This is a genomic window from Glutamicibacter sp. AGC84, from assembly GCF_053543575.1.
Genome location: NZ_JBLVOC010000005.1, coordinates 371,029 through 414,922, shown reverse-complemented (window position 1 = coordinate 414,922; position 43,894 = coordinate 371,029). Strand labels below are relative to the sequence as shown.

Here is a 43,894-nt window from a genome sequence, read left to right as displayed (position 1 = left end):
TCACGGTGCCTGCCTGGCCCTGGCTGTTGCCCTCGGGAGCCTGCAATTAGGCCGTGGCGGCCGCAGCGGCCCGGGCAGCTGCTGGGAGGGCCGCGAAGATCTTCTCCATTGCGGCATCATCATGGGCCGCCGAGACGAACCATGCTTCGAAGACGCTTGGCGGCAGGTACACCCCGGAGTCCAGCATCGAGTGGAAGAACGGTGCATAGCGGAAGGCTTCCTGCCCCTGCGCGTCAGCGTAGTTGCGCACTCCCCTTTCGGAGGTGCCGAAAGCTACCGAGAACAAGGTACCGGCGCGCTGGATCGAGTGGTCCAGGCCAGCAGCATTGAAGGATTCGGTGATGGCACCCTGCAGCGCCTCGGACTGCTTGGCCAGGTGCGCGTAGACGTCCTCGGTCGCGTGGGTCAGCTGGGCGATGCCGGCAGCCATCGCTACCGGGTTGCCCGACAGCGTGCCTGCCTGGTAGACCGGACCCAATGGTGCCAGGTAGTCCATGACCTCAGCGCGTCCGCCCAGGGCCGCGGTGGGCAAACCGCCGCCGATGACCTTGCCGAAGGTGTAGAGGTCTGCGTTCCAGCCCTCTTCCTTGCCGGTCAGGCCCCAGTAGCCCGATGAGGAAGCGCGGAAGCCGGTGAGGACCTCGTCGAGGATCAGCAGCGCGCCGTGCTTGGCGGTAGTTTCCTTCAGGAACTTGTTGAATCCGTCCTCTGGAACTACGACACCCATGTTGCACGGAGCAGATTCGGTAATCACCGCAGCGATATTCGCACCGTGCTCGGCGAAGGCCGCCTCGATGGCGGCGCGGTCGTTATAGGGCAGCACCAAGGTCTCTGCTGCCGTGGCAGCGGTCACGCCGGCGGAACCTGGCAAGGCCAGGGTGGCAACACCCGAGCCGGCGTCGGCCAGCAGGCCATCGAGGTGGCCGTGGTAGCAGCCGGAGAACTTGATGACAAGGTCACGGCCGGTGTAGCCGCGGGCCAGGCGGACGGCGGTCATGGTGGCTTCGGTGCCGGTGGAGACCATGCGCACGCGTTCCACCCCGCCCATGCGGGACTTGATCAGCGCGCCGAGCTTGGCCTCATCCGGAGTGGATGCGCCGAAGGACAAACCGCGGTCCACGGCCGCGTGCACGGCAGCCTGGATCTCCGGGTGGGCGTGGCCCAGCAGTGCCGGACCCCATGAGCACACCAGGTCGACATACTCCTTGCCGTCGGCGTCGGTCAGGTATGCGCCCTTGGCACCGACCATGAATGGAGGAACACCGCCGACCGAACCGAAGGCGCGCACCGGGGAGTTCACGCCACCTGGCATGACTTCGCGGGCTTCGGCGAAAAGCTTTTCAGAGTTCGACATGTTATTACTTGCCTTCCTTGAGCCAGCCGGCAACTTCGGCTGCATAGTAGGTGAGGATCTGCTGGGCACCGGAGCGCTTGATCGACAGCAGCGATTCAAGCACGGACGCCTTGCGGTCAATCCAGCCGTTGGCGGCGGCGGCCTCGATCATCGAGTACTCGCCGGAAATCTGGTAGGCGGAGACTGGAACTGGGGAAATATCGGCAATATCGCGCACGATATCCAGGTAGCTCATGGCCGGCTTGACCATGATCATGTCCGCGCCTTCGGCAATATCCAGTTCAGCTTCCAGCACCGCTTCGCTGCGGTTGGCCGAATCCATCTGGTAGGTGCGGCGGTCCCCCACCAGCTGGGAGTCCACTGCCTCGCGGAACGGGCCGTAGAAAGCGCTGGCGTACTTGGCGCTGTAGGCGAGGATGGAGACATCCTGGCGCCCGGCAGCATCCAGTGCCTGGCGGATGACACCGATCTGGCCGTCCATCATGCCCGACGGGCCCAGCATGTGGGCGCCGGCTTCGGCCTGGGCCACGGCCATCTGACCGTAGATTTCCAAGGTGGCATCGTTATCCACGTTGCCCTGGGCATCGAGCACGCCGCAATGGCCGTGCGAGGTGAATTCATCCAGACAGACATCGGACATGACCACCAGTTCATCGCCTACCTCGGCGCGCACCGCGGCAATGCCGCGGTTCAAGATGCCCTGCGGGTCCAGACCGGCCGAGCCGTTCTCGTCGCGTACTTCCGGGATGCCAAAGAGCATGATGCCACCCAGCCCCAGCTCGGCCGCGTACGCCGCGGCAGCCTTCAGCGAGTCCATGGTGTGCTGGTAGACCCCCGGCATGGAGGTGATCTCGTTGGGTTCGACCAGTCCCTCGCGCACGAAGGCAGGCAAGATCAGTTGGCGTGCCGAAAGCTCATTTTCTGCCACCAGGCGGCGGATGGCAGGATTCTGCCGCAACCGGCGCGGGCGATGCTGAGGGAAACCCATGGCTCCTCTTTCTCCAGTTCTCATAACTTCTTATTCCGTTGTGCACACTTCCGGTCCCGGAGTTACCGGTGCCGGAGCAAATCTTGGGCCGCACGGGCCAGGCCCTGCGGGGTGGGAGCGGAGGCCACGGCATGCACCGGCAGCCCGGCACGCTCCATAGCCCGGGCCGTTGGATGGCCAATCGCGATGGTCTGCAGCTTCCCGGGCAGCTGCGTCCCTGCCAGCTGCACGAAGCGGCGGACCACGCTGGGCGCCGAGAAGACCACCAAATCCTGTTCTTCCAGTCTGTCACCGATCCGGTTCGCCGGTAGGACGTTGAGTCCGGCTGCCGCTTCCGGCTCAGAGACCGGGGTGCCGGGCGCCGGGGCATCCACGGTTTCATAGGCAATGAATTCGTTGACCTGCACCGGGTATTTGCTCAGCCCATCAGCCAGCGTGGAGCTGGCCAGATCGCCGTGCGGATAGCAGATCCTGGCACCCGGCTCAGGGATCCATGCCGCAAGCATGCCGGCAGCCGATTGCTCTTCAGCTTCGAAGTCCACGCTGCGGCCCAAGTGCCGCTTGATGGCCTCGGTGGACTTCTCTCCAACCGAGGCCAGACGCAGCTGCTCCGGCAGGAGCGCTCCAGCCAGCACCTGCTGCACCACCTTGACGGTATTCACCGAGGTGAAGACCAGCCAGGAGTAGTCTCCGGCGACCAGATCGCTGGCCATGCGCTGCAATGCGCTGCGGTCGGCGGGCCAAACAGTTTCGATCAGCTGGGCGCACCACGAGGTGATGCCCAGCCGATCGAATTCCTGCACGGTGGCCGCGGCACGTGCCGGGTTGCGCAGGATCAGTGCTTGATAAGCCATGGTCCGGAACTAGGCCAGCCCGGCAACTACGGCAGCGCCATCAGCGATCATCGACTGCGCCAGCGAACGGCCCAGCTGCTGTGCTGCATCCGCCGTGCTGCAGGAGATCCGCGCACTGCGGCGCATGGTCTGCGAGCCATCGGGGTTGCAGGCCACCGCTTCGAGGACCAGCTCATCGCCCTCGATATGGGCCAAGGCGCCAATCGGGGCAGCACAGCCGGCTTCCAATTCGGAGAGCAGCGCACGTTCGGCCTCCACCTGCATGCGGGTGGCGGCATCATCGAACTGCGCCAGAGCCGCATCCAATGCGCCGTGGCCGGTGCCCGCGGTACGGGTTTCCAGCGCCAAGGCGCCCTGGCCCGGGGCGGGCAGCATGATGGAGGGATCCAGGTACTCGGTGATGTGCTTGTCCAAGCCCAGGCGGCGCATCCCGGCAGCTGCCAGGATCACCGCGTCCAGGTCACCCTGGGTGCCGCGGCCCACGCTGCCATCATCCAGCGTCTTCCCGACACCCTTGACCCGGCCTAAGCGGGTGGGGACGTTGCCGCGGATATCGACAATCTCGAAGTCGCTGCGGTAGGCCAGCAGCTGGGCTGCACGGCGCGGCGAACCGGTACCGATCTTCGCACCCTGGGGCAGCTGGTCCAAGCCCAGCGAGTCGCGCGAGCACAGGGCATCGCGGACATCCTCGCGCGGCGGGATCGAGGCCAGGACCAGGCCCTCGGGCTGCGCAGTGGGCAGGTCCTTGAGCGAGTGCACGGCCAGGTCGCAGCCGGAATCGAGCAGGTGCTGGCGCAGCGCGGCGGCGAAGACGCCGGTGCCTCCGAGGGTGGCCAGCGAGCCGGTCACCACATCGCCTTCGGTCTTGACCAGCACGGTCTGCGCGGCCAACCCGGAAATCCCGGCCAGCTTCTGCGCGGCCCATCCGGTCTGGGTGGTCGCCAGCGCGCTGCCGCGCGTTCCTACGCGAAATGCTTCGGTCATGGCTGGGGTACACCAACTTCTGAATCGACTGCGCCGATGGTCGGGCGCAAGGTTCCGTCCAGGGCGCGCTTCTCGCAGCAGCCCGGACGGCAGACATCAAACCATGGGCCGCATTCGAGAACCGAGGTGCGGCCGGCGCGCAGGGCCTTGCCATCGGGGCCGGCCAGGCGTTCTTCGACCAAGTCCACCAGTCCGGAGATGAACGCCTGGTGGGTGCCCGGGGTGGCGACGCGGTCAAAGGCCAGGCCCAGTTGGGCGCAGCTGTCCTTGGCTTCGGTATCCAGATCCCACATGACTTCCATGTGGTCCGAGATGAAGCCGATGGGCACGACCACGACGCCGGCGACACCGGCTGCGGCATCCTCTTCCAGCGCGTCGTTGATATCCGGTTCCAGCCATGGCACATGCGGTGCCCCGGAGCGGGACTGGTAGACCAGGCTGTGCTCCAGGCCCTTGGCCTCCTCCACCTGGGACAGGATGTAGTTGGCCACCGCCTGGTGCTGGCTGGTGTAGAGATTCCCGTAGCCTGCGGCCCGGATACCTTCGGGTCCTGCGGCCTCGGCGTCGGCCATCGGAATGGAGTGGGTGACGAAGACGATCTTGATCGCCCCGTCTTCCTTGCCCGCTTCGGCCAGCTGCGCACGCACATTGGCCAGCGAGGAACGCAAGGACTGCGCAAAGGGCGTCACGAAGGCAGGAGTGTCGAAGAACTGGCGCAGCTTGTCCACTTCCACCACACCGTCCAGCCCGGTGTTGACTAGGCCCATGCCCGCATCCTCGCGGTACTGGCGGCAGGCCGAGTAGCCGGAGTAGGCGCCGGTGCCCATAAGCAGCACCTTGCGGTGGCCGTCGGCAGCCAGCTGCTTGAGGGTGTCGTCGATAAACGGGTGCCAGTTGCGGTTGCCCCAGTAAATGGGCAGGTCGATGCCGCGGGTAGCCAGCTCTGCCTCCAGCGCGGCCTTCAGTGCACGGTTCTGCGCGTTGATTGGCGAGACGCCGCCGTTCTTGCGGTAGTGCACCGCAACTTCTTCCAGGCGCTCGTCAGGGATGCCGCGGCCCTCGGTGACCTTGCGCAGGAACGGGATGACATCATCCTGCCCTTCCGGTCCGCCGAAGGATGCCAGCAAGATGGCATCGTAGGACTTGGGAATCATCTGGCCGTTGCGGTCATATCCCTCGCGGGGGTCAAAGGCCTGGCTCACTTCAGTACCTCTAGCGCTTCAGCTGCCGAGATGCGGCGGCCGGTGTAGAACGGAGTCTCCTCACGCACATGGTGGCGAGCTTCGGTGTAGCGCAGGTGGCGCATCATGTCGACGAGATCGATCATGTCGTCGGCTTCGAGGCAGATCTGCCATTCGTAGTCGCCGAAGGAGAAGGCCGCTACGGTGTTGGCCAGCACGTTCGGGAATTCGCGGCCCAGGATGCCGTGGTCGCGCAGCATCTTGCCGCGGGCCGCCGGATCCAGGGTGTACCACTCGGTGGAGCGGACGAATGGGTAAACGGTCATCCATTCCTTCGGATCCAGGCCGCGCGCGAACGCTGGCGAGTGGTCCTTGGCGAATTCCGCTTCACGGTGCACGGCCATGGTGGAGTAAACGATTTCGGTGCCGGCCAGCAGGGCCGAACGGCGGATCTTGCGCATCGATGCCTGCAGCAGCTGGGCCGATGGCCCGTGCACCCAGAACATCACGTCAGCGTCCTCGCGCATGGCCGAAACGTCGTAGATGCCGCGCACGGTGGCGCCTTCGGCGGCCAGCTCGGCGACCAGCGCATCGAATTCAGCGGCAGCAGCCTCGGAACGCTCGACAATTTCCGAACGCTTGAAAATGGTCCAGAGAGTGTAGAAGAACGTCGGGTTTTCTCCTGCATTTTCGCGTTCACGAATTACTGGGGAATTATGCTCCGGTGCGTTGCTCACTTGATATTCTCCTTGATCTGGTTTCGGACAAAAGTCCAGGATAGTTGGCCCGGGTGCGGTTAGCGGGCGCTGATCGCGACGGCACTGCGGGCTTGGGCGATAACTCGCGCCAGTCCGGTGCCGGCAATCCATGCGCCAACCACATCGAGCCCTTCGAAGCCCGACAGGCTGCGCTGCAGTTGCGCGCGGCGCGTGGTAGCGGCCTGGCCCTGCAGCGGAACCATGTCGCTGAAGCGTGAAACGGTGCTTCCCAAGACATCATCAAGATGCAATTGAACACCGAGAATCTTTGAAGCATCTTTGATTGCCTGGTCGATGAGAGCTGAATCATCTCCGGATTCGACAAGTTGCTCATGTTCGCCGATTCGTCCAAAGGACAGGCGCAGTACGTGGGTGCCAGGGCCGGCCTCTGCGGCGAGCCAGGGCCACTTGGCCGTGGAATGGGTCAGCGCCTTGGCCGTCAGCGGGGCGTTCCTGGAGACCAGCACACCCGATCCGCGCGGGGCATCATCGAGTTCCGGCTTATCGACCACCAGGATCGCCAAGGCAATGGCATTGGCACCGCTTTCGCCGGCGATCCGCTCTTCTGGTGCCAGCAGGGGGTTCAGCAGGTCCAGTGCCGGCTCGGCCGGCGTCGCGAGAACTACCCGGTCAGCGAGCAGTTCATGGCCCAAGGTCGTGACTGCATACGGAGTTGGCGACTGCGCATCGTGGCGCAAGGAGGTCACCGGCGAATTGCGCACCAGCGCAACGCCAGCCTGCTCCAGCTGGGACACCAGGGCTTCGACCATGCTGTACATGCCGCCGTTGAGGCCAGCCACACGGGAACCAGCCGGAGCCGAAGCCTGCAGCCGGGTGACGGCGCGGGCCAGCGAACCGGTCTCCTGCATGGCTTGGCGCAGGCCAGGCGCGGCGGCGTCAATGGAAATCTTGGCAGGGTCGGTGGAATAGACGCCGTTGATGACCGGGGCCACCAGCTGGTCCAGTACCGCCTGTCCCATGCGGGAACGGACCACTTCAGCGATGGTCAGGTTCTCCGTGGCCCACTTCTTGTTCATTGGCGTGATCAGATCCGCTGCGGCACGCACGGTGGCCGGTCGGCCAATGATGCCGCGCACCTCGTCGGTGCGCACATTGCCCGGGATGCCCAGCATTGCGGTGGCAGGCATCTGGTGAGCATGAATTTCCTGCTCTTCCCCCTGGATGAGCCAGGCCCGCTCTCCGGAGGTCCTGGCGATCTGCCCGCCTAGATCCAGCTCGTCGAGGTAGGAGGAAACAATGCCGCCACGCAGGGCGAAGGATTCCGCGCCAGCATCAATCTCCATGCCGGCAACTTCGGTGGTGCGCACGCAGCCACCGAAGTTCGCGGTTGCTTCCAGCACGGTCACTTCGTGTCCGGTCTGGCGAAGTTCACGGGCAGCGACCAGGCCGGCGATGCCGCCACCGATCACCACCGCATGCGGGGCCAATGGCTTCTGGGCCTGATCGGCCGATTCGCTCTTCGCTAGGCGTGCTTCGCTGGCGCTGCGCACCTTTTCCAGCAGGCGCAAGGCATGCGCTGCGGCATCGTTGGCAATATCGCGTCGCGGTTTGGACGCCCCGGTGGCTTCAGCTGAATCCCCTGCGCGCAGATTGCGCTGTTCCTTGCTCACGTGCCTAGCACCTTCTACCTTCACAATATGCCGATGCCCTGTTCCCTGCCCATGGCCTCGAGGGCCAGTTGGAACACAGCGTTAAACCTAGCTTAGACCTGTTGAATTACAGCGAGTGAATGAGCTCCACCACACGGGTCAACACGGTTGGGTCGGTGGTTGGCGGAACGCCATGGCCCAGGTTCACCACATGTCCGCGGGCCTTCTTGCCTGCTGCAACCACTTCGCGCACGTGCGCCTCGAGGACTTCCCACGGGGCATCGAGCAACGCCGGGTCGATGTTGCCCTGGACCGAAACGTCCTGGCCCAAGCGTTCAATCGCGGTTTCCAGCGGGATGCGGTAATCCACGCCCACGGTATCCACGCCAGCATCGCGCATGGCGGTGAGCAGTTCGCCGGTGCCGGTTCCGAAGTGGATCAACGGCACGCCCAGGTCGCGGACGTAGTCCAGGGACTTCACCGAGTACGGGGCGACGTGCTTCTGGTAGTCCGGAAGCGAGAGCGAACCAGCCCAGGAGTCGAAGAGCTGCGCGGCCGAGGCGCCGGCTTCAACCTGCGCCCGCAGGAACTTGCCCGAGGCGTCGGCAGCCCAGGTCATCAGTCCGTCCCAGACGTCCGGGTCGGTGTGCATCATGGTGCGCGGGCCCAGGTGGTCGCGGCTTGGCTTGCCCTCGACCATGTAGGCGGCCACGGTGAATGGCGCACCGGCGAAACCGATCAGCGGGGTCTTGCCCAGCTCGGCCACGGTCAAGCGCACGGCTTCGCGGATGGGTTCCAGCGACTCGTCCGTCAGCTCCGGAAGGGCAGCTACCTGTTCCCTGGTGCGAATCGGGGTGTCCAGCACCGGGCCAACGCCTGGCACGATGTCCACGCCAATGCCTGCAAGGCGCAGCGGGATGACGATGTCCGAGAAGAAGATGCCGGCGTCCACCTTGTGGCGGCGCACCGGCTGCAAGGTGATCTCGCTGGCCATGGCAGGGTCAAGGCAGGAGTCGAGCATGCTCACCCCTTCACGCAGCTTCAGGTATTCAGGCAGCGAACGGCCAGCCTGGCGCATGAACCACACCGGGTGATGCGACGGCTTCTTGCCGGTCAAAGCTTGGATCAAAGCGGAATCTTGGGTACGTCCATCAATCAACGGATGGTTCTGCGACAGGGTCATGCCCCAATTCTGCCAACTCTTCAGATTAAAAGCCCATTTACTGCGTTCGCCCGCAGGGGAAGGTGAGCAAACTAACCCCTTGGAACCATGCGGATTTAGGCACACCTGCGTTGTCTGCCGGTATTTTCCGGCCTATTCTGGGGTCACTGTGGTTTTCTTATCTCTTGTCGCATCGCATTCCCAGCTCGATCTGGAGACCGTCGCACAAATCAGTGCTTCGGCCGACGGGCTGGCAGCTGCCTCCGTTAACGGTTCGGCGGCTATCAATGGCGCCGTCGTGCTGGCCACCTGCAACCGCTTCGAAGTCTACGCAGACGTGGACCACGTGGAGGACGCAGCAGAACATCTGGTCAACGAGCTGGCAGCAAGCACCGACCTCTCCCCCGAATTCCTGGCCCGCCGTCTCACCACGCTGGAAGGCGACCCGGTAGTTGAGCACCTCTTCTCCGTAGGCGCCGGACTGGACTCGGCCGTTGTCGGCGAACGCGAAATCGCTGGCCAGGTGCGTCGAGCACTGACCCAGGCGCAGCAAGAGAAGACCACAACCAGCAACCTCACCCGCCTGTTCCAGAACGCCACCCGCGCGGCCAAGGATGTCGGTTCGAATACCGACCTTGGCACCCAGGGCAAGTCCGTGGTTTCGGTGGCCCTCGATCTGGCCGAAGAACTGGCCACTGAAGGCCGCGACTGGTCCGAGCAGGATGTTGTGCTCTTTGGCACCGGTTCCTACGCTGGCGCCACCATGGCGTTGCTCAAGGAACGCGGCGTCCAGCGCATTTCGGTTTACTCGCATTCCGGGCGCGCCGCAGATTTCACCGCGAAGCGCGGCGGTTTCCCGCTCAGCGACGAATTGCTGCCGCAGGCCCTGCGCGAAGCTGACATCATCGTTGGCTGCTCCGGCGGCGGTCACCAGTTGGCCCGTGCAGAGCTTGAAGCGCTGCGCGTGAAGAAGCACCCGCTGATCGCCATCGACATGGCGCTCACCCACGACTTCGATCCGACCATGGTCGAACTGCCCGATGTTGAACTGATTACCTTGGAATCGGTGCGCATGGCCGCCCCGACCGAGCAGGCCATGGCCGTTCACGCGGCTAGCCGCATCGTCAAGAACGCCACCGCAGAATTTGCCGCCGCTCAGCGTGAACGCGAGGCCGACTTCGCGATTGTCGCGCTGCGCCAGCACACCAAAGCCGTTCTGGATGCCGAGATCGCGAAGGTCCGTGCCCAGCACGGCTGCAGCGCCGCAGCCGAGGAAGTCGAGCTGGCCATGCGCCGCATGGTGCGCCAGCTTTTGCATGTGCCTACCGTGCGTGCCCGCGAACTGGCAGGCGAAGGCCGCACCGGCGAATACGTCTCGGCCCTGGAAACCCTCTACGGCTTGGAGCTCTCGCAGCCGGAGCCCGGGAAATCGGAGACTACGCAGGCCCTGGGCAACTGTCCAGCCGCCCCGGAAGCCAAATCAGCGTAGAAAACCTGATTTCCCCCAGCATATTTCCACTTTCCGCACAGAAGCATGGAATACTACTTCCAAGTAGATTATCCACCCGAGAATTCCTTTGATGACTTGGGAGCTGATCACTCTGCAGCTGGAAAGGCCCCATTCGACATGACGGAACTCGAAAATATCAAAGGCACCCGCCCGCAACGGATGCCCCGTGAAGCGCGTCGTCGCCAGCTGCTGCAGGCAGCGCACCAGGTTTTCGTGGCCCATGGGTACCATGGTGCGTCCATGGACGAAATCGCTGAAGTCGCCCTGGTTTCCAAACCGGTGCTCTACCAGCATTTCCCCGGCAAACGCGAACTCTACCTCGCCTTGCTGGATTCGCACCTGGCCGACTTCAGCCGTCAGCTGGATGAAGCGATCCGCTCCACCAGCGACAATCGCGAGCGCGTCTTCGCCACCATCAACACCTACTACAGCTACATCAAGGGCGAATCCCAGGCGTACCGCCTGATCTTCGAATCCGATGTGCTCTCGGACCCGCTGATCGCCCATCGCATCGAGCAGTTCAACAGTTCGCTGGCTTCCTCCATCGCCCGCGTCGTGGTCGAAGATACCGACATGAGCGAGGAGGAAGGCCTGCTGGCAGGCCGTGCCCTGGCAGGCCTCTCCCAGGTTTCGGCGCGTTACTGGGCCACCAGCAGCTCCTCGGTGGACCAGAATGCCGCCGTGGATCTCATCTCCCGTTTAGCTTGGCGCGGAATTTCGCAGTTCCCGAAAGAAAACTAGCTAAATTAGTGTTCAGAGGCCCCATACGGGACACCTATTTCGTTCGAGAGGATCTGCGACAATCATGGAAATCCGCATTGGCATTCAGAATGTAGCCCGCGAAGTTGTACTTGAATCCGAGCTCAGCAACGCCGAAGTCAATGAGCTGGTCTCGAAGGCGATCGCCGACGGCACCGTTCTGGCACTGAAGGATCCAAAGGGCCGCGAGGTCCTGGTGCCTGCTGCTGGCATCGCTTACGTTGAGGTTGGCCCGGAAGAAGTCCGCCGCGTCGGCTTCGCACAGTAGAGCTTGTTGCGCGCCGAGGCATCGCCTTGGCAGCTGGTGGCCGGTTTCGCTTAGAAGCGAAACCGGCTATTTCTTCGCCCAAATGGTGATTTGACTCACCGAGTCATGGTATTGCTAAGGGGTGACTGAACGAAGAATCCGCAGCCCCCGCCCGGTTCCCGCCAACTCGCTGGCCCAGCTACTGCTCGGCCTTGAAGCAGAGTTCGAGGTACCGGCACCCTTCGACGAGCAAACCCTGAAAGCCGCGGAACTGGCGGTAGCCCAGGTCCAGCACCCCGAAGAAGACGCCACCGGCATCCCGTTCTTCACCATTGACCCGCTCGGCGCCACCGATCTCGACCAGGCGATGTTCCTTGAACGAAACGGCCAGGGCTATACCGTGCACTATGCGATCGCGGACGTTCCCGCGTTCGTGACCTTGGGCAGCCAGCTGGACCAGGTGGCCCGCCAACGCGGTCAGACCTATTACCTGCCGCACCGCAAGATCACCTTGCACCCGCCCCTGATCTCCGAAGACCAGGGCTCGCTGCTGCCAGACCAGGACCGGCCGGCCTTCCACTGGAAAATTTCCCTGGATGCCGATGGCGCCCTGGGCGAGGTCCAGCTGAACCGCGCGCGCATCCGTTCCCGCGCCCAGCTCGACTACGCCTCCGCCCAGGCCCGGCTGGATTCGGGGGAACCCGATGAGCAGCTGGAATTGCTCGCCGAAATCGGTGCTGCGCGCCTGCTGCAGGAGCAACTGCGCGGCGGCGCCTCATTGAACCTGCCGGACCAGGAAATTGAAGAAGCAGGCGACGGCTACAAGCTGGTCAGCCGCACCCCGCTGCCCCTGGAAGGGCACAACGCGCAGATTTCCCTGCTCACCGGCATAGCCGCAGCCCGCATCATGCTCGAGGCCGGTGTGGGCATCCTGCGCACCATGCCCGCACCGGATGAAGCGGACCAGCAGGAATTCCGCACCCAGACCCAGTTGCTGGGCACGCCGTGGGACGCAACGCAAAGCTATGGGCAGTACCTGCATGCATTGGATGTCAGCGACCCGAAGCAACTGGTGATCATGCATCGTGCCGCTGCGCTGTTCCGCGGTGCGGACTACCGGGTCATAGCCGGGCAGCCCGAAGAGGAACTGATCCAAGCGGCACTGGCGGCACCCTACGCGCACACCACCGCGCCGCTGCGCCGGCTCGTGGACCGCTTCGTGCTGCTCACCTGCCACCTGCTTTCCACCGGCCAACCGATCCCCGAGCAGCTCGCCTCGGCCCTGGAAGAGCTGCCCGGGCTGATGCGTACCAGCAGCATTGCCGCCAACCGGGTGAACAATGCGGCCGTCGACCTGCTCGAAGCCTATGTGCTCAAAACACGTGTCGGGGGAGAATTCCAAGCCATCGTGCTGAAGTCAGCCGAGCAAAAGGAAGATGGAAAGATTCGTCCCGGAGTGCTGCAGCTGGCCGATGAACCGGTCACCGGAGAGTTTTCCGGTTCCGCCCAGCCGGGCACCTTGGTGCGCGTAAAGCTGGTCCAAGCTGATCCCGTGGCCCGCAAGATCAGCTTCGAAATCGTGGCCTGAGACTCCTAAACCCGGGTTTCCGGGCAAAACCGGCTATGCTTGGCCTATTAGTAAATAGGATGCCCGATCGCAATGGGCTGATAGATGAAACAGTTTTATGGCGACTTCCCAGCGGCCGCCATCCCGCAGGTGCTTGACCAAGCCACCTAACGTGAAAGTAGCGATCGGCTCCGCTGGATTCGTGCGGTATCCGCATGCTCCTGGCTTGTTGCAAGCCGGAATGGAGCAGGTACCGTGCCCACATGAAACGAGAACAAAGACATCGTGACTGACACGACGCTTTCGGCCCCAGTGGCCGAACCACAAGACAATGAGCCAACCATCGCAGAGCCGATCAAGCAGAGCTTTGCCGATTTGAAGGTTCGCGAAGACATCGTTGCTTCGCTTTCGGAAGCCGGGATCGAGTACCCGTTCCCCATCCAGGCCCTGACCCTGCCAGTTGCCCTGGGCGGCAACGACATCATCGGCCAGGCCAAGACCGGCACCGGCAAGACCCTGGGCTTTGGCATCCCTGCCCTGCAGCGCGTGATCCGCGAAGGCGACAAGGGCTACGGGGATCTTGAATTCCCCGGTGCCCCGCAGGCACTGATCGTGGCCCCGACCCGCGAGCTGGCCATCCAGGTCGGCGCCGACCTGGCCCAGGCATCGAAGCACTCGAACATCTCGATCACCACCATCTACGGCGGCCGCCCCTACGAAGAGCAGATCAATGCCCTGAAGGCCGGCACCGACGTGATTGTCGGCACCCCGGGCCGCTTGATCGACCTGAACCGCCAGCGCGTGCTGAACCTCAAGCAGGTTCGCACCGTGGTACTGGACGAGGCCGACGAGATGCTGGACCTGGGCTTCCTGCCCGATGTCGAGCGCATTCTGGCCGCCTTGCCGCCGGTACGCCAGGCGATGCTGTTCTCCGCCACCATGCCCGGCGCCGTGATCACCATGGCCCGCCGCTACATGACCCGTCCCACCCACATCCGCGCCCAGGATCCCGGCGATGATGACTCGCTGACCAAGCGCAACATCCGCCAGCTGGTCTACCGCGCGCACAACATGGACAAGGACGAGATGGTGGCCCGCCTGCTGCAGGCAGAAGGCCGCGGCAAAACCATCATCTTCACCCAGACCAAGCGCTCGGCTGCCAAGCTGTCCGATGAGCTGGTGGACCGCGGCTTCAACGCCGGTTCGCTGCACGGCGATCTGGGCCAGGGCGCCCGCGAGCAGGCCTTGAAGGCCTTCCGCGCCGGCAAGGTCGACATCCTGGTAGCTACCGATGTCGCGGCCCGCGGCATCGACGTGGATGACGTCACCCACGTGGTCAACCTGCAGTGCCCGGATGATGAGAACACCTATCTGCACCGCGTAGGCCGTACCGGTCGTGCCGGCAACACCGGTATTGCGGTCACCTTCGTGGATTGGGATTCGGTGCCCCGCTGGTCGCTGATCAACAAGGCGCTGGGCCTGAACGTTCCCGAGCCGGTAGAGACCTACTCGTCCTCGCCGCATTTCTTCGCCGACTTGGGAATCCCCAAGGGCACCAAGGGCCGCTTGCAGCGTGCCAAGAAGACCGCGGCAGCTGAGGGCGATGGCTCGCCACGCCGCGAGGATTCGGCGCGCACCCCGCGCCGCCGCAGCAATTCGCGTACCCGCACCCGCACCGTGAACGGCGAGCAGACCCAGCAGCGCGGTGCGCAGGACTCCGGCGCCGAACAGGAGGGCGCACGCCACGGCCACTCCAAGGGCAAACAGGACCGTCCGGCACGCGAAAACGAGCGCCACCGCGAAACCCATGCTTCCGGCGGGGAGCAGGAGGCGACCGAGGGCGCATCCGCTGCCCGCCGACGCCGTCCGCGCCGTCGCACCCGCAGCACCGAAGCAGGCGGCCAGGACTAATCCCCAGTCCAACCGGTCAGCCAACTTTTCCGAAAGGAACCCACACCAGCGGTGCTCGCTCTACCCGAAGAACCAGCTTTGCCCGACGCTGGAACGCAGGATGCCCCGGCGTCCGTCGTTCCAGCCTCGGGTAATACCGTGTATCACGGTGATAACCTCTCCATCCTTGGCACCCTGCCCGATCAAAGCTTCACCTTGATCTATGTGGACCCGCCGTTCAACACCGGGCGCAAGCAGACCCGTGCCCAGCGCACCATGGTTCGCGCTGCCGAAGGCGAAGGCGACCGCACCGGATTCAAGGGACGCGAGTACAACACCGAGCTGGGGATCGCCCGTTCGTATCACGATACCTTCGACGACTACCTCAGCTTCATCGAGCCGCGGCTACGCGAGGCCCACCGCCTGCTGGCCGAGGACGGCACGCTCTATGTGCACCTCGATTACCGCGAGGTGCACTACGTGAAGGTGCTGCTCGATGGGATTTTCGGCCGGGACTGCTTCCTGAACGAACTGATCTGGGCCTACGACTATGGTGCCCGCGCCAAGAGCCGCTGGCCGGCCAAGCACGACACCATCCTGGTCTACGTGAAGGATCCGAAGAAGTACCACTTCGATTCGGCCGAGGTGGACCGCGAGCCGTATATGGCTCCCGGCCTGGTCACCCCGGAGAAGCGCGCCCTGGGCAAGTTGCCGACCGATGTCTGGTGGCACACCATCGTCTCGCCGACCGGCAAGGAAAAGACCGGCTACCCGACGCAGAAGCCCGAAGGCGTGCTGCGCCGGATTGTGGCCGCGTCGTCGCGCCCCGGTGATTGGGTGCTGGACTTCTTTGCCGGCTCAGGCACCACCGGTGCGGTGTCCGCGAAGCTGGGACGCCAGTATGTGCTGATTGACCAGAACCCCGAGGCCGTCGAGGTGATGAAGGCTCGTTTGCCTGGAAGCACCAGCTATATCGAGGCCTGAGTTCCGGTCCCCTGGGCAATAATCCTATGCAGCATTTCCGGCTCGGTGAGATTCTCGCCGAGCCGGTTCAGCTTTCCGGTGCCGTGGTAGTCGGAGGATCCGGTGACAATCAGATCGCGATCTGCGGCCAGCTGGAGCAACCAGGCCTTTCCCTCGGCGGTATTGTCCCGGTGGTGCACTTCGACCCCCGCTAGCCCGGCATCGATCATCTCGTAGAAGGTGGAATCGGGAACTACCCGTCCGCGTGCAGAGGCCTTGGGATGCGCGAACACCGGAACGCCACCGGCTTCCCGCACCAATTGCACCGCAGTGGCAGGATTCACCGCTGGATGCGAAACGTAGTAGCGCGAACGCGAGGAGAGGATGTTGGCGAACGCTTCATTGCGGTTATCCACCACCCCCGCGGTCACCAGCGCATCGGCAATATGCGGGCGGCCCACGGTTGAACCCGGCAGGCAATGCTCCCCCACCAGATCCCAGCTGATCGGATAGTCCTCGGCCAGCAGGTCGACAATGCGGCGGGCACGAACGATCCGCGAGTTCAGCGCAATATCCAGCTCATCGAGCAGCGGCTGGTAGGTGGGGTCATGCAGGTAGCTGAGCAGATGCACGCTGATGCCGTGGGTATCCTGGCAGGTGATTTCCATGCCCGGTATGAATCCCAGTCCCAGCTTCCCGGCTTGCGCCGCGGCTTCGGCCCAACCGGTGGTCTGGTCATGATCTGTCAACGCCACGACATCCAGGCCCGCAACCGAAGCGGCGCGCATGAGCTCGGCCGGAGTTTCAGTTCCGTCGGACACATTGGAGTGGGTGTGCAGGTCGATTCGCATATGCCTAGGTTATCCCCTGCGCTGATTCTTTGCTGGGATACAGCTGATGGTGACACACTTGGAACATGACCAATCAAGATTCATCTGCACCAAGCACTGATCAGCCGTTGGAAGACCGCGTGAACAACCGTTCCCAGCGTCCAACGTCCAAGGCATTCCAGGACTTCATGGCCTCCTCGTGGGCGCAAGACACTTCTGATCTGCCAGAACAAGATGCCGCTGCCAGCTACGCAACCGCTCGCCGTGCCAAGCTCTCGGAGAATTTCCCCGGTGAGCGCATCGTCATTCCGGCAGGCCCGCTCAAGGTCCGCTCCAACGATACGGACTACCGTTTCCGCCCGCATTCGGCGTTCGCCCACCTGACCGGCCTGGGCGTCGACCACGAGCCCGACGCCGTACTGGTCATGGAACCGACCGATGACGGCGTGGGCGAGCACGGCTCCAACCACGTTTCCACCCTGTATTTCGCGCCGATGGCCGGCCGCGACACCACCGATTTCTATTTGAATTCGCGTTCCGGCGAATTCTGGGTGGGCCCGCGCCCAACCCTGTCCTCGCTGTCGGCGCGCACCGGGATGCCCACCGATTCGCTGGAACAGCTGGAAATCGCGATCACCAAGAATTCCGGCCCGCAGGCCCTGGGCGGCATCCGCATCCGTCTGGTGCGCGAGGTGGATCTGAACATCGAGGCGCTGGTGGATACCTCGCGCATCAACACCGGCCAGGACCTGGAAGCCAGCGATGCCCTGGATACCGAGCTGGCCGAGTTCGTTTCCGAGCTTCGCCTGGTCAAGGACGCGTACGAAATCGCCGAACTGCGCAAGTCGGTTGCCGCGACCATCAACGGCTTCGAAGACGTGGTGCGCAACCTGGACAAGGCCGTCGCGCACGAACGCGGCGAACGCGTTGTCGAAGGCGCGTTCTTCGCCCGCGCCCGGCTTGAGGGCAACGAGCTGGGCTACGACACCATCGCCGCCTCGGGCAACAACGCCACCATCTTGCACTGGATCCGCAACACCGGAACCGTCAAGCAGGGCGAGGTACTGCTGCTGGATGCAGGTGTCGAGGCCGAATCCCTGTACACCGCAGACATCACCCGCTCGCTGCCGGTGTCCGGCAAGTACACCGAGGTGCAGCGCAAGGTCTACCAGGCCGTGCTGGATGCCGCCGATGCCGCCTTCGCTGCGGCCAAGCCGGGCCTGAAGTTCCGCGACCTGCATCTGGTGGCTACCCGCGTCTTGGCTGAGCGGCTCTCCGAGTGGGGCATCTTGCCGGTATCTGTGGAAGAAGCCATGGATCCAGAGGGGCAGCATCACCGCCGCTGGATGCCGCATGGCACCAGCCACCACCTGGGCCTGGACGTGCACGACTGCGCCCAGGCACGCGCCGAGCTGTACCTGGATGCCGAGCTGGAGGAGGGCATGGTCTTCACCATCGAGCCGGGCCTCTACTTCAAGGACGAGGATCTGGCGATCCCCGAGGAGTACCGCGGCCTGGGCGTGCGCATCGAGGATGACATCCTGGTCACCGCCGATGGCGCCGAGAACTTGAGCGTTGCCCTGCCACGCAAGCCTGAAGAAGTTGAAGCATGGATGGCTAGGTTGCGCGGCTAAGACGTCCCGCAGCGTTAACGAGCGAAAGGCATGGGCGCAGTTACCGAGGTAACTGCGCCCATGCCTTTCTTTGGCCTAGCTGGTCCCTATGCTTCAGGATCCTTGCGAGGCGCTGGTTCCTGGACCGGGGCCTGCGGCTGCTGCGAAGTATCCACTCGCGGCTCTACCTGCGACAGGTCCTGCGTGTCCTTGGCCTCGGCGGCCGGTGCTTGCGATTCGTCCTTGGCTGGCTGCTCGGCTGGCGCAACTGGCGCAGCTGGCTTGGCCTCGTTGACGCGCACGCCATAGCGGGGACGCCCATCTGGCAGGTCGGGGAACTGCGAGCTGCGCTCTTCCTCGGCAACCGGCTGCGCAGGCGTGGCCGGTACTGCAGCGGCTGCCTGGGCCGACGGTGCGGCAGCTGCAGCAGGCTGCTGCTGCGGGGCCTGGGCAACTGGTTGCGAGGGTGCCTGCTGCGGGCGCATGGGCAGCTTGGAGGCCAGCGTGCGGGCCGACTGCGCATGCTCAAAATCCACCACCACGTCAAAGCTGGTGGCAACGAACTGGCTGGAGGACGCGAAATCGCGCTTGCCGCGACGGGTCGAATAGCTGATCACGCCAGCGATCATCCAAATAGCCATGCCCAGGCCGATGGCGGAGAGAATCTGGTACAGCCCGTTGCCGCCACCGCCGAAGAGGGTCAGGAGCAGGCCGACAAACAGGCCCATCATGCCGCCCTGGGCCGCGCCAGCCAGCGCCACGCGCGGGTAGGAAAGTTTCGCGGTGACTCGCTCCACGGTGCGTACGTCATTGCCGACAATGCTTACCGCGGCGACCGGGAAATCATTATCGGCCAGGTAATCCACGAGCTTCTGTGCGTCGAGATAGCTGGTGTAACGTCCAAGCAGTTCTCCGCGCGGCAGGCCGCTGGTGCTAATCGAATTTACTCCATGAGGCGAGGTCATAACTATATTGTGCACAGGTTTACTGTGAGCCTGCCTAGTTGTGAAGCAACTATCGCTGAGGGTGAAAGAAACAGCACTGGCCCTGTGGCTTTGCACACCGGGAACGGGGCTGAAACGCGATAGTCTAGGAGGGTGAGCGCACAAGTGTCTAAAATCTTCGTCGCCCGGCTGCTCGGGCTTGATGTCTTTGACCCCTTGGGCGACCGCTTAGGCCGCTTGCGCGATGTCGTGGTGGTCTCCCGCGGCCCCAAGAAACCCGCCGCCTGCGTGGGCTTGGTCGTCGAGGTCCCCGGCAAACGTCGGGTGTTCGTTCCGATGACCCGCATCCAGTCCATGGAAGCCAACCAGGTGATCTGCAACGGCCTGGTGAACATGCGCCGGTTCCAGCAGCGCGGCCAGGAAATTCTGGTTGTCGCCGAAATGTTCGACCGCACCATCACCTTCGTTGATGGTTCCGGTCGCGGTGTCATCGAGGACATCGGTTTGGCGCAGACCCGTCGCGGGGACTGGGAAATCAACGAATACTATGTCCAGCGTGGAGAACCAACGGCCAATTTGCTGGGACTGCGTTCGCGCCGCCGCAACAAGGTGCTGGTTTCCTGGGACGAGGTCAGCCACGGTTCGAAGAATGAACCGCAGTCCGCTGACACCTTCGTGGCCGCCCACGATGAGATGAAGCCTGCCGACTTTGCTGACGCCCTGCATGAAATGAATGAGAAGCGCCGCCTGGAAATCGCGGCCCATCTGCAAGATGAGCGCCTGGCCGACGTGCTCCAGGAACTTCCGGACCGCGAGCAGGTGGAGATCCTTTCCGCCCTGGGCCTGGAACGTGCCGCGGACGTGCTTGAAGAAATGGACCCGGATGACGCGGCCGACCTTCTGGCTGAAGTCAGCGAAGAGACCAAGCACCAGCTGCTGGATCTGATGAACGAGGAAGAGGCCAAGGATGTCCGCCGCTTGCTCGCCTACCCGGAAGGTACCGCCGGGTCGATCATGACCCCGGTTCCGGTGATTCTCACCCCTGAATCCACGGTCGCTGAAGCCCTGGCCTCGGTGCGCCTGGAGGAATTGAGCCCGGCGCTTGCTTCGACCGTATATGTGGTGCGCCCGCCGCTGGAGACGCCCACGGGACGCTACCTGGGCCAAGTCCACATCCAGGCGCTGCTGCGTGCCGCTCCCCCGGAGCCGCTGGGCGATATCCTTGATACGGAGCTGGAGCCGATGTCGGACCTGTCCAACATCACCGAAGTGGTTCGCCATTTGGCCACCTACAACCTCACCAGCGTAGGCGTGACCAACAAGGAAGGCCGGCTTGTAGGGGCCATCACCGTGGATGACGTGCTGGACCATATCCTCCCGGATGACTGGCGTTCCCAAGACTAGCCAACGCCCCACCCACCCATCAGCAGCAAAGGAGTTCCAGCTATGGCTGAGCAGCGCAAGAGTAACGGCCTGGATACCCCGCTTGCAGCACGACAACGCTTCTGGCCCCGGTTCTTCCCGAACCCCGACCTCTTTGGTTCGGCCACGGAGAAGTTCGCCCGCTTCATGGGCACCCCGACCTTCCTGTTGTACATGACGGTGTTCTGCGCCTTCTGGCTGATCTGGAACTCGGTCGCCCCGATCAATTGGCGTTTTGACGATGCCACCATCGGCTTCACCGCGCTGACCTTGATGCTCTCCTTGCAGGCCTCCTACGCGGCTCCGTTGCTCCTGCTGGCGCAGAACCGCCAGGATGACCGCGACCGCGTCTCGCTGACCGAGGACCGCGCCCGCGCTGAACGCAATCTGTACGACACCGAGTACCTGACCCGCGAGCTGGCTTCCCTGCGCTTGGCACTGCGCGATGTTGCCACCCGCGACTACGTGCGTTCCGAACTGCGCAATGTGCTTGAAGAGCTGCTGGAAACCTCTGATGGCGAAGAGCTGCACCTGCGCGCGAAGAAAAAGGGCGGCAATAAGAATTCGCACCCGCAAACCGGGATGATCGAAACCGTCAAGCCCCAGCAGGGCCAGCACCGGAAGAGCAAATAAGCATTGAGCACCACGCCAGAACTCCTAGCCGCCCTCGCAAAGGTCAACGACCCGGAGCTTCGCCGGCCGATCACCGAATTGGGCATGGTGGAATCGGCTGTCCTGGCCGATGGCACCGCCAAGGTCAAGATCTTGCTGACCATCGCCGGTTGCCCGATGCGCTCCACCATCGAGGAAGAGGCCACCGCGGCCCTGCTGACCGTAGCAGCGGTGCAGCGCGTTGAGGTGAGCCTGGGCGTCATGGATCCGCAGCAGCGCGCGGAGCTGCGCGAGTCACTGGCCAGCCGCCGCACCCCGTTCTCCGATCCTGCTTCCCTGACCCGGGTGATCGCTGTGGCCAGCGGCAAGGGCGGCGTGGGCAAGTCGTCGATTACCGCGAATCTGGCCTGCCAGCTAGCCTCCCAGGGCTTGAAGGTCGGCCTGATCGACGCCGATGTCCATGGTTTCTCCATTCCCTCGCTGATGGGTATTTCGCAGAACCCCACCCGGGTTGATGACATGATCCTGCCGCCGGTGGCGCACGGAGTGAAGGTCATTTCCATTGGCATGTTCCTGGATTCCAACCAGCCGGTGATCTGGCGCGGCCCGATGCTGCACCGGGCCCTGGAGCAGTTCCTCTCGGATGTCTACTTCGGGGACCTGGACTACTTGTTCCTGGACCTGCCGCCAGGCACCGGGGACATGGCCATCTCCGTGTCCCAGCTGCTGCCCAATAGCGAGCTGCTGGTGGTCACGACCCCGCAGTCCACGGCTACCGAGGTTGCCGAACGCGCCGGCACCATCGCCTTGCAGACCCATCAGAAGGTGATCGGGGTGGTTGAGAACATGAGCTTCCTGCAGCTGCCCGACGGGTCGCGCATGGAGGTCTTCGGTTCCGGTGGCGGTGCCAAGCTCAGCGAATCGCTGAGCCAGCAGCTGGGCTACCCTGTTGGGATGCTGGCCCAGATTCCGCTGGAAGAGTCCGTACGCGTGGGTTCGGATCAGGGCCAGCCGGTAGTGCTCAGCACCCCGGGGGCACCGGCCGCGGCAGCGATGCGTGAATTGGCCGGGAAGTTGGAACAGCGACCGCGCGGGCTTGCCGGGCGATCGCTGCCGATGTCTTTCTGAGGACTTCTGGGCCTAGGTGGCTTCGGAGTCGAAGGGCGCCGGTTCATTGGCGCCCAGCTGCAACTGCTGCGTGGTAGCCGAAGGGACCGCGGTGCGCACCGGGGCTGGGGCCACGGTTTTGGCTGGAGAACCCTTTGCGGCATTCACGGCGTCGTCGAATTCATCGACAAGCGCCTCCTTGATGATTCGGCGTGGATCATACTGGCGCGGGTCCAGCTTCTTCCAGTCGATGTCGGCAACCTCGTCGCCTACTTCCTCGCGCAGCTGCTCCTTGGCGCCATTGGCCATGCGCCGCACTTCCTTGACCAGGTTCGCTAGCTTTTTGGCGTACTCGGGAAGCTTTTCGGGGCCCAGAATAACGACCGCCAGCACGGCGAGAACGATAAACTCGCCACCATTAATACCAAAAAGATCCACGTAAGAAGATTACCTTGTTCCGGTGCCACTCACGAAGTCACCGCGCCACGCCAACGGTGAACACGCGATGAACGGGGTTAGCTGGCGGCGCGCAAGCCTCGCGGGATGCGCGGCAACGACATGGTCTTGGCAGGGCGGTTGGCTGGATTGCGGTGAGCGAGCGCATCACGAAGCATGGCGCGGCCGCGGTGGATGCGAGAACGCACGGTCCCGAGCTTGACATCCAGGATGCGTGAGACTTCCTCGTAGGAGAAGCCTTCCATATCGCACAGGACAATAGCGGCACGGAACTCCGGCGACAACGCACGCAAGGCTTCTTGCACGTCGACATCCAAGTTGTTGAATTCGAAATAGCGTTCCGGGGTTACCGCGGTACCGGGCATCCGGTCTTCGGATCCCTCGGCGAAACGGTCGAAGCGGATCTTGCTCTTGCGCCGAGCCTGGTCCAGGAACAGGTTGGTGGTAATGCGGTGCAGCCACCCGCCCATGGTTCCGGGGGTGTAATTTTCCAAGGCTTTGAATGCGCGAACGAATGCCTCCTGCGAGAGGTCCTCGGCATCTTGGCGGTTACCAGTCAAACGGTAGGACAAACGGAAGACCCGTTGCCCATGTTCTTGGACCATCTGATCCCATGTCGGAGTCGTGGTTTCGGCAGTCACCGTAGAAGAAACTGTTTCACTTCGTGCATTGTTCACACTCCAAGTATGAAATGGGAAGCTGAGCTGAAGCTAAGAATACCCTGCGCGAGAACCTCCAAGTTCAACAACTTCAGGTAACGACGTAGGTACGATGGGAACTGGCCCCGCCAATTCAACCCTTGAGGACCTCCGCCGATGCCATCGATGAATCCAGAACTCTTCGCGAGCTGGACCTATACCCAGAACCACGTCAACGAACCAGAGCATGTCGCCCCGGTTCGCGAACGTGCGGAAGACCTGGGCGTGCGCTGCATCGATCAGGCCGGCCGCTCGATGCTGCAGATGCTCTGCACCCTGCGCCAGCCGCGCAATATCGTGGAGATCGGATCCGGTGTGGGTGTCGCATCGCTGGCGATGCTCGAGGTCATGGGCAACGCCATGACGTTGACTGCGATTGAATCGGATCTGGAGCACGCCAACGCGATGCGCCAGGGCCTGCGCGATTCAGGCATCCCCACGGCCCGCGCCCGCATTATCAATGAGCGCGCAGAGAACGTGCTCTCGCGCTTGGCCGACCACGCCTACGACCTGGTACTCATCGACGCCGGCGCTGAGCTGCTGCTCGAGTACGTGGCCGAGGCCAAGCGGCTGGTCGGAACCGGCGGGGTGATCATAGTGAACAACGCCTATGACGAGCATCGCCTGGCCAAGCCCGCGGTTCGCCGCCCCTCCACCGTCACGACCCGAGATGCGCTGCGCATGCTGCGCGAGGACCCGCGCTTGCAGACCCACCTGTTCCCTACCGAGCAGGGCCTGTTTGTGGCCACTGTCCTTCCTGCCAAGGCCGCGACCCGCCTCTAGCCGCTGATTTCGGGAAAGACAAAGGACCGACATTTCTGTCGGTCCTCGATTGCCGCACCAGCAACCCGTGCGGCCAAAGCTAGAACTTGGGCAGGCTTACTCAGTTACCTTGAGCAGGCACTCACGCAATTCGGTTGCCTCGTCGTTGTTCAACTCGACTACCAGTCGTCCGCCTCCGTCGATTGGCAGGCGCAAGATGAGGCTGCGGCCTTCCTTAGCGACTTCCATTGGTCCATCACCGGTGCGTGGCTTCATAGCAGCCATTAAGCTGTTCCCTTCGTCTGTGGCTAACGCATGCACTGGCGCTTGCCGTGCATACAACCGAATGCCTAGTCCATCCTCAGCAAGGATTCCCTGCTGAGTTGGGACACTTATCTTTTATTATTACTAATTTTCGCCCGTGTCGCTAATCACACGCCGTGACTCAAGGTCACGAACCGTATTCTCAAGCTCGGTAATTTCTGCCGCGAGGACATCGAGCACCTCATCCACCTGGTCGCAGCGGTAACCGCGCAAGCCCAAGGAGAAGCGAACTTTCTCCACATCTTCAGCGCGCGGATTCTTGGCCAGCAGCACCGGCGGCAACGAAGCCTGGTGCTCGACCAATCCCGTGATGGGCTCCCCGGTGGATTCGAAGTGGCGACCTGCCGGTACATTCTTCCGCTGGCTGGACAGCAGCAGCGCAACAGCACCCACCAGCAATACTGCGATGGCAACAAGGAGGAACGGCATCGCCTACTGCCCCTTCGCCAGGTCGCCGACCTTCAGGTTTTCTTCATGCGCACGCAGCACCAGATCCACCGCTTCATCAGGATCATCGGTGATAGTGAACAAGTCCAGATCACCGGGGGAAATGGTGCCTTCAGCAACGAGCGTCTTGGTCATCCAGTCCACCAAGCCGCCCCAGTATTCGGTGCCCACGAGCACAATCGGGAAGCTGGTGATCTTCTTGGTCTGGACCAAGGTCAACGCTTCGAACAGTTCGTCCAGAGTGCCAAACCCCCCGGGCAGCACGATGAAGCCCTGCGAGTACTTCACGAACATCGTCTTGCGCACGAAGAAGTAGCGGAAGTTCAGGCCCTTGTTGACCCAGGCATTCAGCCCGGTTTCAAAAGGCAGCTCAATGCCCAGGCCTACGGAAACGCCGTCCTTGTCAGCAGCTCCCTTGTTGGCCGCTTCCATGGCGCCGGGGCCGCCACCGGTGATGGTAGTGATGCCTTCCTCGGCCAAGCGGCTGCCGACACGCTGGGCGATCGCATAGTACGGGCTGCCCGGATCCGTGCGCGCGGAACCGAAAACCGCGATGGCAGGACCGGTGCCGGCCATATTTCCAAAGCCGGAGACGAATTCCGATTGGATACGCAACACGCGCCACACGTCGCTATGCGTGACATCGACCTGCGGGCTTTCCAGAAGATGGTGGTCAAGCTGATCTTCCGGTTGCTTACCTGGCCAGCTCGCTTCGATGTGGCGCTTTTGCCCGACCCGGGCATTTTCTTCACTCTTACGCTGATGAACCATAACTTCACTCTATCGGTTACTCCTGCGCATCTTCGGATGTGACCTACCGCTGATTGGAGAACAGTTTGATAACAACTAGGTGTGACATGGTCGACGGGTCGCGTAGTCGCCGTCACATCAAGTAATGTCTACAACATGAAAAGCGATCATCAGGCTCAAGCTTCTTCTGAAGGCCCTATCGTCCAGCTGACTGGGGTCAATAAGCACTACGGTGCGCTGCATGTGCTCAACGGCATCAATCTCGAAGTGACCAAGGGCGAGGTCGTTGTGATCCTCGGCCCGTCGGGCTCGGGCAAGTCCACGCTGTGCCGCGCCATCAACCGACTGGAAACCATCGACGAAGGCACCATCAAGATTGATGGCAAGACCCTTCCCGAAGAGGGCAAGGCACTGGCCAATCTCCGGGCCGATGTCGGCATGGTCTTCCAGTCCTTCAACCTCTTTGCCCACAAGTCGATCTTGGAGAACGTGACCCTCGGTCCGATGAAGGTCAAGGGCATGAAGAAGGACCAGGCCAATAAATTGGCGATGCAGCTGCTAGAGCGTGTGGGCGTGGCCAATCAGGCCGGCAAACTGCCCGCACAGCTTTCTGGCGGCCAGCAGCAGCGTGTGGCGATCGCCCGCGCACTGGCCATGAAGCCGAAGGTGATGCTCTTCGACGAGCCAACCAGTGCCCTGGACCCGGAAATGATCAACGAGGTCCTGGACACCATGGTGGGTCTTGCCAAGGAAGGCATGACCATGCTCGTGGTCACCCACGAGATGGGCTTCGCCCGCAAGGCGGCGGACCGCGTGATCTTCATGGCCGACGGCCAGATCGTCGAGCAGGCCACCCCGGAGGAATTCTTCACCAACCCCAAATCCGACCGTGCCAAGGATTTCCTTGGCAAGTTGATCACCAACCACTAATTTCATCATCACGCATCCAATAGGAGGAACAATGCGCAAGACTCGTTTCGGCACTGTAGCCGCAATGGCCGCCGTCGCAGCCCTGGCCCTGACTTCATGTGGCGGCTCCGGCGACAGCGAAGCCGACGGCGACAAGATCCGCATCGGCATCAAGTACGACCAGCCGGGACTCGGCTTCAAGGACGGCGATAACTACACCGGTTTCGACGTTGACGTCGCCAAGTACGTAGCCAGCGAACTGGGCTACACCGAGGACAAGATCGAATTCATTTCGGCACCGTCGGCCAACCGCGAGACCATGCTGCAGAACAACCAGGTTGACATGATCTTCGCAACCTACTCGATCACCGATGAGCGCAACAAGGTTGTCGACTTCGCTGGTCCATACTTTGTCGCCGGCCAGGACCTGCTGGTTCCATCCGACTCGGATATCGCCGGCCCAGAGGACCTGGATGGCAAGAACCTGTGCTCGGTCACCGGTTCCACCTCGGCCCAGAAGGTCAAGGACAACTACGCCCAGAACACCAACCTGCAGGAGCTTCCGGGCTATGCAGAGTGCACCACCCAGATGAGTGGCGGCACCATTGACGCGGTTACCACCGATGACATCATCCTTGCCGGCCTGGCTGCGCAGCCTGCCTACAAGGGCAAGTTCAAGGTTGTCGGCGCGCCATTCACCGAAGAGAACTACGGCGTGGGCCTGCCTGATGGCACCGACAAGTGCGGCGACATCAATGCGGCAATCACCAAGATGATCGAGTCCGGCGAGTGGCAGAAGGCCCTGGACAAGAACACCGAAGGCACCGGTTACAAGCCGAACGCTGAAACCAACCCGCCAACCCTTTCGGATTCCTGCGCCTAGCAGCATCTGATGCGATGGGGGCCAAACGCAGCGTGTTTGGCCCCCATCTGCAATCTGCGTTTCCCAGGTACCAGCTAATGCAGGTACCGGACCCATAGCCGCTTGGCCGGTTTTCCGGCCATCGAGACAGAGGCTTGCAGTGGAGAATTACTTATCCATATTCACTGAGTACGACATTCCCGGAGCTTTCTGGGTCAATATCCAACTAACTTTCTGGGCTGCCATTGGCTCCCTCGTGCTGGGCACCATCTTGGCCTTGCTGCGCATCTCCCCCGTGGGGAGCTTCCAGGCCCTGGGCACCAGCTACGTCAACCTGATTCGCAATACCCCGCTGACCATCATCATCCTGTTCTGCGTGCTGGCCCTCTACGGCCAGCTCGGATTCGTGCTCAGCAGCGATTTCCAGGGAAACTTCTTCCGCCTCGCCGTCCTTGGCCTTGCGGTTTACCACGCGGCGTTCGTGTGCGAAGCGATCCGCTCTGGCGTGAACACGGTTCCCCTGGGACAGGCAGAAGCTGCTCGCGCCATCGGCCTGAGCTTCTTGCCCGCAGCGCGTTTGGTGATTCTGCCGCAGGCCTTCCGCGGCGCGATTGTCCCCTTGGGCAACACCTTGATCGCCTTGATCAAGAACTCCACCGTCGCAGCGGTCGGTTCGGTTGCCACGGAATCCTCCTCGGTCATGAAGACCATGATTGAGTTCCGCGCAGATATCGTGATCCCGATCTTCTTGACCTTCGCGGTGGGCTTCGTGATCATCGTCATTCCGGTGGGCCTGCTGACTACTTGGGCTTCTAAGAAACTGGCGGTGGCACGATGAGCGCGTCGATTCTTTTTGATACTCCCGGGCCAAAGGCCCGCCGCCGCATCTTGGCGGTAAACATAGTCGGCGCCTTGATTGCCTTGGGCATCGTGGCGTGGATCGTCCTCGGCCTGGCCGCCAAGGACCAGATGCAGCCTTCGCAATGGGATGACTTCATCGAAGGCAGCACCTGGAAGAACTACCTGCTTCCGGGCTTGTGGAACACCACCAAGGCAGCGGTCCTGGGCATCATCGGCTCGGTGATCTTCGGCCTGATCTTCGGTGTCGGCCGCTTGGCGCAGAATAAGCTGATCAACGGAATCTCCACCGTGATCGTCGAATTCTTCCGCGCGGTACCAGTGCTGCTGATGATCGTGTTCTTCAACGTCTTCTTCTCCCGTTCCCTGCAGCTGTCAGGTGATACGGCGATGTGGGCCGTGGTCGCGGCACTGATCTTCTACAACGGCTCGGTCGTTGCGGAGCTGGTCCGTTCAGGCGTGCACAATCTGCCCAAGGGACAGCGCGAGGCAGGCATAGCGATCGGCCTGACCCGTGGCATGTCGCTGCGCCACATCGAGATTCCGCAGGCGCTGGTCGCCATGCTGCCGGCGTTGATCGGCCAGTTCGTTGTGATCTTGAAGGACTCGGCTTTGGGCTACATCATCAGCTTCAACGAGTTGCTGTTCTTCGCCCGCACCTACTCCTCGCCTAACGGCAACGTCCTGCAGGCGCTGATTGTGGCGGCAGCCATCTTCATCATCATCAATTTCACCTTGAGCAAGATTGCCGTGATTGTCTCGCGCCGGCTGAGCAGCCGGGTGAAGAAGGAGAAGAATGCCCCGGCCGCAGCCATAGTCGGCGCCCCAGCCGGCCTCGACGTGCCAGCGCCACAAGATCCTTCCGATCCCAAGGCCTAGCAGCTGAAACAAAAAATCTCCGTACCGCATGATTCACGCGGTACGGAGATTTTTTGTCTCTTCAAAGAGCTGATCATCCCAGCCTCTGCGCTAGCCCATCCAAGTGCGCAGGGTCTGCAGGCAATCGCGAATGGCCTGCTGCGGCACATGCTCATCATCGCTGTGCGCCAGCAGCGCATCGCCCGGGCCGAAGTTCACGGCAGAGATGCCCAGAGCAGAGAAGCGGGAAACATCGGTCCATCCGTATTTCGGCTTCGGTTCCTGGCCCAGTACCTTGATCAGGTCTGCGGCGATCTCCTGGTCCAAACCGGGTTTGGCGCCATCAGCGCCATCGGTGCGTTCAATGTCGAAGCCGTCGAAAAGCTCAAGGACCACGGCTTCAGCTTGGGCCAGTGTCTTGTCCGGAGCGAAGCGGTAGTTCACTTCCACCTCGCAGTAATCGGGAATCACGTTGCCGGCAATGCCGCCGGCAACACGGACCGCGTTCATGCCTTCACGGTAGTCCAAGCCTTCAACGGTGATGGTCCGGGGCTGGTAGGCAGCCAACCGCTGCAGGATCTCCCCCGCATCGTGGATCGCGTTATGCCCCATCCATGCACGTCCCGAGTGGGCTGCCTTGCCGCGGGTGCGGATGACGAAGCGGCTGGTTCCGTTGCAGCCGCCTTCGACGGTGCCGTCGGTCGGTTCCAGCAGGATCGCGAAGTCGGCCTCCAGGAGTTCCGGGCTGTTCTTGGCCAGGCGGCCCAGACCGGATTTGGCTGCTTCGACTTCCTCGTGGTCGTAGAAGACGTAGGTGATATCGTATTTGGCCTCGGTTAGTTCTGCAGCCAGCGCAAGCTGCACGGCGACCCCGCCTTTCATGTCTGTGGCACCACGGCCATAGAGCACCCCGTCGATGACTTCTGCGGGCACGGTGCCCTTGGCGCCCTCGGTGCGCGGCAAAGGCACGGTATCGAGGTGCCCGGCCAGCACGACGCGGCGTTCGCGGCCGAAGTTGGTGCGCGCTACGATGGCGTCCTGGTCCCGGTGCACCTCAAGGTGCGCCAGCTTCCGCAGCGCCTGGTGCACCTTGTCGGCCAGCTCTTGCTCGTTGCCGGAAACGGATTCAATGTTCATGATCTGCTCGGTAAGCAGGGCAACGTCTTGCTGCAGGTCCAATTCGTTCACGGCTGGCTACGTCCTGAGTCTCTAGCTTCACTTTTTTGTCATTTATCAACGTTACTCCGGGCAACAAAGATACGATCAGTGTATGACTTCAGAATCTGTGACATCCAGCGAATCATCTGTCCGTTTAGCCTCAGCCCATGGCCTGGCAACGGTCGCATCCGATGGAACGATCCTTGATGTTTGGTACCCGGCTCCAGTCTTGGGCGAACTCGCCAAGGCTGAAGGGCTCTCCGGTGAACTCGCTGCCGCCGCGCAGGACGATGCAGCCCGCGGCACCACCCAGAAGGTCGTTTCACTGACCATTAATCTTGATGTAGCACCAGCTGACACCGCCGATGTGTGGCTGCGCCTGCACCTGCTCTCGCATCGTCTGGTCCAACCGAACAGCATCAACCTCGACGGCATCTTCGGCCACCTCGCCAATGTCGTGTGGACCAACTTCGGGCCTTGCCAGGTAGAGGGCTTCGAGGTGACGCGCTTGAAGCTGCGCGCCCGTGGAGCGGTCACCGTGTACGGCGTGGACAAGTTCCCGCGCATGGTCGACTACGTGGTCCCAGCCGGCGTGCGCATTGCCGACGCTGGCCGCGTGCGCCTCGGCGCCCACCTGGCCGAAGGCACCACCGTCATGCATGAAGGATTCGTCAATTTCAACGCCGGCACCTTGGGCACTTCGATGGTGGAAGGCCGCGTGTCCGCTTCGGTCGTTGTCGGCGATGGTTCGGATGTCGGCGGCGGCGCCTCGATCATGGGCACCCTCTCCGGTGGCGGCAAGGAGCGCATTGTCATTGGCGAACGCGTACTGCTGGGCGCCAACGCCGGTGTAGGCATTTCCATCGGTGACGACTCGGTGGTGGAAGCTGGCCTGTACGTGACCGCCGGCACCCGAGTGGTTCTGGGCGAGAAGCAGGTCAAGGCGCTGGAGCTTTCCGGCGTGCCGAACCTGCTCTTCCGCCGCAATTCGATCACCGGCGCCGTTGAGGCGTTGCCGCGCGCCGGCCAGACCGTAGAGCTGAACAGCGCACTGCACGCCAACTAGTTCTTGCCCTGCAATCCAACTGGCAGATCACGGAAGTGATCTGCCAGTTTTTTATTGCTCGGCTATCCGCCGGGGAAGATGATGGTCACCATCGGCTGGATGAAGCCGTGGAAGGCCTTGGAGTCGCGTAGCAGCGACGTACTGGCCACGATGGTAGCTGTGCCGGTCAGCCATGCCCTGGGCTCGTCCAGGGGCACGTCAATGAGCTGGATTTCCTGGCGGGTGGATTGCATGCCGTGCTCCACCCCGTGGTCGATGAGGATTCTTTCCAGCTCATCCATGCGGTGCGGCACGTACTTGCCACTGTTTTCTGCGAAGTCCTGGGCATGCTGCTGGGCAAAAACCGTGGCCTGGCCGTAGTGCGCGCGGGCCAGCCGGGCCAGTGCCGGGTAGCCGTCGTCTTGAAGCCGTTCAATCAGTGCATCGCTGGCCGCCGGTTCCTTGGCCGGCGCTATTGCGGTCAGCGAATCCCACCAGGAGCTCCATTCCTGCTTGAGCTGTCCATGCGAGTCGTCGATCTTGTTGCGGTTCTTGATATTGGAAGCCAGCCGGCTATTGGGTCCGGCCTCCGTAGGGTGGACGCCTGACAGTTCGCGCAGGTACAACGCCATCAGCATATTCTGATTGGTATTTATGGCTAGCGACCAATTATTTCCACGACGTTGGTACATGCATACCACCTGACTCTTCGGCACACTTGTCGTTCCCTCTGCCTCATAGGATACTCCCGAAGTACCGCTTAAAACAGGGAAGGACCTGTCGCCCCACTTGCGTGGGAAGACAGGTCCTTCCGCCGGGATCCGGAAACTCGCCCTAGGCCTGGTAGCCGGGGTAGTCGCGAGCGGTTTCACCCATGTACAGCTGGCGTGGGCGGCCGATCTTCAGCTCAGGGTCCTTGATCATTTCGCGCCACTGTGCGATCCAGCCTGGCAGACGGCCGATGGCGAACAGCACGGTGAACATCTTCTCCGGGAAGCCCATGGCGGTGTAGATCAAGCCGGTGTAGAAGTCCACGTTCGGGTAGAGCTTGCGCGAGATGAAGTACTCATCGTTCAGCGCAGTCTCTTCCAGCTTCATCGCGATCTCAAGCAGCTCGTTCTTGCCCTGCTTTGCCAGCAGGTCGTGAGCGGTCTTCTTGATGATCTTGGCGCGTGGATCGTAGTTCTTGTACACACGGTGGCCGAAGCCCATCAGGCGTACGCCGTCTTCCTTGTTCTTGACCTTCTGCATGAAGTCTTCTGGGGAGATGCCGGAGGACTGGATCTCGCGCAGCATCTTCAGCACGGCTTCGTTGGCGCCGCCGTGGGCTGGGCCCGACAGTGCATGGATGCCGGCAGAAACCGAAGCGAACATGTTGGCTTCGGAGGAACCGACCAGGCGCACGGTGGAGGTGGAGCAGTTCTGCTCGTGGTCAGCGTGCAGGATCAGCAGCAAGTCGAGGGCCTTGACCACATCCGGATCCGCAAGGTAAGGCTCGGCAGCGGTGCCGAAGCACAGGCGCAGGAAGTTCTCGACCATGTTCATCGAGTTGTCCGGGTACAGCAATGCCTGGCCGATGGACTTCTTGTGCGCGTACGCAGCCAATACCGGCAGCTTTGCCAGCAGGCGCAGGGTCGAACGCTCAACCTGTGCGTCATCCTTCGGATCCAGCGAATCCTGGTACCAGGTCGACAGGGCCGAAACAGCCGAGGACAATACCGGCATCGGGTGCGCGTCGCGCGGGAAGCCGCCGAAGAAGCCCTTGAGCTCTTCGTGCAGCAGGGTGTGGCGGCGCAGCGAATTGTCGAACTCGGCCAGCTGGTCAGCAGTCGGCAGTTCGCCGTAGATCAGCAGGTAGGTTACCTCGATGAAGCTGGACTTCTCGGCCAGCTGCTCGATTGGGTAACCGCGGTAGCGCAGGATGCCCGCGTCGCCGTCGATGTAGGTAATCGCGGACTTGGTAGCCGCGGTGTTCATGAAGCCGGGATCGTAGGTCACGTTCCCGGTAGTCTTCAAAAGTGGGGCTACGCCAAATCCGTCATTGCCCTCTGCTGCCTGAATTACTGGCAGATCGAGGTTGGATTCTCCAAAGTGTAGCTGTGCAGATGTGGTATCTGTCATTGCATCTCCTAACCGGAAAGCGTGTAGTTCCGAAAGGTCAGTCGTCACCGTAGAACATACCGCGATTTGACCCATTCAAGCTAATTAGGGTGTCATCTTCACCGGTTGGCGGAAGAATTCAACCGTTCAACGGCAGCCGCGATCCGCTCATCGGAGGCGGTCAAGGCCACGCGTACATGGCGTTCCCCCGCGGTGCCGTAGAAGACGCCAGGACCGGCAACGATGCCCAGTTCCGCCAGCGCCCCGATGGTTTCGAAGCTTGGCCGCCCAGCGGTGCACCACAGGTACAGTCCTGCCACCGAATCGTCGATGGCCAGGCCGAAGTTCTCCAGCGCTGGCCGCAGCATGGCCCGGCGTGCCCGGTACAGCTCGCGCTGCGCCGCAACATGCTCGTCGTCATTCAATGCCACCACCATGGCGTGCTGGATTGGACCGGGCACGATCATGCCCGCATGCTTGCGGCTGTTGACCAGAGTTGGCATCAGGTTCGGGGCGCCGGCAACGAAAGCGGCGCGGTATCCGGCGAGGTTCGACTGCTTGGACAGCGAGTACAGGGCGAACAGGTCATCGAGGTTTCCTCCGTTGACCGCCGGGTCCAGGATGCTTGGCACCTGGCCCTCGTATTCATCCCATCCCAGTTCGGCGTAGCACTCATCGGAGGCCACGACGGCACCCATTTCACGCGCCTGGGCCACGATGCTTGCCAGCTCGGCGGTAGCACGGACCTTGCCGGTCGGGTTGCCTGGCGAGTTGACCCAGATGAGCTTCACGCGTTCACGCTGCTCAGCAGTCAAATCCGAAAGGTCGTCGGTGGCGATGGGGGTCGCGCCGACCAGCTGGGCGCCGATGTCATAGGTGGGGTAGGCGATCTCTGGACGGACCACGATGTCGCCGGCACCCAGACCCAGGAACAGCGGCAGCCATGCCACCATTTCCTTGGAGCCGACCGTTGGCATGACATCATCGGTGCTCAAACCGGTGACATTGCGGCGACGGGCGAACCAGTCGACGATGGCTTGGCGAACTTCAATGGTGCCGTGCGTGGTCGGGTATCCGTGCGAGTTCGCCGCCTCGGCCAGCGCCTGCTGGATCAGCTGCGGCGTGCCATCGATCGGCGTGCCGATCGACAGGTCCACGACTCCCCCCGGATGCGTGGATGCTTGCTCGCGGTATGGTGCAAGCTGGTTCCAGGGGTAATCGGGGAGCTCAAGCATAAAAGTGAAAACCTAGCCTTGGTTCTGTGGTGGCAAGGCGCTGATCAGTGGGTGGTCAGTGCCGGTGTTACCAATTTTAGCGGCGCCGCCCGGGGATCCAAGTTCGTCGAAAAAGTCGACGTTTGCCTTGTAATAGTCGGCCCATTCATCCGGCACGTCATCTTCGTAGTAGATGGCTTCAACGGGGCAGACAGGTTCGCAGGCGCCGCAGTCAACGCATTCATCCGGGTGAATGTAGAGCGAGCGCTCACCTTCATAGATACAATCTACCGGGCACTCTTCGACGCACGCCTTGTCTTTAACGTCGACGCACGGCTGAGCGATGATGTAAGTCACGAGGGCCGAGACCTTTCCTTGCACTGGGTGGTTTCAACAGGAGCTAGTGGTCTTCCTCAGATGCTCTTTGAATCCTTTACCAGCTCAAACTACAGTCTAGTCCTGATACCCATGCATCGGACCGCCCATTGGCTCGCTGTGACGTAATCGACCATTCACATTTCAGCTTCCCGGGGTCCAGATGAATTCTTCTTACGAAAAGATGACGTTTCCAAATGCTTAATTTCAGTGATGTGACGCACGGTGAACGGCTTGTTGTCCGCTACCGCTTGGCCGACGGACGGGCCGGTGAGCATTTTTCCGATGCACTGGGCGAGCTGCAGGAAGTGACGGAGGAATCGGTGAGCATCCAAACCCGGGCTGAACTGGTATGCATCCCCCGCACGGCGATCACTCACGCCAAGCGGGTACCGCCGGCTCCGGCGCGCCGCAGGCCCCGTGCCCCTCGCGCCGAGTAGCAGCCTGCAAGCCGCGCAATTTTCCTGCTTCCATGGGTTGCTGCCGCGGCACACCCATACCGCTTGGGACGACATGTGATTTGAAACTGCCAATCACTCAGCGCTTTTCGCGTATGCTGTTTCCATGCCCTCCGATAAACTTGTCCAATCGCGAGCACGAGCCCTCAGCTCCCCGCTGAGGCTTCGCATCTTGCGCTTGTGCCTCCATGAGTCACGAACGAACAAGGAAATTGCGGACATTCTCGATTTGAATCCCGCCACCTCCTTGCATCACGTGCGAACCCTGGTCAGCAACGGTTACCTCGCGGCAGAAGAATCACGCCGAGGCAACCGTGGCGCCAAAGAAGTGCCCTACCGCAGCACCAAGCAGTCCTGGGGCACGCGCATTCCCGACGCGGCCCCCATGCTGGTGGACACCTTCCTGCAGGAAATCGAGGGACTTGATCCCCAGGAGATACAGGTAATCCGCTTGGGCCTGAAGCTCAATGAAGAAAGCCAGAAGGATCTCATGAGCCGGCTGCGCGCTGTGATCGAGGACTACGCGATGCGTGATCCGGATCCAGATGGCGTTGCCACCTCGTTGTTCTTGGCCCACCACCTGGATATCACCGGCAATGCGCGCAAAGACCAGTAGCCTGCTTTTCGCCTAATTAAACACAGAAGGAGCTCTTCCCAGTGGGAAGAGCTCCTTCTGTTTTCAGTTCTGGCGTTGTTGCTTGCGCAGCACTCGCAAGGAGCACAGCAGGGCAATCACCGATGGAATAACCATTCCATACATCCACAAGGCCGAGGCCAGCGTTGGCCCGGGCAGGTACTTGTAGTACTCCATGCCCAAGATCAGCTGGTCATCGCCCACATAGGAAATCAGGCCAACGGTCACATAGCAACCGATGAACCCCAGCGCACCGGCCCACAGCTTCGATGAAGAAACCGCAGCCCAGTACACCAGAACTCCGAGCAGGAGCCAGGCCAGACCCACACCCCAAACCAGCGGGATGTCGTTTCCGACATAGCTGATGGAGGCGTGGATTGCGGTCCCGAATAATCCTGCTGCCACGGCAGCAACAACACCGCGCCAGAGCGCGGAGAAGTTGCTGCCGAGGGATTTGCGCTTATTAGGAGCGAGCGCGTGCACGGGTAGCCTTGGCACGGTCGTTGGCGTTCAGCAGAACCTTGCGGATGCGGATGGCTTCCGGGGTAACCTCAACGCACTCGTCTTCGCGAGCGAATTCGAGCGACTCTTCCAGAGTCAAGTTACGTGGTGGGGTCAGGTTCTCGAACGAGTCCGAGGAAGCAGCACGCATGTTGGTGAGCTTCTTTTCCTTGGTGATGTTCACGTCCATGTCGTCGGCGCGGGAGTTCTCGCCGACGATCATGCCCTCGTAAACCTCTTCGGTTGGCTTCACGAAGAAGTTCATGCGCTCCTGCAGGTTGATCATCGCGAATGGAGTCACAACGCCTGAACGGTCGGCAACGATCGAACCGTTGATGCGGTATTCGATTGGGCCTGCCCATGGCTCGTAGCCTTCAGCCAGCGAAGCAGCAATGCCGGCGCCGCGGGTTTCGGTCATGAAGCGGGTACGGAAGCCGATCAGGCCACGTGCTGGAACCATGAACTCCATGCGAACCCAGCCGGTGCCGTGGTTAGCCATGTCGGTCATGCGGCCCTTGCGCGATGCCATCAGCTGGGTGATAGCACCCAGGTACTCTTCAGGCACGTCGATGGTCATGCGTTCCATTGGCTCGTGAACCTTGCCGTCAACCATCTTGGTAACAACCTGTGGCTTGCCAACGGTCAGCTCGAAGCCTTCACGGCGCATCTGCTCAACGAGGATGGCCAGTGCCAATTCGCCACGGCCCTGGACTTCCCAAGCATCTGGACGCTCGGTAGGCAGGATGTTCAGCGAAACGTTGCCGATCAGTTCCTTGTCCAGGCGATCCTTGACCTGTCGTGCGGTGACCTTGGCGCCCTTGACCTTGCCAGCCAGTGGCGAGGTGTTGATACCGATGGTCATCGAGATCGCAGGTGGATCAACGGTGATCAGCGGCAGCGGCTTAGGGTTCTCAAGGTCGGTGAGGGTCTCGCCGATCATGATGTCTTCGATACCGGCAACTGCAACGATCTCGCCTGGACCAGCTTCGTCAGCTGGAACGCGGGTCAGGCCCTGGGTGGCCAGCAGTTCGGTGATCTTGACCTGCTTCATGGTGCCATCCTGGCGAGCCCAGTTAACCTGCTGGCCCTTGCGCAAGGTGCCGTTGATCATGCGCAGCAGCGCCAGGCGGCCAAGGAATGGCGAAGCGTCAAGGTTGGTGACGTGGGCCTGCAGGACTTCACCTTCGGTGTAGGTCGGTGCAGGAACGTGCTTGATGATGGTCTCGAACAGTGGCTCAAGATCTTCGTTGTCCGGCAGGGTGCCATCGCCAGGCTGGTTCATCGAAGCGTAGCCGGCCTTGCCCGAGGCGAAGACGACAGGAACGTTCAAGATTGCGTCCAGGTCCAGATCCGGAGCTTCGTCAGCCAAGTCCGAAGCCAAGCCCAGCAGCAGGTCCATGGAGTCGGAGATGACGCCATCGATGCGGGAGTCGGGACGGTCGGTCTTGTTGACCACGATGATCACTGGCAGGTTGGCGCTCAATGCCTTGCGCAGCACAAAGCGGGTCTGCGGGAGCGGGCCCTCGGATGCGTCAACGAGCAGAACCACGCCGTCAACCATGGACAGGCCGCGTTCCACCTCGCCACCGAAGTCGGCGTGGCCTGGGGTGTCAATGACGTTGATGGTCATCTTCTTGCCCTCGGCTGCTGGGCCGTTGTAGAACACGGTGGTGTTCTTAGCAAGAATGGTGATGCCCTTCTCGCGTTCCAGCTCACCTGAGTCCATCACGCGATCTTCGGTTTCACCATGGCTGTCGAATGCGCCAGTCTGCTGGAGCATGGCGTTGACGAGGGTGGTCTTGCCGTGGTCAACGTGCGCAACGATGGCTACATTGCGAAGTTCATCGCGAGTAATGGTGTTTGCTGACATGCGTGAAGGCTCACTTCCGCTCGAAAATTTGGGTCTGTGGAGTCGGGGCCAAAGTCGACCCAACAATCCAGTTTACGCGCTCGAGACTCATAGTCTGTTGATCTGTGTCAGAACATACAGGAATTTCATGTATCTGTCGCAAAGAATTCAGCGGATTGACCGCGTTGGCATCCAAAAACGCAGCTTGCTAGGCCCAAAGTTGACTTCAATTTCCGGGAGTTCAGCGTCCAGCAAGCCGCCGCATTTTTCTATGGTGGATTTTGAACCGATGTTATCGGAATCACAGGTAACCAGCGCATGTTCAATTCCTGATTCGCGAAGTTCCTGCAACCCGAATTTGCACAGTTCCTGTGCCACACCACGGCGACGATACTCGGGAACTACACCATAGCCGATATGTCCGCCGACCTGAAACAGGCTCTCGTTGATTTCATATCTGACGGAAACCCGGCCAACCAGGTCCCCCTCGTCAAAGGCGGCGAACAGCGCCGAGCGAACCCAGCCTTCTGGAATGTGTTCGCCTCGGCGCCCTGCCTTCATCCGGTAGATATAGTCCTCCCAGTCCTCGGCTGCAGACCAAGTCGGCAAGAACTCGAAGTCTTCGCAAAGCATCAAGTGGTGGGCGTCGATTGCCTGCTGTTCGTCCTGGCTATCCAATTCACGGATCTCCAGCGTCTTTCCCAACGTCATAGCGCCAGTATGCCAGAACGCCTCCACCTCCCACCGGTGAATTGCGCGCCAAAGATGCGCCTGATCCCTAGTAGGCCACCTGCTGGCCCCGCACTTGCCTGGCCCATTCCACGGTTCCGCCGCTAAGGCTGTAGACCGCAATGCCTGCATCCCGACCGGACATGGTGATCCGCGCCGCCTGCTGCGAACGGGCACCGGTTTTGCACACGAATACGACCGCCGAAGCGCTGTGCGCGAGCTTTCCCAGACCCCGTTCTTTGAGCTGCGCGAGCGGAAGGTGCTGGCTGTGCGGGATCGCTATGATGTCGCGTTCCCAGGATTCGCGCACATCCACCAGCAATACCGGTTCATCCGCTTCCAGCTCCGCTAGCTGCTGAACCGTGAGCTCCGGGACATGCCCGTCGACAGCGCAGGAAACCGGCTGGTACTCCCCCAGCCCGGTCACCGGCTCACGTTGCGGATCCCTAGCGAATTCGAGGGTCCGCACACTGGCTTCCAGCGCATCATAGAGCCAGAGCTTGCCGCTCAGTGTGGTCCCGATTCCGGTAATGAGCTTCAGGGCTTCGGCGCACATCACCGAACCGATAACGCCGCACAGTGCGCCGAAGACTCCTCCTTCGGCGCAGCTGGGCACGGAGTCCGCGTCGGGGATTTCAGGAAAAAGATCACGCAGCATCGGGCCGGTGCGCGGATCGAAGACGGACACCTGCCCGGAGAACTGGAAGAGGGTTCCCCACACCAGCGGGGTGCCGGTGATTTCCGCGGCATCATTGGACAGGTACCGCGTGGCAAAGTTGTCGCTGCCGTCGATGACCAAGTCGTATTCACTGAAAAGCGCCACGGCGTTGCATTCATCCAGCTTTTCATCCACGGTGATGATCTGGACGTTCCGGTTCTGCTCGTGGGCCATCCGCCGCACCGAATCCACTTTCAGGCGCCCTGCATCCTGTTGCCGGTGCATGGTTTGTCGTTGCAGATTGGACAGTTCGACGGTGTCATCGTCGATGACCCCGAGGGTGCCGATTCCCGCAGCGACCAGGTAGCTGGCAATGGGACTGCCCAGGCCCCCGGCTCCGATAACCAGCACCTTGGCGTTGGCGATGCGGCGTTGCCCTTCTTCTCCCACCCCGGGCAGGGACAAGTGCCGGGAGTAGCGCGCCAGCTCTTCCGGTTCCAGCTCCGCGCCGGGCGCTACCAGGGCTTCCCGGCTCACGAGAAGTCACCGACCAGGGTTTGCATCATGCCTTCGGCCGGTGAGGAGGCCAGTGCGGTATCGCGGCGCGGGATCCGGCCAGCGAGCCGCGCGGCGCGCCCGGCACGCACGGCATCCTTCATTGCCCTGGCCATGAGCGGCGCGTTGTGCGCCCGGGTCACCGCGCTGGCCAGCAGCACCGCGTCGCAGCCGAGCTCCATGGCCAGGGCCGCATCCGAGGCAGTGCCCACCCCGGCGTCAAGGATCACCGGTACCTGCGCGCGGGAGACGATGGTGGAAATATTGTGCGGATTCAGGATCCCCAGGCCCGAGCCGATCGGCGCTCCGGCCGGCATGATTGCCGCAACCCCGGCGTCCTGCAGGCGCTGGGCAAGTGCCGGATCGTCATTGGTGTAGGCGAAGACCTGGAACCCGTCGGCCACTAGTTGCTCGGTGGCCGCATGCAGTTCCAGCGGGTCAGGCAGCAGCGTGTGCTCATCGGCAATGACTTCGAGCTTGATCCAATTGGTTTCCAGAGCTTCACGGGCCAGGTGCGCGGTGAGGATCGCATCGCGGGCGGTGAAGCATCCAGCGGTGTTGGGCAGCGCAATCACGTTGTTGCGCTGCAGCAGTTCATACACGTTGCCTGCGCCGGCCGCCGAAAAGTGGCGGATGGCCACGGTGGTCAGCTCCGTTCCGGAGGCCTGCAGGGCGCTTTCCAGGGTGGTCAGCGAACTCGCTCCCCCGGTGCCGAGGATCAAGCGCGAGGACAAGGTGCGTCCGGCGATCTGGAATGGGTCGCTGTGGATGTCCAGCTCGGTGATGTTGCGCGTTTCCATGCCTAGCCTCCCTGGGCCGCGGTAACGAGTTCAATGCTGTGCCCTTCGGCCAGCAGGTAGCTATTCCAGGCGCTGCGTGGAACGACAGCGCCATTGACGGCGGCGGCAACTCCGAGCTTGCTGCCGTCAGCGGCCACCGAGTTGGCGTCCAGTTCCTTGCCGATTTGCGTGCTGATGAATTCGCGAAGGGTGGTTCCTTCGTCCAGGTTCAGTTGCCGTGAATTGAAATTGATGCCGATGCTTGTCATGGTTGCTGCTCCGTTCGGTGAGCGGTCTAGGTTGCGTTGGCAAAGCGGTGGGGATCCACAGCCTGGTGCAAGGGGTGGGATTGGTGGCCGTGGGCGAGATCCGCAGTGAGCGTTGCGCCCAGCGGAGCCAGCAGCACGCCGTGCCGGGAGTACCCGGTGCAGAGCAGCAGCCCTGGATCAAGGCGTCCCAGCAGCGGCCGGTCATCTGGCGTGGCGGGACGTGCCCGGGCCGTTGCTTCGTTCAGCGTGCAGTCGCTGATGCCGGGGACAAGCTTTCTCGCGTTGTCCAACAGCAGGTGCATCGCGCCAATGTTCACCGCTTGTTGCCGGTCTTCACGGACGCTGGCGCCAAGGACGAGGCTACCGTCCCTTCTCGGCACCAGATACACCTGTTTCCGGTGCACGATGCCGCGGATGGTGCGGGTGATGAGCGGCGGGCCTGCTGGTCCCTGGATCCGGAGGATGTCCCCGTAGACCGGGCGCAGCGGAAGTTCGTTCAAGCCATCGAGGGTGCCAAGACCGGTGGCCACGATGGTCTGCTCCGCTTCGAGGATTCGGCCCGATGCGGTCCGCACAGCGGTGGTCCGCTTCCCGTCGGTCACCAGTGCCTGCGCCCGTTCCTCGACCAGGTGCGGACGCAGATGCTCCAACAGGATCTTGACGATGGATCGAGGGTCGACCTGGTGGTCATCTTGGCACAGGACCGCGCCAGCAATATTGGCGGCCAAGGCTGGTTCGAGCTTGCGGGCTTGGCTGGGCAGCAGCTTTTGCGCTGACAGGCCGAGGGATATCTGCAGTTCGGCCAGCTCGTGCAGGGCTTCGCGGTCCGCAGGCTCTGCGGCGACAACGAGCGTGGAGTTCTGCAAGTAGTCCGGGCGTTGCCCGGTGGCCGATGCGATGCGCTCGATGAACTGCGGATAGGCGGCATTCGAGGCGGCAAGCAGCTGGTGCAACGGGCCATTGCCCCGGACCGTTTCAGCTGCCGGGGCCAGCATTCCTGCTGCCGCGTAGCTTGCACCTTGGCCGGGTGCCGGATCGATGAGGGTGACGGTGTGTGCGCGTGATTCCAGCTCGAACGCGACGGCCAGGCCGATTATCCCGGCGCCAACAATGTTGACATGCACAAGGGCACGCTTCCTTCCTACGGCGGCATGACCCGCATCAGGTGTAGCGGTCGGCTCGGTGCCCTCTCAGCCTGGTCGATTCAGGCTCCCGCGGATTACAGCGATTATAAGCATGATGCAGCTCATAAAGTCGAACTTCATTGAACGCAGTTCCGTCATCTTCTGTGATGTACTTGCTGACATGGCATTCCATGACTTCCCTATCGTGCTTCCCCAAGGTTCTGCGCTATCCAGCACCATCATCTCGTTGGAGCAAGAACTCTTGGAATCCAGCCAACGCCATAGCCAGGAGCAATTGCAGCGGCGCTTGCATCCTCGGTTCGCCGAGGTGGGAGCCAGCGGGCGAGTCTATGATCGCGAGGCCATCATTGCCCAGCTGGCCCGGGAGCCGGCACGGGATGCCGGGGCGTTGAAAGTCGAAAGCCCGGTGGCTCTCCAGCTTTCAGACCAGCTGGTGCTGCTGCGCTGGAAGCTGCTCGCCGGTTCCCCCAGCGAACGCAGTTCACTGTGGATCCATGAGCAGGGCCGCTGGCAGCTGCTCTTCCACCAGGGCACGGCCGCCGCTCATCCGCAGCCATCTGCAGGACCGAAGGAAACCGTGCATGCCGACGGTGAATTCACGGTGCGCCGGCTGCGCCTTTCGGATGCCGAAGCGGTCTTCGAGGCATTCTCCTCGAACCCCGACATGTTGCGCCAAGGCGACGCCGATTCCCCGCAAAAGGCTGAGTCGTATGTGCGCGCACTGCTGGAGGCCGGGGAACGCCAGCAGGCGATGGCCGTCGCATATCGGGATCGGCTGGTGGGACTGGTGTGCGGTACGGTCGACCCGGCCAATCGGAACGCGTGGATTTGGTATTGGATGAACCAGAATTACCGGGGCCGGTCGCTGGCCACCCGCGCCGTGGCAACCTTGGTGGATTACCTGTTCGACGAGCTGGGACTGTACCGCTTGGAGCTGGGCTTGCGGGCAAATAATCCCGGGTCGAAGCATGTGGCAGAAAGCAACGGCTTCCTGCACGAAGGTGTCGAGCGGGGCAAATTCCTGGTTGCCGGAGAACGCATCGATGTGCACACCTACGCGCGGTTGCGTACCGATGGCGGCTCTGCGGTCATGCCCTTGCCGTGGGGCACGCAGCAGTAGCTTGGCGGGCATCAAAAAAGTCGCGG

Annotated in this window: 46 protein-coding genes and 1 riboswitch; of the genes, 19 read left to right on the top strand and 27 right to left on the bottom strand. The window is 62.2% G+C overall.

The features are described from left to right. Positions 1-46: 46 nt before the first annotated feature. From hemL to hemE, 8 genes are all read right to left on the bottom strand, one after another. On the bottom strand, positions 47-1,354 hold the full coding sequence (hemL, locus tag ACNPN0_RS03820) for a glutamate-1-semialdehyde 2,1-aminomutase (RefSeq protein WP_400288341.1): 1,308 nt from the start codon (positions 1,352-1,354) through the stop codon (positions 47-49). A 4-nt stretch (positions 1,355-1,358) separates the two neighbouring features. Next, entirely contained in the window at positions 1,359-2,342 is a 984-nt protein-coding gene (gene hemB, locus ACNPN0_RS03815; protein WP_105657510.1) for a porphobilinogen synthase, read from the bottom strand. Between the two features lie 62 nt (positions 2,343-2,404). After that, positions 2,405-3,196 carry a uroporphyrinogen-III synthase gene (locus tag ACNPN0_RS03810; protein ID WP_388022555.1) on the bottom strand — a complete coding sequence of 264 codons (792 nt, stop codon included), beginning with the start codon at positions 3,194-3,196 and terminating at the stop codon, positions 2,405-2,407. A 9-nt stretch (positions 3,197-3,205) separates the two neighbouring features. After that, entirely contained in the window at positions 3,206-4,180 is a 975-nt protein-coding gene (gene hemC / locus ACNPN0_RS03805) for a hydroxymethylbilane synthase (protein WP_133833703.1), read from the bottom strand. Beyond that, positions 4,177-5,382 carry a ferrochelatase gene (locus tag ACNPN0_RS03800; protein WP_133833702.1) on the bottom strand — a complete coding sequence of 402 codons (1,206 nt, stop codon included), beginning with the start codon at positions 5,380-5,382 and terminating at the stop codon, positions 4,177-4,179. The genes hemC and ACNPN0_RS03800 overlap by 4 nt, the downstream gene beginning before the upstream one ends. Beyond that, entirely contained in the window at positions 5,379-6,065 is a 687-nt protein-coding gene (gene hemQ / locus ACNPN0_RS03795) for a hydrogen peroxide-dependent heme synthase (protein ID WP_105657676.1), read from the bottom strand. Before hemQ ends, ACNPN0_RS03800 begins: the two co-directional genes overlap by 4 nt. Positions 6,066-6,157: 92 nt before the next feature. Further along, positions 6,158-7,750, bottom strand: a complete 1,593-nt coding sequence (gene hemG, locus ACNPN0_RS03790) for a protoporphyrinogen oxidase (RefSeq protein WP_402734760.1) — start codon at positions 7,748-7,750, stop codon at positions 6,158-6,160. 106 nt (positions 7,751-7,856) lie between these two features. Continuing rightward, positions 7,857-8,912: a uroporphyrinogen decarboxylase gene (gene hemE / locus ACNPN0_RS03785; RefSeq protein WP_105657515.1), complete on the bottom strand. Its 1,056-nt coding sequence runs from the start codon at positions 8,910-8,912 to the stop codon at positions 7,857-7,859. A gap of 148 nt (positions 8,913-9,060) precedes the next feature. On the opposite strand from hemE, the gene ACNPN0_RS03780 reads away from it, so the two are divergent. The 6 genes from ACNPN0_RS03780 (at position 9,061) to ACNPN0_RS03755 (ending at position 15,848) form a co-directional block, all read left to right on the top strand. Continuing rightward, complete coding sequence (locus ACNPN0_RS03780) at positions 9,061-10,380, top strand: glutamyl-tRNA reductase (RefSeq protein ID WP_105657516.1); 1,320 nt, start codon at positions 9,061-9,063, stop codon at positions 10,378-10,380. Between the two features lie 138 nt (positions 10,381-10,518). Continuing rightward, a complete protein-coding gene (locus ACNPN0_RS03775) occupies positions 10,519-11,142 on the top strand; it encodes a TetR/AcrR family transcriptional regulator (RefSeq protein ID WP_105657677.1) in 624 nt (207 codons plus the stop codon). 64 nt (positions 11,143-11,206) lie between these two features. Beyond that, a complete protein-coding gene (locus ACNPN0_RS03770) occupies positions 11,207-11,428 on the top strand; it encodes a DUF3107 domain-containing protein (RefSeq protein WP_105657517.1) in 222 nt (73 codons plus the stop codon). A 121-nt stretch (positions 11,429-11,549) separates the two neighbouring features. Beyond that, a complete protein-coding gene (locus ACNPN0_RS03765; protein ID WP_133833700.1) occupies positions 11,550-12,995 on the top strand; it encodes an RNB domain-containing ribonuclease in 1,446 nt (481 codons plus the stop codon). Between the two features lie 264 nt (positions 12,996-13,259). Then, the gene (locus tag ACNPN0_RS03760; RefSeq protein WP_105657519.1) at positions 13,260-14,885 is read left to right on the top strand and encodes a DEAD/DEAH box helicase; all 1,626 of its coding nucleotides are present in this window, start codon (positions 13,260-13,262) and stop codon (positions 14,883-14,885) included. 78 nt (positions 14,886-14,963) lie between these two features. Then, positions 14,964-15,848 carry a DNA-methyltransferase gene (locus tag ACNPN0_RS03755; RefSeq protein WP_402734981.1) on the top strand — a complete coding sequence of 295 codons (885 nt, stop codon included), beginning with the start codon at positions 14,964-14,966 and terminating at the stop codon, positions 15,846-15,848. Here the strand turns inward: ACNPN0_RS03755 and ACNPN0_RS03750 are convergent. Further along, positions 15,833-16,678: a PHP domain-containing protein gene (locus tag ACNPN0_RS03750; protein ID WP_332594818.1), complete on the bottom strand. Its 846-nt coding sequence runs from the start codon at positions 16,676-16,678 to the stop codon at positions 15,833-15,835. The genes ACNPN0_RS03755 and ACNPN0_RS03750 overlap by 16 nt on opposite strands. A gap of 65 nt (positions 16,679-16,743) precedes the next feature. Between ACNPN0_RS03750 and ACNPN0_RS03745 the strand changes: the two genes are divergently transcribed. Next, positions 16,744-18,291, top strand: coding sequence for an aminopeptidase P family protein (locus ACNPN0_RS03745; protein WP_332502935.1), 1,548 nt, complete (start codon positions 16,744-16,746; stop codon positions 18,289-18,291). A gap of 86 nt (positions 18,292-18,377) precedes the next feature. Here ACNPN0_RS03745 and ACNPN0_RS03740 read toward each other — a convergent pair whose 3' ends face one another. Next, the gene (locus tag ACNPN0_RS03740; protein ID WP_448937692.1) at positions 18,378-19,235 is read right to left on the bottom strand and encodes a general stress protein; all 858 of its coding nucleotides are present in this window, start codon (positions 19,233-19,235) and stop codon (positions 18,378-18,380) included. Between the two features lie 132 nt (positions 19,236-19,367). Between ACNPN0_RS03740 and ACNPN0_RS03735 the strand changes: the two genes are divergently transcribed. The 3 genes from ACNPN0_RS03735 to ACNPN0_RS03725 are packed head-to-tail and all read left to right on the top strand — an operon-like array spanning position 19,368 to position 22,376. Next, positions 19,368-20,618 carry a magnesium transporter MgtE N-terminal domain-containing protein gene (locus ACNPN0_RS03735; RefSeq protein WP_434692786.1) on the top strand — a complete coding sequence of 417 codons (1,251 nt, stop codon included), beginning with the start codon at positions 19,368-19,370 and terminating at the stop codon, positions 20,616-20,618. Positions 20,619-20,660: 42 nt separating this feature from the next. Then, on the top strand, positions 20,661-21,269 hold the full coding sequence (locus ACNPN0_RS03730; RefSeq protein ID WP_448937691.1) for a DUF1003 domain-containing protein: 609 nt from the start codon (positions 20,661-20,663) through the stop codon (positions 21,267-21,269). Positions 21,270-21,272: 3 nt separating this feature from the next. Next, the gene (locus tag ACNPN0_RS03725) at positions 21,273-22,376 is read left to right on the top strand and encodes an Mrp/NBP35 family ATP-binding protein (RefSeq protein ID WP_448937690.1); all 1,104 of its coding nucleotides are present in this window, start codon (positions 21,273-21,275) and stop codon (positions 22,374-22,376) included. A 12-nt stretch (positions 22,377-22,388) separates the two neighbouring features. On the opposite strand, the gene ACNPN0_RS03720 is transcribed toward ACNPN0_RS03725, so the two are convergent. Beyond that, entirely contained in the window at positions 22,389-22,793 is a 405-nt protein-coding gene (locus tag ACNPN0_RS03720; RefSeq protein WP_434692791.1) for a sec-independent translocase, read from the bottom strand. Between the two features lie 77 nt (positions 22,794-22,870). After that, positions 22,871-23,488: an RNA polymerase sigma factor SigE gene (sigE, locus tag ACNPN0_RS03715; RefSeq protein ID WP_105657526.1), complete on the bottom strand. Its 618-nt coding sequence runs from the start codon at positions 23,486-23,488 to the stop codon at positions 22,871-22,873. Positions 23,489-23,626: 138 nt separating this feature from the next. Between sigE and ACNPN0_RS03710 the strand changes: the two genes are divergently transcribed. Continuing rightward, a complete protein-coding gene (locus ACNPN0_RS03710; RefSeq protein WP_105657527.1) occupies positions 23,627-24,292 on the top strand; it encodes an O-methyltransferase in 666 nt (221 codons plus the stop codon). 96 nt (positions 24,293-24,388) lie between these two features. Here ACNPN0_RS03710 and ACNPN0_RS03705 read toward each other — a convergent pair whose 3' ends face one another. From ACNPN0_RS03705 to ACNPN0_RS03695, 3 genes are all read right to left on the bottom strand, one after another. Continuing rightward, positions 24,389-24,556 carry a DUF3117 domain-containing protein gene (locus ACNPN0_RS03705; protein ID WP_013349509.1) on the bottom strand — a complete coding sequence of 56 codons (168 nt, stop codon included), beginning with the start codon at positions 24,554-24,556 and terminating at the stop codon, positions 24,389-24,391. 123 nt (positions 24,557-24,679) lie between these two features. Next, positions 24,680-25,024, bottom strand: a complete 345-nt coding sequence (locus tag ACNPN0_RS03700) for a DivIVA domain-containing protein (protein ID WP_105657528.1) — start codon at positions 25,022-25,024, stop codon at positions 24,680-24,682. Between the two features lie 3 nt (positions 25,025-25,027). Further along, on the bottom strand, positions 25,028-25,813 hold the full coding sequence (locus ACNPN0_RS03695) for a TIGR00730 family Rossman fold protein (RefSeq protein ID WP_434692795.1): 786 nt from the start codon (positions 25,811-25,813) through the stop codon (positions 25,028-25,030). A 177-nt stretch (positions 25,814-25,990) separates the two neighbouring features. Between ACNPN0_RS03695 and ACNPN0_RS03690 the strand changes: the two genes are divergently transcribed. The 4 genes from ACNPN0_RS03690 (at position 25,991) to ACNPN0_RS03675 (ending at position 29,300) form a co-directional block, all read left to right on the top strand. Next, a complete protein-coding gene (locus tag ACNPN0_RS03690; protein ID WP_448937700.1) occupies positions 25,991-26,722 on the top strand; it encodes an amino acid ABC transporter ATP-binding protein in 732 nt (243 codons plus the stop codon). A gap of 31 nt (positions 26,723-26,753) precedes the next feature. Beyond that, positions 26,754-27,584 (top strand): glutamate ABC transporter substrate-binding protein, encoded by an 831-nt coding sequence (locus tag ACNPN0_RS03685; RefSeq protein WP_105657531.1) that lies wholly within the window; start codon positions 26,754-26,756, stop codon positions 27,582-27,584. Between the two features lie 139 nt (positions 27,585-27,723). Then, positions 27,724-28,401: an amino acid ABC transporter permease gene (locus ACNPN0_RS03680; RefSeq protein WP_448937689.1), complete on the top strand. Its 678-nt coding sequence runs from the start codon at positions 27,724-27,726 to the stop codon at positions 28,399-28,401. Beyond that, positions 28,398-29,300: an amino acid ABC transporter permease gene (locus ACNPN0_RS03675; protein WP_448937688.1), complete on the top strand. Its 903-nt coding sequence runs from the start codon at positions 28,398-28,400 to the stop codon at positions 29,298-29,300. The genes ACNPN0_RS03680 and ACNPN0_RS03675 overlap by 4 nt, the downstream gene beginning before the upstream one ends. Before the next feature lie 90 nt (positions 29,301-29,390). On the opposite strand, the gene dapE is transcribed toward ACNPN0_RS03675, so the two are convergent. Continuing rightward, a complete protein-coding gene (gene dapE / locus ACNPN0_RS03670) occupies positions 29,391-30,467 on the bottom strand; it encodes a succinyl-diaminopimelate desuccinylase (protein ID WP_448937687.1) in 1,077 nt (358 codons plus the stop codon). Positions 30,468-30,549: 82 nt separating this feature from the next. On the opposite strand from dapE, the gene dapD reads away from it, so the two are divergent. Then, positions 30,550-31,503 (top strand): 2,3,4,5-tetrahydropyridine-2,6-dicarboxylate N-succinyltransferase, encoded by a 954-nt coding sequence (dapD, locus tag ACNPN0_RS03665; RefSeq protein ID WP_105657535.1) that lies wholly within the window; start codon positions 30,550-30,552, stop codon positions 31,501-31,503. A 62-nt stretch (positions 31,504-31,565) separates the two neighbouring features. Here dapD and ACNPN0_RS03660 read toward each other — a convergent pair whose 3' ends face one another. The 4 genes from ACNPN0_RS03660 to fdxA form a co-directional block, all read right to left on the bottom strand. Continuing rightward, positions 31,566-32,114: a hypothetical protein gene (locus tag ACNPN0_RS03660; RefSeq protein ID WP_448937686.1), complete on the bottom strand. Its 549-nt coding sequence runs from the start codon at positions 32,112-32,114 to the stop codon at positions 31,566-31,568. A gap of 202 nt (positions 32,115-32,316) precedes the next feature. Then, positions 32,317-33,603, bottom strand: a complete 1,287-nt coding sequence (locus ACNPN0_RS03655; protein WP_448937685.1) for a citrate synthase — start codon at positions 33,601-33,603, stop codon at positions 32,317-32,319. 98 nt (positions 33,604-33,701) lie between these two features. Then, on the bottom strand, positions 33,702-34,817 hold the full coding sequence (dapC, locus tag ACNPN0_RS03650; RefSeq protein WP_105657538.1) for a succinyldiaminopimelate transaminase: 1,116 nt from the start codon (positions 34,815-34,817) through the stop codon (positions 33,702-33,704). Between the two features lie 12 nt (positions 34,818-34,829). Then, positions 34,830-35,153 (bottom strand): ferredoxin, encoded by a 324-nt coding sequence (gene fdxA / locus ACNPN0_RS03645; protein WP_013349521.1) that lies wholly within the window; start codon positions 35,151-35,153, stop codon positions 34,830-34,832. Between the two features lie 215 nt (positions 35,154-35,368). Between fdxA and ACNPN0_RS03640 the strand changes: the two genes are divergently transcribed. Together ACNPN0_RS03640 and ACNPN0_RS03635 are read left to right on the top strand one after the other, a co-directional pair. After that, positions 35,369-35,611, top strand: a complete 243-nt coding sequence (locus ACNPN0_RS03640; RefSeq protein ID WP_448937684.1) for a putative acetyltransferase — start codon at positions 35,369-35,371, stop codon at positions 35,609-35,611. Between the two features lie 124 nt (positions 35,612-35,735). After that, entirely contained in the window at positions 35,736-36,245 is a 510-nt protein-coding gene (locus ACNPN0_RS03635; RefSeq protein WP_105657540.1) for a helix-turn-helix domain-containing protein, read from the top strand. A 63-nt stretch (positions 36,246-36,308) separates the two neighbouring features. On the opposite strand, the gene ACNPN0_RS03630 is transcribed toward ACNPN0_RS03635, so the two are convergent. From ACNPN0_RS03630 to thiO, 7 genes are all read right to left on the bottom strand, one after another. Beyond that, complete coding sequence (locus tag ACNPN0_RS03630; RefSeq protein ID WP_105657541.1) at positions 36,309-36,746, bottom strand: hypothetical protein; 438 nt, start codon at positions 36,744-36,746, stop codon at positions 36,309-36,311. Then, positions 36,727-38,634: a translational GTPase TypA gene (typA, locus tag ACNPN0_RS03625; protein ID WP_105657542.1), complete on the bottom strand. Its 1,908-nt coding sequence runs from the start codon at positions 38,632-38,634 to the stop codon at positions 36,727-36,729. The genes ACNPN0_RS03630 and typA overlap by 20 nt, the downstream gene beginning before the upstream one ends. Before the next feature lie 147 nt (positions 38,635-38,781). After that, positions 38,782-39,324, bottom strand: a complete 543-nt coding sequence (locus tag ACNPN0_RS03620) for a GNAT family N-acetyltransferase (RefSeq protein ID WP_448937683.1) — start codon at positions 39,322-39,324, stop codon at positions 38,782-38,784. 67 nt (positions 39,325-39,391) lie between these two features. Next, positions 39,392-40,537, bottom strand: coding sequence for a molybdopterin-synthase adenylyltransferase MoeB (gene moeB / locus ACNPN0_RS03615; protein WP_448937682.1), 1,146 nt, complete (start codon positions 40,535-40,537; stop codon positions 39,392-39,394). Continuing rightward, positions 40,534-41,355, bottom strand: a complete 822-nt coding sequence (locus tag ACNPN0_RS03610; RefSeq protein ID WP_332727127.1) for a thiazole synthase — start codon at positions 41,353-41,355, stop codon at positions 40,534-40,536. The genes moeB and ACNPN0_RS03610 overlap by 4 nt, the downstream gene beginning before the upstream one ends. A 2-nt stretch (positions 41,356-41,357) precedes the next feature. Continuing rightward, positions 41,358-41,603, bottom strand: coding sequence for a sulfur carrier protein ThiS (thiS, locus tag ACNPN0_RS03605; protein WP_105657546.1), 246 nt, complete (start codon positions 41,601-41,603; stop codon positions 41,358-41,360). A 26-nt stretch (positions 41,604-41,629) separates the two neighbouring features. Beyond that, positions 41,630-42,727 (bottom strand): glycine oxidase ThiO, encoded by a 1,098-nt coding sequence (gene thiO / locus ACNPN0_RS03600; RefSeq protein ID WP_448937681.1) that lies wholly within the window; start codon positions 42,725-42,727, stop codon positions 41,630-41,632. Further along, positions 42,725-42,829: riboswitch (TPP riboswitch) on the bottom strand. Its footprint overlaps the gene before it by 3 nt. A gap of 10 nt (positions 42,830-42,839) precedes the next feature. Here thiO and ACNPN0_RS03595 point away from each other — a divergent pair. Continuing rightward, on the top strand, positions 42,840-43,868 hold the full coding sequence (locus ACNPN0_RS03595; protein WP_332498443.1) for a GNAT family N-acetyltransferase: 1,029 nt from the start codon (positions 42,840-42,842) through the stop codon (positions 43,866-43,868). Positions 43,869-43,894 lie beyond the last annotated feature (26 nt).

Bases quoted from the DNA above. Each gene is read 5' to 3' on its own strand.
- ACNPN0_RS03745 (WP_332502935.1), top strand. From the start codon at position 16,744: ATGACCAATCAAGATTCATCTGCACCAAGCACTGATCAGCCGTTGGAA.
- ACNPN0_RS03655 (WP_448937685.1), bottom strand. From the start codon at position 33,603: ATGACAGATACCACATCTGCACAGCTACACTTTGGAGAATCCAACCTC.
- hemL (WP_400288341.1), bottom strand. From the start codon at position 1,354: ATGTCGAACTCTGAAAAGCTTTTCGCCGAAGCCCGCGAAGTCATGCCA.
- ACNPN0_RS03730 (WP_448937691.1), top strand. From the start codon at position 20,661: ATGGCTGAGCAGCGCAAGAGTAACGGCCTGGATACCCCGCTTGCAGCA.
- ACNPN0_RS03595 (WP_332498443.1), top strand. From the start codon at position 42,840: ATGATGCAGCTCATAAAGTCGAACTTCATTGAACGCAGTTCCGTCATC.
- ACNPN0_RS03695 (WP_434692795.1), bottom strand. From the start codon at position 25,813: ATGGTTCATCAGCGTAAGAGTGAAGAAAATGCCCGGGTCGGGCAAAAG.
- hemC (WP_133833703.1), bottom strand. From the start codon at position 4,180: ATGACCGAAGCATTTCGCGTAGGAACGCGCGGCAGCGCGCTGGCGACC.
- ACNPN0_RS03705 (WP_013349509.1), bottom strand. From the start codon at position 24,556: ATGGCTGCTATGAAGCCACGCACCGGTGATGGACCAATGGAAGTCGCT.
- ACNPN0_RS03700 (WP_105657528.1), bottom strand. From the start codon at position 25,024: ATGCCGTTCCTCCTTGTTGCCATCGCAGTATTGCTGGTGGGTGCTGTT.
- ACNPN0_RS03635 (WP_105657540.1), top strand. From the start codon at position 35,736: ATGCCCTCCGATAAACTTGTCCAATCGCGAGCACGAGCCCTCAGCTCC.
- hemE (WP_105657515.1), bottom strand. From the start codon at position 8,912: ATGACCCTGTCGCAGAACCATCCGTTGATTGATGGACGTACCCAAGAT.
- ACNPN0_RS03810 (WP_388022555.1), bottom strand. From the start codon at position 3,196: ATGGCTTATCAAGCACTGATCCTGCGCAACCCGGCACGTGCCGCGGCC.
- thiS (WP_105657546.1), bottom strand. From the start codon at position 41,603: ATGACAAGCATCGGCATCAATTTCAATTCACGGCAACTGAACCTGGAC.
- ACNPN0_RS03640 (WP_448937684.1), top strand. From the start codon at position 35,369: ATGCTTAATTTCAGTGATGTGACGCACGGTGAACGGCTTGTTGTCCGC.
- ACNPN0_RS03660 (WP_448937686.1), bottom strand. From the start codon at position 32,114: ATGGCGTTGTACCTGCGCGAACTGTCAGGCGTCCACCCTACGGAGGCC.
- ACNPN0_RS03675 (WP_448937688.1), top strand. From the start codon at position 28,398: ATGAGCGCGTCGATTCTTTTTGATACTCCCGGGCCAAAGGCCCGCCGC.
- dapD (WP_105657535.1), top strand. From the start codon at position 30,550: ATGACTTCAGAATCTGTGACATCCAGCGAATCATCTGTCCGTTTAGCC.
- dapC (WP_105657538.1), bottom strand. From the start codon at position 34,817: ATGCTTGAGCTCCCCGATTACCCCTGGAACCAGCTTGCACCATACCGC.
- ACNPN0_RS03620 (WP_448937683.1), bottom strand. From the start codon at position 39,324: ATGACGTTGGGAAAGACGCTGGAGATCCGTGAATTGGATAGCCAGGAC.
- ACNPN0_RS03710 (WP_105657527.1), top strand. From the start codon at position 23,627: ATGCCATCGATGAATCCAGAACTCTTCGCGAGCTGGACCTATACCCAG.
- ACNPN0_RS03750 (WP_332594818.1), bottom strand. From the start codon at position 16,678: ATGCGAATCGACCTGCACACCCACTCCAATGTGTCCGACGGAACTGAA.
- ACNPN0_RS03740 (WP_448937692.1), bottom strand. From the start codon at position 19,235: ATGACCTCGCCTCATGGAGTAAATTCGATTAGCACCAGCGGCCTGCCG.
- ACNPN0_RS03770 (WP_105657517.1), top strand. From the start codon at position 11,207: ATGGAAATCCGCATTGGCATTCAGAATGTAGCCCGCGAAGTTGTACTT.
- hemB (WP_105657510.1), bottom strand. From the start codon at position 2,342: ATGGGTTTCCCTCAGCATCGCCCGCGCCGGTTGCGGCAGAATCCTGCC.
- ACNPN0_RS03775 (WP_105657677.1), top strand. From the start codon at position 10,519: ATGACGGAACTCGAAAATATCAAAGGCACCCGCCCGCAACGGATGCCC.
- ACNPN0_RS03685 (WP_105657531.1), top strand. From the start codon at position 26,754: ATGCGCAAGACTCGTTTCGGCACTGTAGCCGCAATGGCCGCCGTCGCA.
- typA (WP_105657542.1), bottom strand. From the start codon at position 38,634: ATGTCAGCAAACACCATTACTCGCGATGAACTTCGCAATGTAGCCATC.
- ACNPN0_RS03610 (WP_332727127.1), bottom strand. From the start codon at position 41,355: ATGGAAACGCGCAACATCACCGAGCTGGACATCCACAGCGACCCATTC.